Source organism: Paraflavitalea sp. CAU 1676, assembly GCF_029223285.1.
Classification (GTDB): Bacteria; Bacteroidota; Bacteroidia; order Chitinophagales; family Chitinophagaceae; genus Paraflavitalea.
Map to the genome: position 1 here is coordinate 346029 of NZ_JARHUJ010000007.1, position 57671 is coordinate 403699.

Genomic DNA, 57671 nt, shown 5'->3' on the forward strand with positions numbered 1-57671 from the left:
TAAAGCCAGGTCATCAGTTTTCAGAAGGTCGGCATAAGATGTTTTGTCAACTCGTTGAAAACTTTTTAATGTATCAGCCAAAATACCCCTCTTCACCATGGTGGCTAGATCAGCATTGGCTGAATACGAATAACATCCATATTTATAGGGTACAAAGTCATAATCAGCCTTCGCTTGTTTTTGACAAAAAAGAAAAAGCAGCGTCTGAAGCCGCACTTTATCCAATTCACCATCGAAAAGCTCCAGCAATGCCAATAAAATCTTACGTCTGTAAAACATACGATAAAGGTAAAACATAGTTTTAGGGCTGACCACGTTTTATTGATCACCTCGCTTTGTATTTCCTGGCTGGTATTGTCAATTAGATTGCGCCTTTAGCTTGTACCTACAATTGGGTATGGACAGTAAGCACGCTCACAGACAAAAACAACAAACCCATCGTATTGGGACTGCTATCTGATGTAGCCATTGATAATAATGGCAATATCTACGTTGTCGATTATAGCGATTGGAAGGTCATTAAAATAGCACCCGACAAAACAACTTCTGTCATTACCGATGCTTACGATCCCTATGTGCTAACCACGGATGCCAATAACAACCTGTATATAGGGGATGGGACCCAGAAAAATGTATTCAAGATGACTGAAGCTGGCGCTATCACTCCGTTCCTTGATCCCAGCCTGATCTATTCACCTGCCGGGCTGGCATTTGACCAAAATGGTATTAAACTTCTAGGGTTCACTTAGTCGAACCCACTGAATAAAGACGTTGTTCTGCAACTCCATTCTTTGAACAGCACCAAAGGGAATGCCCTATTTAACTTCTTCGCCTCTACTTTTAAGGACGCCAAAAACGACTTATCCAATTTAACTTTTCGGTTAAAAGAGGCCAAACAAGCTTTATCATTAGCCAGAAGCACTTTATAGTCTTTCAAAATCACACCTTCGTCGTAATAAAACAACACCAGCAAAGTCGTCGAATCGCTATGATTTCGATCCTTCATTAGATGTAGTGTTGCCTGAAAACTACTACACGACTTATTCCCCGTTGAAAATACAACACCGACTTCTTTAAGACATCCGTCAATCTTAAAATAGCAGTCACTCTTATTTAATGAACTCAAAAACGTTTTATATTGAAGAACATGAGCACCATTTACGTCAGCAAAATTTGTCACGATTGCAGTATCAATTTCGACCTGTCCACTTGCTACAATAGACATGAACTGAAAAGCAACTACAAAAAATAAACTACTTACGTTTTTCATGCTTGCTAAAATTTTGATCAGCCTCTTCTTCAGCCCGTTGAATTCTGTTTTCCAAATCTGGATTGGAACCATCTCTCCGATGTCCTGGATCCTTTCCTTGAATTTGCGCTAACGCATGCCCAAATAACTCATGAGCCATATCCCAAGCCATCTGCCGTTCAGGTGGATTTATTCCACCTACCACCACGGTAATGTTCTTATTTTCAGAATAGGCACCTACCGAAAACATTGCATCTTCTTTAGGAATTAGGGTTGCTCCAGTCGGCTTTAGATCACTTTCCTTGTTGAAATCCTTAAATGCTATGAAAATTGAATTCCCTTCAGAATTCTTCGCAAAAGTTCCTTCCTGAACCCTCCTTACATCGATAATCTTATCAGATTTTACAAGAGTATGTAAATCCTTTAAATTCTCACTACTGGACTTCTTAAGTGCCTTACTAACTGACTTCTCCGTGATGTACCCATATTTATCAGTACGAATTTTTCTTGCATCCTTAGGTGACAAGGTATTTCGTACCAACTTTAATGCTTCCGCATCAGCAGGCCGAACTTTTTTACCGTCTGGATCAATAAATCTAATAGGATTATCAAAAGTATAATTATATGGAGAGTGCCTCCTCATTTGCCCCGCCAACGGATCCAGCACATGCCACCTCCCAATCTGATTGTCATACATCCTCGCTCCGTAGTCGTACCATTCCAGGCCGGCGCCATCACTAAACTCCTTATTCTGCTTCTCCTTTCCATTATACAGATGCCGATTCCTCAATTTTCCATACGCCTGCGAAGAAATTCCTGCCATCGTAAGCCCAAATGGATAATAATGAGTCTCTTCCAGTAGCGGCCCTGTATAATGTCGCACCTTCAGGTTATCAAAGAACACATCCCAGTTCTGCGTTTCATTACTTACATAAATATACAAAAATCCATTGCGCGTCATCGTAATACCCTGCCTTGCCAACGGCAACAAAGCATCCGGCCCGCCTACCGCATCAGCCCCGCTCCCCCCCGACACATACTTCAACTGCTCATCCAACAGGATCCAATTCAGGTATGCCTTTGGCTTTGAGGACTGTGCAGGGTTATTGCCAGACCGAAAACTTGTCAATGCACCCAGTATTGGGCTGTTAACTGGATTACCGAGCGCAGCTAATGCCCCCTTACTCTCCCCGGCCACGCCGACGACACCACCCGCCAGGACCGATAATATCTCCGATACAGGATCATTATAAGACCCCGCCACTCCCCCGCTCCGGTACAGGTACTTTACCGCCACATCTACCTTATCCCCACTCATCACCTTCAACACCAACGCCGGCCCCACTTTATTGCCACTACCATTCAACTTCGCCACATAGTCGTTGGGTATAGTAGTCGTATCTACGGGATACCCGCCCGGCACGCCCGTTTTGGCAAACGCCGTTTGCGGGATATTGTAAAACAAACTATTCTCCTTTGCCCGGTACGCCATTTCCATTGAGGCAAGGTATTCCGAGGTATCCCGCTGCTGCGTCAACACCATGCGCACATTACCCAAATGATCCCTTAGAAAATAATCATTCATAAACCGGTAAGCACTATCTCCATTCAATCCATATTTCCGAGCATAGCGCGTACGCCCCTCTTCATGAGCCACAAACTGCAACGTATCATTTTCATAAACCGTCCCACCCAGGTAGAGTGTTGTCTTGTCGGGCTTTCCCGTTTCCTGTACCAATTTCCGCCTTTTATTCCCTGCCGCATCGTACGTATAACTGATCGTACCCTTTACCGCCCCCGTGGCCGTGCGCATAATGATGCTCTTCGGTAAATTGAGGTGAGTGTACACGATGTCTTCTGCGCTCCCTGTGCCAATATCTTTATTCCGGTCTTTCTTCAGATTCCCATTCCCATCATAGGTATAATCCACCGCCCCAACCGATTTAGTACCCAAGGCCGTTATATAGGTTGATGAACTCCGGAAGTCGCCCAGCCTGGTCTGCGGATCGTCCACCCGGTCCCACACGCCCTGCAGGCGGTTGCTATTGCCATTATTGCAATACGTATACAGCAGGCTATCGATCAACAAGCTCGCACCTGCCTTCCACCCCCACTGGTTCATCGTGATGATATTGCCATTGGCATCGTAAGTAATTCCGGTCGTACTGAAATTCAGTCCGGCGTTGAGGTTGAAGGTATTGCCCGTAAACTGTTTGAAACCGGCATTGGTAAGCCTGTTCACTGCATCGTAGGCAAAATCATAACGCCGCACCCTCCCGTCGCCCGTACTCTTCCAAAGCATGCCTGTAATATTACCGTTGTATTGCGCCGCCGCATAGGGATTCGCGGCATTGTTGATGGAGAGGGTGGTGTCACTATAAGCAAGGTCAAAGCCAAACCAGTTGGCTATACTATTTGTGTCTTTGGCATAAGTTCTGTTGGCCCCCAGCATCCAGCCCCGCACATTGTAATCGTATTGCAGGGTCTCTAGCGCACCACCAGTGGCCGACTTTCCCGGCGCCACCACCTTCCTTTTGAGTTGACCAAGTGCATTGTAATGACTAATAGCTATCGTATCCTCTGGCAAACTAACGACCAATCCATTGACCGAACTGTTGATCGACTTCCGGGTAGCCACCAGCCTGCCCAATTCGTCGTAGGTCATTTTGGTCACCACCGTATGGGTTTGTGGATTGATTCCTTTTTTCTGATAGCGAACTACAACCGTGAGGGGCTGACCACTAAAGCTATATTGCGTTGTAGTAATATCACATCCATCGGTTACATTTTCCGCCTTTACCTGTACCGGCCTTCTCTGCTCGTCGTAAAATGTGGTGGTAACCAATGCTTCGACTCCATCTGTATTCTTGACGATGGTCCCCGTCATCAAACCCCGGGTATTGACCGTTGCCGCTACCGCCTGCGGATAGGGCCAGGCCGTATTACTGGCCGCCGCAAAACTGCTGTTAAAACTATTGTCGAAACTGCGAAAATCTGCCGGCACTCCATTCGCCCACACATAATCATCATAATAGGTTATCGTGATCACATTGCTATAGGCCACGACTGGAAAACTCTGAATGAGCGTGTACATCGGCAATGCCCCGGCAGGGGTATATGTCTCAAACCGTCCAAGGTTCTGGCTATTCAAAAAGGCTTGCATCGACGCCTGTGTGATATAAGTACCATTAACATACTTGCCGGTGTAGACCGGCCTGTTGAGCGCATCGTACTTGGTGAACAACCAGGCATTAGATACCCGCATATTGGAATCCTGCGTCAACACCGGACGATCCCAGTGGTCGTACACCGTCCACACCTCTCCTGCGCCCGGTATCTTACTGCGAATATTTTGCTTACGGTTGTTGTACTCGTAGCGGAAACATTGCTCACTCAGCACTACGTTACCGTTCCAGCTCAGGTTCCAGGCATTGGCGGCCAATAACTCCACTCCGCGGGGCTGAATCACCAGCCGTAAATTCTCAAAATCGTCATACGCATAATACGTGCAAAGCCAACCACTGTGTCCACTCCCATTGCCATTGTCGGCCGCCGCCGTAAGCTGCACTTTCCTGAGCACCACCTTGCCTTTCTTGTTCTTGTACTCAATCACTTGTTTGCTGTGTTCGTCTATCGAGATATTCTTCTCCAACTCTCCAGCCGGGAAAATGGAACTCGTACTGTAAGCACCCCAACCATTGACCACATCCGTTACTGTCCAGTCGCGTACACTGTCGGCCATACTATTTAGGCAATATTTTGTTTTGACCGACCGCCGGTTCGCCTCATTACTTTGTCCCGCCGTTCCCACCCAGGAGTTACCTGCAGGAAAGACTTCCAGCACCCGGTTCAAAGGAGATGCTTCCATCACCGATACCCCATAAGCCCAGTTGCGGGTAGTGCCTCCTGCATTTGTTTCATTAGACTGACCGGCCAATTGTCCATTGTAAAACTGCGCCTGCTGCACAAATGGGTTCAACTTAAAAGCGCCATTGTCCAGGCTAGCATTGCCGCCTGCGTTATTCGCAGCAAATGGCAGGTATTGCACCACTTCCCTTCCCAGACTATCATATACCACCGCCGTCACCAGGTCGACAGCGCTGGCTGCAGAAATGAGGTTAGCGGCATCTGTATTCAGCGCTCTCCGCTTCACCACCGTTTGCAAAGGCCGGCCAAGGCCATCAAAGTAAACTGTAGTTTGTTTAACATCCTTCACCGGCCGCGTGCGCAATGCTGCCGCGCTTGTATCGGGCGCCACCGCATCCCAGGTGCGGATATAGTTTATCCGACCATTGTTGATGTAATCAGCGGGTAAAGGACGGGGCGATTGTGCTGCGGCCCTCGTCACCAACACACAACCCACAATAAGCAGTATAGAGTTTTTCATAAGCAGCAAGCGGTTAGTTTTCCAGGATGGCATTGATGAGTGAACTATCTAGCGGGCTTACCGAAGGCGCAAACAAGCCAACGATACGTCCCTCGCCATTCAGTAAGACTTTCTGAAAATCACTCTGTATCGTAACTGAAGTAACCCCGTTTTTAGCCGCATCCATCAACCATTGGTATACCGGCTGGCAATCAGCACCTGCCACATCACTTACCGCCGTCAGCCTAAAGTCAGCCTCGTATTGCGCCCCACAATAAGCCCTTACACCCAGGCCGCTGCGGGTCTCATGGCCAAAACTGTTGGATGGAAAGCCAATAACCACAACACTGCTGCCATACCGCTCATGCAATACCTGCAACTCACCTATCTGCGCGGCTATCGGACTACTGGTAGCCAGATTCACGAAAAGCATCTTTTTACCACGAAACTGATCTAGTTGTATAGAATCTCCATCGACATCAACAATTGCATAACTATATATGTCTTCAGCTCCAGCTGGCACAATACGTCCTTCACTTATGCCAGACATACAACTAATGATCATCGCCAATATGATTTTCATTTCATTCCTATTAAGTCATTGTTAAATATGCTCACTCCGCATTGCAGCTACCCACCGAACAGGGGCTATCGTGCCAGGTAAGCCAACTATAAGTACTAGAGGTGCCATCAGAAAAACAATATCTCCGGGTACACTCCCATTTCCATACGAACGGCCCACCTTGGTACGGCACCTTCTTATAGACCGATGACACTACCACTTCCACACCGGTTTCACAAACACCGCCAACACATTTCTGACTATTGGCACCGCAGGTGCTGCTGTTACACGGCGGAGGCGGTAATGGACAAGCTATAGTATTTGTATCCACCACTAGCCAACGGATGGCGTTATAAGAAGGACTGCAAGGATTCATATCCCGTTGTTCCCGTTCCCGCTCACCCGTATTGGCCCCGCCATTCTGTTTGCACCTGGTCGGGGACGCCGTGAACTGCCAATACACGACCGCATCACATGTACTGTGGATGCCAGCGTCGACCCACCGGGCTGAATCGTACGAGTTACTATTGGGGTTAACATCCTTTTCCAGGTTTTGCAACATCCCTGTTTCAAAAGCCGGATTGGCTGCACAAGGCTTGCAGCGTACCACTCCGTTGGATTGCCATAAGGCATTGGCATGTGTAGGTGCCTGGAATTGATAGTCGATCTGCTTCACGATCTGCTGGTCTTCGTTCCTAATCATTCGCAACCTTCCCAGTGCATCGTATTCATACCTCGTCACCTCGTTATCAGGCTCAACCTGAGCAACAATGCCAACCAAGGGCATATGAGAAAAGGTGGTCATGAGTGCACCTTGCGGATGCAAACGAACTTCATCGATGAGGCTACCGCTTACATTGACCGATGTAACATTATTAAGGTTTGCTTCGAAACATTTCCAGGTGCCCAGGGTTTTCACCGGCGCCTGCGTTTGCAACTGACCATTGACATATACATCTCCAATACACCATACAGCCACGAGATAATTACCAGCCTGGACAGTCTTGTTGATGCCGCCGCTAACCGACTTTGTTCCAGTAAATCCACCAGGCACACTAACAGACCCACTATTCAGCGTCCAGCCGCCATAGCTGTTCGTCTCAAATGAAGTGTAGGCAATTTGATCCGGTGCTGCATTGGACACTTTTGCCACCGGAAGAGTATTTTGATAGTCCCAGACATAGGAATTACTGACGCCATCTTTCAACGTGACTTGTACGAGGTTTCCTGCCGCATGCTTCAAAGATGCATCATCCTCATACCGGCTATCCATAACAATTGATGTTCTGTTGGGAGCGGTAACAGCCTGGTTAAATGTTGAAGAGGGAGTTGCCAGATTTATTTTTCGGCCTTTAGCAAGATATGGTTGCCCCACGGGCGAAGTCATATAATCATATGAGAAATAGGTCGCGTCAAGCAGACTGTTGTTCTTCCAGGTTACATTCTCTATGGGAAGTATGGCAGCTTGTTGTTGTAACTGCAAAATAGGTTGTAGGTTTACATCGGCAGCATTTTTTGCGTTCTGTATACAAGTTTCGTAGGCACTTGCCGGGTTCGTAAATGCATTTCGACGTTTAGAAATGTATGCCTGCCTGGCTCTGGCACGACAAAGAATATTATTGATCCAAGCCAAATACCGACAACCGATTGTACTACAGGCAGTCGTTGTATTGGCCATAGTAATGTTACAGATATTGCAGGCATTGTTGTATGGAATAACACCCGACGTGATGGTATCACAGGTGCTGATCCGGAAATCTGCCGCATAACGAATGACTGTTGTTTGTGTATCCCCGGCAGACCGGATCACCACTTTCCGGCTGGTTTGATTGTGGTAAGGACTCTCGTGATAAACCATTTGCGTTGTTTGCTGCATCAAACCCGATTGCGGCATGTAAACGTTGGATGTAACAATCGTTCTCTTTTTACGATACCCACGGAGTTCGTAGGTGTTACCCAGCATAAATCCATTTACCAATCCTACCATGTAAGCCGGCGTTGCCAGGGTACTATCAAATTCAATGGTATACCAGGAGTCCTGCAAAAGACTACCCGTTTCAGACATTACGGATTCCTGCTTCAATTCGCCGCGCTGATATTCATATGGAGCAGGTGCCGCGGGACTGTTGGGGGTGGCTGGATTGCATATACCCGGATTGACATTCCGATAGGCAATATCGTCGGTGTTGAGGTCCCAGCGGTCTGACCCGTAATAGCGATACAACCGATAACCATTGCCTTTTTGCAGTACCTTAACTTCATTGTACCCGATATGATTACCCTGCGAAGTCGACATAGGGAATACCGGCGCGGCCGAGCGATAATACTTCTGTACGTTGTTTCCGCTCACTTCGGGCCCCATACAACCATTCGGGAAGTCGTGTGTTGCATGAGGCGAATTGTGCGGCGCCATACCAAACATTTTCACCACATCATTACGAACCAGCTGCACATACACCGGACGGCCATAGAGAATACCGGTGGAGCGACCATTGTAGCTGTATTCAAAATGCGTATTGATGCTATCAACCGTAGCGAGGTTTTCCTTTTGTACAATCGTTTTAATACGCAGGCCGCCAACCATTGCATTCTCCTGAACCTGCTGCGGCGATATCTCAGTAATGCTGATACCGGCGCCGGTGCCCGTTTGCGTAGCAGCCCGGCTCAAATTGAGCGTCCATACGCCCGCCGGTATCTGCATGAATACAGTATCGATCTTGTTACCGGGAGCTCCAATGAGGTGCAACGAAGTGGCTCCACTCACCAGCGTGGCACCGGCCGCACAACCCGACGTGTTGGGCGGGCAGGCTGCATTATTGAGCACTATGCGATAATAGCTACCGCTAAAACTAAGACCAGGGAATGTAGCCAGGTTACTCCCGTCGTATCCGACACTGTAACTGTAACGAAGTTGTTCAACATACCTGGTACAATTGATCCAGGTACTATGGGGTTCAAAGACGTAGGCTGTATATCCACCTGTGGGGTAAACAATGCGTTGCAGGGTACCCTGCTGCATCGCCGGCCACGCAGGATCCCTGTCGGCTCCTGGTTTTATTTCAAAATTATTTATCGAGTAAGTCGGAACCAGTCCTGTATTATTGGTAACATTGTTGGCATACCCCCAATGATCCTGCCCAAAGGAAAGTCGCCGGGGCAAGCTATTGCCATGATACACGAATTTATAAGGTGGTAGCGCCAGGCTGTTGTTACAGGCCTGCTCGGATAGACTATCCAGTCTTAGGCGTGAACGATCGGTATTGATCGTATAGTAACTAAGAAACCCCGGAAGGCTTTCGGCTGGCGAGTTAAAATAACTGTAATAGAACTGAAACTTCTTACAAAAACCCTGGTTATTGGTAATTGAGATGGACTCCAGCGTCCTCGCTTCGGTATTGGCATAGTCGGTATAACTAATGTTGCTGTACAAACTGTTACCGAGATCAGTACGCAAGCTACCGGGCGACAAATTTATGACGCCATTCGTAAAGCTGATCCCACTCAAACGCACCCCCTCCATATAATTTTTGACCAGCTTATACTCATTTCCGTTCATGACCGGTATAGTTCCTACAGCCGAATCCAGGGGAAAACTGTTTTTTGCCGATGGATCGACCGGAAACATCGATAGCGTGTAGTAGCTATACCTTTCTGCTTCATAAGAAAGTTTTATCGCAAAGAGACGGTCGGCCGATTCAATTTTGTGCAGGAACCAGGACGAATACAGCCGGTCGCTGGTACCGGGATTGCCTGAGAAAGAGTAGGTCATTTCAACAGGTGCCGCACCAACTGTACTTCCGCCGGGTGTAATACCAAAGTAGTATCGCGTACCAGTCGCGTCAGTCAAAATAAACCCCTGTATATTGGCACTCTGCGCAGTATATACGGCGGCAGTATCCCTTGGATAATAATATTCGACACGAAGATCTTCCCCATTCACCAGCACCGGCTTCCGGTCATCATCAAAATAGAACTTACCGGAATACCCATTAAAGCTGAACGTAAAAAGATCAGGTTCACCATCATAGACTCCGTTGGCAAATCCCTGATCGTAGGGTATATTAGCCTGTGTTTGCGTTAAATAACTACTAAACCCATAGTGACTAAAATGTCCGTACTGTCCTACGCCCGTCGTGCCCGCCTCATCGGGCGCCCCGCGTACCACCCGGCTGATCATGCCGCCTGCCTGCAACGACCAACCCGTACCCACCCAACTGGCAGGCTCCATCACTTTAATACCACCGGCATGGTAACTCAGGCTGATGGGCAGGCTCAGGGGACCTTCTTTCACTGTATAGATAGGTATACTGATCTGCGGCACGCCCGTATGATAACTCACCGGAAAATCGGTGTACTTACCCAATGAAGCCGCCGTAGGCGATGCGATCGTCACTTTGGGATAGGGCGACGTTGTATCCTGTTGTGCCAAACACCAGCCACCACTGCACATACAAACAAGCATCGTTGCTATTGCATTTCCGCTTCGTCTAATTGATCCTTGCATAGGTATAGGAGCTTTGATTTTATTATTTCCTGGATTATTAGAAATTATATCCCACCCGGAACTTTATTGCCTGTGCACGCGGCGTTTGCCGATAGCTGAGAAAATCCCACAACAGCTGCACCTTCGTTTTCCGGAAGAATTTATGGTTGACTGCCACGATCTTACTCACTCCAATCAATCCACTATGTTGCCAGCTATCTGCCTGCAGCTGTTGCTGCGTGGTAAGTCCGCGCGCATCCGCCAGTGGTTGATAGTTGTATTCAAAACCACCCGATAAATAAAAGCTGGCCTTTACCCGTACATCGAGATAACTACGCACACTGGCTCCCGCATTGGTCAGCTTAATTTGTCTTATGTCTTTACCCCAGCCCAATTTATAACTGGCGCCGATACCTACTATGCTTTTGTCATTAATGCGGTAACCGGCCGACAAGCCCATATCGGTGGTGGTGGGAAAGAATGCATTTGAGCGGGCAGACTGCAGATTAGCACCATATTCCAGGCGCTTCCAGAATGTCTTTCTGCGTAGGGTATTGGGTTTGAAATTGGGCATTTCAAGATCGGCTCCACCAATCCCCCACTTTTCCAGCTTCTCCTTCACTTGCTGCAACTGTCCGCGGGCAACCTGTATGTTTTGCTGTAATAACTGTTGGGCATTGGGGCCTGCACCGGCCAATTGCGTTTCTATTAGCTGCTGTATTTCATTACGGGTTTGCAGGCCCGATACAGTGGCGCTTCCGTAACCGGCCGGCAGCCTGAACAATCCGGCCAGTTCGGAATTTTGCGCCATGAACCGCAGAAAGGCGGGGAGTTGCATCAGTTTTTCCAAAGCCGCTGAAAGCAGCTTATCCGGAACATCGAGCAATTCCCTGTAGCCTTCTACCTCCCGTGTATAATAAAACGCCTCCAACTGTAGCTTTTGATAGCGCCGCGAAATCCCTTCCGGTAAATGCATGTAACGATTCATTACGCCCTGTACCATCTCTTTGCGCTGCCGCATAAATGCGATTAAGCCCTCCGCGTGTTCTAATTCATCGCGCAAGCCTTGTACCTGCTGCAGCGCTACCGCAACCTGCCCGGCTTCAGACACAGAGAATTTATCTTTTTGCCCATTCAGGAATTGCAGCGCCGTTTGTAATGAATCAAGGTTGGGGAGGTACCGTGTACCGGCAGCCGGCAATTCGACGCCAGGCTGCCGCAAATAAGCAGCATAGGTGCTATCTGTATAGAAACCCGCCAGTAAAGTGTAAGTAGAGTCTAAACGACAAAGCCTCCTGGTTATCCCGGTCTCCAGCCGCCGAAGCTTTTTGAGCTCCTTTTCGGTTTGCCGCCTGAGTTGGTCGCCAATTTTTGTGGCTTTCTTATGTACATATCGTTCAAGAGAACGGAGAGAGCGTCGTCCGATAAGATCATCAGTCATCGCCATGCCGCCGATGGCGCTAACTGCGACAGCACCAATTCCGCCTGCCTGAACCGGTAGTTGGGCCCATAGCGACCCCTGTTGCACCAGGGCAATAGCAAGCAACATGCATAGAGTACGTCTCATGGCAAAGTTTTGGCTCGGCAGCAAAGGTCAAATATGACACTTGCCGTCTATCTATATAAAAACAACAAAATGGTTCGGGTGTACTAAAGCGTAGTGAAATATTTTTTTGAATACCCAGTTACCGGGATAGGAAAGTGACAAATAGCCCCTCTCCATTTGACAAGTTTTTTTTATTAGAGGGCAGCCCCTTTTTTCTGGCACTGCGCGAAGAACCCCCCTACCTTAAATGATTGATTCTAAAATAATAAAGCAAGTCCTTTTGCCATAGATCGATTTATTGGACATTTTAAAGATGGCTATTATTGTGACAAGGATGCTATCCAAATGGATTGGCCGTATGTTAAGAAATGGATCAGCAAATTGAATTTGAAACCCTTTGATTTATTAACATTATGAATGATACTCCACAACACATAAAGGAGTTGCAGCTAAAAATATGGTTGTCGAAATCTCCCGCAGAGAGGCTAAAACGGTTTCTGGAAGATAATAGCGCATTATTCCTGGCCTGGAAGGCTGCAAAAATAGCAGACGAGAAAGCACCTGATCTGCCCTCGGCCACAAACAAGACCGATCAATAGCTTACACCTTAAATCAAAAGCCCACATTGAATCGCAGGACGAACACTAATCAAATTCGTTGGCAGAACACTTCCATAGATTAGGATCAACCAATGCTATTTCCTACCTCCACCTTTCAGGTACCGACACTATTGGTTGATCCTTTTTCTCTCCTGACTATCGGCTTCATTAATAAGCTCGTCAATCAGGTAAGTGGTATCATCAAGCTCCTTTGCCTTCTTGAACAAGTTCAGCGCATGTTCAGCGTCTCCTTTGTCAAGATGGTAAATACCCAGGCTGCGGTAAGCATATGAATTATGCCCGTCAAGTTTAAATGAATGGGTTATGTCTTCCAGCCCCTCTTCAACCCGGCCAATCTTGATTTTTGCAAGGCCCCTGCTGCTGTACGAATGGGCAGAGGTGTTGTCTATCTCAATCGCTTTATCGAAAAGCGGAATTGCTTCTTCGAACTGGTTGAATAAGATCAAACTAAACCCTTTGTTGCACAAAGAACAATAATTGTTTGGATCTAAAGCGAGAGACTTGTCATACCACTCAACAGCTTTATCCTTTTGACCAAGATGCGAACAGGCAACTCCCGCGGCAGCATAATCGCCTGAATCCAAATCTCCATGCAACATGAACTCGTCTGAAAGTTCTTTTGCCCGCGCAAAGCTTTTCGTTTGCAGCAAAGAATTAATAGCCAACCGGTAAATATGATCAACTTTCAATCCACCTTCCAACATCTCGCAAAACGAGTCTGCCGCTTTATCATACTGCTGTCGGGTATATAACTCCGCGGCCAGCTCATATTTCCCCGCGAACCTTTTCCATGCCAATAGCCGCCTTAATTGATATCCATCATTATAAGTAAGCCTCCCATCATACAACACCATCGGAGTCTCTATGGGTATTAGATCTACAAACAGATCAAAGATGGATGAACCGACAAAAAATACCAATAGCAGTTTGAGCGATCCGTGAAGGTCAAGCGCAAAAGCGAGGTAACAGCCCACTACCGCAATCACTACCGATGCCAGGGGTCCTGTCAATGTGTAGACAATTTTCCTATTGATAGAAATTTCCTCAGCAGAAGGAACACAAAGCCCTTGTCGCCAGGTAAACGGGTTGTACTTAAACCAAACGTCTAAAAGCCCTATGCTGAAATGTAAACTCTTATTCGGGTCACCAAAGGAACCAATATAAATAGAAACGGACTTTCTGGTCATCAGTATAGCCGGTATCGCATGCCCAAGCTCATGAAACAATACGGTAAATGGCCTTGTAATAGCAAACAACAAAGCCAAAGTCAGCATTATGATCACAAAATATCCCATAAGCAAAAGATCAATATTTAAGTTAGCCTGTCAAACCACACAGTCCAGCGATCCGAACCTAATCAATAATTTCAGGCCCGAATACTATATCGTTTAGCGTATGCTTGCAGCAACGGCATTCCGGTGTCAGGTCCGCAGGCTTAAGATTTGTCATAATTAATAGTGAATAACACCTTCCTTTTAACAAGACACCATATTCAGGTTAACACCTACCACTCAACCCTTATCCGCTTCAACTTAAGCCATACTTCAAGTTTTACCCGCACAATGGCTCGTTCGTCTGCAGTCAGGGGAGCTCCATCCGGAAAGGTCCAGCTCTTTACTACATCAAAATACAGCAACTTGGTATAAGTTGACTCCATCGAAAGCTCATAGCCTATTTCAAGAAGCCTGCCCTTTTCAACGTAATAAATAATACCACCACGACCATGGGCTTTCAGATAGAAACCATCCCGCTTCATAAGTTTATGAACCTTGTCTTTTAGGTGATGTTCCTTTATCCATCCATCATCTGCTATTTGGGCTATTTTATGTTCAACCTGTGCTTCGTCTATCTTTATAGTCGTCCAGCCTTTAGGAGTTTCCCAGCCAAGGTCCCGCTCATTCCTGAGTACCTGCTCTCTGCAATAAACTCCCTGCTGTGTCAGCTTCATGGTGTCTGCACATGCCGAAAGGTCAAGCCAAAAGGTTTCAGAAAAATAATGCCCGCTTTCATCGGCCAGCTCAATTAAGCTATCCAATGCCAATTCCCATTCCCGATGCTGTAGAAACTCTACACTATCCTTGTAATGTTGGCTTTCGCGATAGTACTCCGGTACATATTGAAGGGTCAATCGAAGTATAGCAGCAGGATCCCTCTGAGGCCGCCCGGTTTTAAGCTTTTTAAATAGTGAGAGTATACCCATTGGTGTTGCCGTTAACGATTTTCTGCCGCTATAATACACATTTTTAATGTACAGGAGAACCTTTTACAGGCTTTTCTTGCAGGCCGCCCTCCCCCACCCCTTTGGCCGAATCTGTATATTATTTGTCCTTTCAGCCAACTGGCGGCGGGCTACCTTTATAGCGTACTAAAACAAATAACTATGACGAAGGTAGCTATCAACGGATTTGGCAGAATAGGCAGAATGACCCTCAGAGCCCTCCAAAACAAGCACGAGGTAGAAGTAGTAGCCGTCAACGACCTCACAGATGTGGAAACCCTGGCCCACCTCCTCAAGTACGACAGCGCCCACGGCAAATTTCCCGGCACCGTTACCGCCACCCCCGATCAGCTGATCGTAAACGGTAAACCCATCCGCTTCCTCTCCGAAAAAGACCCCGCCCAATTGCCCTGGGCCTCCCTCGGCATCGATGTGGTCATAGAATCCACTGGCCGCTTCACCGACCGCACCAAAGCACAGCTCCACATCAACGCAGGAGCGAAGAAAGTACTCATCACCGCCCCCGCTACCGGTGGTATCAAAACCATCGTACACGGCATTAACAACGACCTCATCGGCAACGACAACATATACTCCACCGCCTCCTGTACCACCGGCGGCATTGCGCCCGTGCTGTATATACTCGATAAGGAGTTCGGCATCGAATCGGGCTTCATGAGCACCGTGCACGCCTTCACCGCCGATCAGCAATTGCAGGATGCCCCACACCGCGACCTGCGCCGCGCCAGGGCAGCCACCTACTCCATCATCCCCACCACCACCGGCGCCGCCAAAGCCATCGGCGAGGTATTGCCCAACCTCAAAGGCAAAATGGATGGCTACAGCTACCGCGTGCCCGTGATCGATGGCTCCATCGCCGACATCACCGTCAACCTGCTCAAAGCACCCACCGCCGATGCCATCAACCAGTTATTGAAACAATATGCCGAAGGGCCTTTACAAGGCATTCTCGAATACACCGAAGAACCCCTCGTCTCTGCCGACATTCTCGGCAACACCCACTCTTCTATCGTAGATGGTAAACTCACCAAAGCAATCGGCCGCACCGTCAAGGTAGTCGCCTGGTACGATAATGAAATGGGCATCTCCAACCGCATCTCCGAGCTGGTTGGTAAAATATAATACGCATGAACGGTTTACATTTGGGGCAAATCGCAGCAATGAGAGCAGGCAAATCGCTTCGTAAAAAGATCGTATTGGTGGCCATGCCGGCGGCCCACCTCATCGATGTGGCAGGTCCGGGTGATGTTTTCGCTCTCGCAACCAAAGTGGCCGCAGCCCAGCTCGGCCCCGGGGCAGGCGGGTACGAGATCATCCTCGCGTCTGCCACCCGTTCAAAACAGGTGGTTACCGGCTCGGGCATCCCCCTGCTTTGCCACACCCGGCTCTCCGATATCGACTACACCGTCGATACCCTGCTCATCGGCGGCATGGCCTTCGCCACCATGCACGAGTTGCCACCCGCCTTCTTCGACTGGCTCTACGATCACCGCCGCGCCGTGCGCCGCATGGGCTCCGTATGCGTAGGCGCCTTTGCCCTCGCTAAGGCCGGACTGCTCAACAACAAACACGCCACCACCCATTGGGAGTACTGCGATCTGCTGCAACAGGATTTTCCGCAAATAACGGTCGACAATACCCCGTTTTATGTAAAGGATGGCAATATCTATACCTCCGGCGGTATGACCTCCGGCATGGACCTCGCCCTCGCCATGGTAGAAGAAGACCTTGGCCGCGATATCGCCGTAACGGTGGCGCGCAAACTGGTACTGCACCTCAAGCGCCCCGGCAGCCAGCTGCAGTTTGGCAACCTGCTCCCCCCGCTCGAGCTCACCAGCGATCTCGTAAAGAACCTGCAGCCCTGGTTACTGCAACGGCTGCACAAGCCATTCAGTGTGGAAGACATGGCCGCCCAGGTCAACATGAGTGTACGCAACTTCAGCCGTGTATTCATCAAAGAAACTTCCCTCACCCCCGCCAAATACCTCGAAAAAATGCGCATCGATACCGCCCGCCGCTTCCTCTCCGAGTCCAACCTCAACCTGGAGCAGATTGCCCTCAAATGCGGCCTGGGTGGTCTCGTATCCATGCGCCGCATCTTCCTCCGCCACCTCAAAGTAACGCCCCGCTTTTACCGCAGCAGCTTTCGCTCTTCGCTCCAGCAGGAGCAGGAAGCCGATGAATAAACATTGAACGGTTTATGCAACAGTTGCATGACCCGCACAACCGGTTGCGCAATTTTAAGGGCGGCAATTGGCTTACATTTATTTGTACACTCGTGCTGTTAGCTACAGTACAGATCTCTTGCCTATGATAATATATCCGTGCGCACTACGGCGAAATAATACAGACTTAACGGTCCTGATTTAAATAAGCAACCGCACCACGATACCTTGCGGCTTAAACTTTCAACGATTGAATACCGATCGCCACGATACTACCTGGCGCCGTTTCAGGGATGGAGACATCAGCGCACTCGAAAGCATCTACCGGTGCCACGTAGAGTCATTGGTGTCGTATGGGTTGAAGATATGTGATGATGCTGCCATCGTGAACGATTGCATACACGACCTCTTCCTCGATCTATGGAAGTACCGCAGCAACCTCGCCGATACCGACGATCCACGCTTCTACCTGTTTCGCGCCCTGCGCAATAAACTACTGAAAGCACTGTCCCAACGCTCCTTCGTCAGCATCAGCGAAATGCAACTGGCCTCCGGCGACCTGCCCGTTACCCATATTGAACTGGACATACTCGCCCGCGAAGAAGAAGCCCACAACCGCGATACGCTCAAAAAACTGATGGATAAACTGCCCCGTCGCCAGCAGGAGGTCATCTCCCTGCGCTTTTACTCCAACTTCTCGTACGAGACCATTGCCGGCATTATGGATATGAACTACCAATCGGTCCTCAACCTGCTGCACCGCGCCCTCAAAACCTTGCGCAGCAAATATACTTCGCACCACACCCGTCCGTAATTCACCGCCACACGCCCCTGCTAAAAAATAGTTTCAAGGCAGTGAGTATATAAACCCATTTCTCAACATTATAGAATGTAGCACGACCATATGGAGGATAAAGAAAAAAAGATCAACGGCCTGCTCGTCGACCACCGTTTTATCGATTGGGTGCTCGATCCCGACAGTATCTACAAAGAATACTGGCTCGGGTGGATGGCCACCAGCGAGGAACACCAGGCACTGGCCAATGAAGCCAGGGCTTTTGTAGTGGAGTTGAAAAGCGCCACCACCGAAGGGCCCTCATTTACCACTGCCAAAGCCGATGGCTTGTGGAGTCAGATTACTGCTTCCATTGCGGAAGAGGAACGCAATGAGTATGCCCAGGCTACCGGGTCGCAACCCGCCATCATCGCCCCTCTTAAACGAGGCCGCTTCCGCCCCTGGGTTTGGGCCGCGGCAGCAGTGGTGATCGTATGCATCGGCTTTGCAGGTTGGCAGCTTGTCAGCAAGCGCTCGCCCAACACGACTGTGGCAGGCAACACGGAGGCTGCTACACCGTCTCCCCAGCTGGTGCGCTACAATGGTACCGACAGAAACCAGCTGATCTTTCTGCCCGACGGTTCTAAAGTAACCCTGGGAAAGGGGGCGCAGATCACCTACAACCGCCTGATGAATGGCGATAAACGCGATGTGGTGTTGAATGGTGAGGCTTTCTTCGATGTGGCTAAGAACCCCGCTAAGCCTTTCTATATCTATACAAATAAGATGGTGGTGAAAGTACTGGGCACCAGTTTCCGCGTCATCAGCTCGGGCAATAAGGAAGCAGTGTTCGTGAAAACAGGTAAGGTATCCGTGTACCTCAAGGGACAGAATACCGAACAGGCCGCCTCGAATATCCTATTGCCCAAACAGTCTTGCACCTTCTCCACGCAGTCAAAGTCTTTACATACCTCATCCTATACGTCCACCGCCAGCATCGACCTGGCAACCGACAGCCGGCAGGAATACCATTTCGAAGATGCACCGATCGATTCGGTGTTCAGCACCCTCGAAGCCATGTACGACCTGCCCGTGCACTACGATCGCAAAACCTTTGAGCATTGCTTTATCAACATATCATTGGGCAACGAAAAGCTCGAAGAGAAACTGGCTGTCATTACGCAAACCATCAATGCGTCCTATACCCTGAGCGACAAGGGTATCACCATAACCGGAGAAGGATGTAAATAACGCCAAAACAAATAGTAATGAAACCCAACTAACCATCATTAAAAAAGGGTTGACAACTCTGGTACAGTCGTCAACCCTGTTGAGCCTTTTCATTTCATGTAGAACGAACGTGAAAAGGAGTTTTACATTAATTACTTAATATCAAAACTGCTTAAAGTTATGAAAAAAACCGGATTGCCCATCCGCGTAACACTCTTTCATGTGAAAGCCATACTACTTCAATGCCTGTTGACTACGACCCTCGCCGTCGCTTCTTTCGCCAACAACGCGAAGGGGCAGGATGTATTGAACAAAAAGCTTACGCTCAGCATTAAGAACGAGCAATTAAAGAACGTGCTGCGGAAGATCAGCAAGGAAGGAGCCATCAAATTCTCCTACACGCGCAATACCATTCCCGAAAACGAATCCATATCATTGGCCGCCAAAGAAGAAACACTGGCGGATATTCTCCACAACCTGCTGAAACCCTACAACATCAGCTTTACGGTGATCGGCAGCCAGGTAGTGCTGAAGAAAACAGTAGAGCCCCCGGTGCCCGGCCATAAACAGCTGCCTGCCGGCGAGGTAGTCCCCCGCCCCATCAAAGGCGCCATTAAAGATGCAAAGAGCAAAGGCATAGAAGGCGTGAACATACTCGTAAAAGGTACGCGCAAAGGCGCCATGACGGCCGCCGACGGCAGCTTCACCATCGACGCCAACAATGGCGATGTGCTCGAATGCTCCATCGTTGGGTATAAGACCTTCACGTTTATCGTAGGCGATCAGACTGACATCAGCATTCGGATGGAAGAAGATGTTACCGGCCTCGAAGAAGTGGTGATGGTCGGTTATTCCGCGCAGAAGAAGGTCAACCTCACCGGCGCTACGGACGGCATAACGGCCAGGCAATTGGAAAGCCGCCCCATCCAGAACCTGGGCTCGGGCTTGCAGGGTCTTATCGGCAACCTCAACATCACCACCTCCAACGGTCGCCCCAATACCGCTTCTTCGCTCAATATCCGCGGTCAGGTGTCACTCAACGGCGGTGCGCCCCTCATCCTGGTCGACAATATCGCCGTTACAGAAAACGAACTGGCCCGCATCAACCCCACCGATGTAGAAAGCGTAACCGTATTGAAAGATGCCTCCGCGGCAGCCATCTATGGTGCACGCGCTTCTTTTGGCGTGATCCTCATCAACACCAAATCGGCGAAGAACAGCAAGCTCGATGTCAATGTCAATGCCTACACATCTGTCCGTACCGTAGGCAAATTGCCCGAGCTGGTCACCGATCCCTATACGTCCATTACACTGAAGAACCAGGCCGCCTTCCCCTTGTACAATCCGGCCTGGCCTGCAAACCTCGTAGAGTATGCCAAGAAGCGTTCAGAAGATCCTTCCCAGCCCGATGTGATCGTGAACCCCAACGACGCCAGCAAATACCTCTACATGGGCAGCACCGATTGGATGAAGGAAGGATACAACAGCACCGCGCCTTCGGAAGAGATCAACCTGAACCTCTCCCAAAAAACAGAGAAACTGGGTTATTACTTTTCGGCAGGTTACTATCACCAGGATGGCATGGTGCGCTTCAACGCCGATAGTTACAAACGATACAATATGCGGGGCAAGGTGAATTTTACGCCTACCAGGTGGCTCACGTTTGCGAACAATACCAGCTTTGCCAATGTGCTGTACACCTCACCCACTTACCTCGATGGCAATTACTTCTGGAACCTCAACAGGCTGCCTTCTTTTAGTGTACCTAAAAATCCCGATGGATCGTGGACGCAGGATGGCGCCAACCAGCTGGGCTCCATTCGCGAAGGCGGCCGGTCCGATTCGAAGCTGAACGACTTCCAAAGCACCTTCTCTTTTAGCGCCAACCTGCTCAAGGATGTGTGGACCGTGAAAGGCGATGCCACCTTTCGCAGAACCTCCAGCATCGAGCGTCGCTTCGAAAAACCAATACCCTACCGCGACGGTCCCAATGGCCCCATCAAGTACGCAGGCACCGCCTCAGGTACTGCCACCGACAACATGGCCAACGTCAACTACAATGTATATAACCTCTATACCGAAGCGCACAAGAAATTCGGGCAGCACAATGTAGGCTTGCTCGCCGGCTTCAACCAGGAAGAAAGGCTCACCACCAACAACAGCGCCAGCCGCAATGGCATCATCTCGTACAACCTGCCAACCGTAAACCTGAGCACCGGCACCATGAACGTTACCGAGCGCATCCGCGAATGGGCCGTACAGGGTTTCTTCGGCCGGTTCAACTACAACTACGATGGCCGCTACCTGCTGGAGCTCGATGGCCGTTACGATGGCAGCTCGCGCTTTCGCAGCAACGACCGCTGGGGTTTCTTTCCCTCCGCCAGCGCAGGCTGGGTAATTTCGGAAGAAGCCTTCCTGAAGCCGCTCACCGAAAAGATCGGGATGGACTTCTTTAAAGTGCGCGCCTCCTATGGCTCACTGGGCAACCAGGGCAGTGCCGTAGACCAGAATGGTAACGGCAATGAATATGGTTATATACCCACCATGACCTTCACCCCACAAATTGGTCAGATACTGGGTACATCACAACCGCCTACGGTGAACCCGCCCGGCGCCATTTCGCCCAGCTATACCTGGGAAAAGGTGAAGACCATCAATGTCGGGGCCGACTTCCAGTTCCTCGCCAACCGCCTCGAGATCAGTTTCGACCAATATACCCGCCGCGTACAGGGCATGCTGGCGCCCGGTAAAACACTGCCTTCGGTATTCGGTACAGCCGTGCCGCTCGTGAATGCCGGCGACCTCAAAACGCAGGGCTTCGAGTTGAAACTCTCCTGGCGCGACAGGGGCACCCTGGCCGGATCGGATTTCAATTACAACGTAACCGTATCATTGGCCGATAGCCGTGCCTGGATCACCAAATACGATAACCCCACCAAATCATTGGGTGGTAATTTCGAGGCATATTATGAAGGCCGCGAACTGGGCGAACTCTGGGGCATGGATGTAGAGGGCTTCTTCAAAACAGCCGACGAGGCCAAAGAAAAGGATTATACAGCGGTGGGTGAAGACGACAATGGCTACCAGTTCTATGCCGGCGATATCAAGTTCGCCGACCGCAACAAAGACAACAAAGTAAACTTCGGCAAAAGCACCGTCGATGATCCGGGCGATATGCGCAAGATCGGCAACACACGCGCCCGTCTGCCTTACAGCATCGACCTCAGCGGCAGCTGGAAGGGTTTCGACGCCCGTATTTTCTTCCAGGGCATCGGCAAAAGAGATTGGTATCCCGGCGCCAGCAATATCTACTTCTGGGGCATCTATGCACAACCCTGGACCAACGTTACCAAACAAAACCTCGACCGCTGGACACCCGATAACCCCAATGGCTATTTCCCCCGCATCAAAGCCTACTCGGCCGAAGACAATATGCACGAACTGGGCTTGCCCAACACCAAGTACCTGCAGGATGCCAGCTACCTGCGCTGTAAGAACCTCACCATCGGTTACACGCTGCCGGCTTCGTTGCTGAGGCGTGCAAAGATCAACCGCATCCGGTTCTATGCCAGCGCCGAAAACCTCTTCGAGGTATCACATATCAAGGTCAAGCTCGATCCCGAAGGGTTGAATGGCGACATCTACCCCTTCCAGCGCACCTATGCATTTGGCATGAACTTAAATTTCTAACTGTTACAATCCAGAGTGATGAAAAATATAACCCGGCTTTATTTACTGGCCTTTGTGATGCTGGCAGCCGCTTGCAGCAAAGACTTCCTGCAACGCAATCCGCAAACGGAGATCACCACCGAAGAGTTCTTTAAAACACCCAGCGACCTGGAGACCTATACCAACGGCTTTTACAGCATGCTGGGAGCAAGCTCCGACGATCTCTACTCCGACAATATCGCCGTGTACAGCGGCGGCCATGAGCTCGACAACCTCATCCGCGGCAAGGTATCGCCCGATAATGTAGGCGGCTGGAGCAACTGGGGCAACCTGCGCCGCATCAACCTGCTGCTCGACAATGTGTACAAGACCACCGGCGATCAAACAGCCATCAACCATTTCGTGGGCATCGCCCGTTTCTTCCGCGGCTGGTTCTACTTCAACATGGTGAAGCGTTATGGCGATGTGCCCTGGTATTCGACCGTACTGCAGACCAACAATGAAAAAGATATCTACAAGGCAAGAGATCCACGTACCAAGGTCATCGACTCCATCATGGCCGACCTGGAATATGCCGTCACCAACATCGGCACTACCATGAATGGCGGCACCAATACCCGCATCACCAAATGGACAGCCTATACCCTACTGGCCCGGGTAGCCCTCTTTGAAGGCACCTATCGTAAATACCATACTGAACTGAACCTGCAGGCCTCGGCCAATGCCTTCCTGCAAAGAGCCGTTACAGCAACCGACACGCTGATCGCCAAAGGCGGTTTTGCGATTGTCAACACCGGCGCCGGCGCCGAAGACTTCAGAAAGCTCTTTAGCAGCAACAACCTCGATGGCAATAAGGAAGCCATTATGATACAGAAGAACGATGCCAAGGTAGGCATCGCCAACAATACGCATACGGTACTCGATTGGCAATGGGCGCTCAGCCGCAGTCTCACCAATGATTTCCTCATGAAGGATGGTACACCCTTTACGGCGCAGCCCAACTACGACAAGAAGGATTTTGTGCAGCAGTTCATCAACCGCGATCCGCGCCTCGCCGAAACCGTAATGCCGCCTGGCTTTGCCAATACACCCGGCGGTGCGCCCTACCTCATCAAGCCCGATTTTGGCGGTCTGCTCCAGGTAAAGTTCTATCCCCGCGACCCCGCCCTGCGCGGCGGTTGGGTACTCAACTATACCGACCTCCCCATCTTCCGTTATGCGGAAGTATTGCTCAACAATGCCGAGGCTAAAGCAGAATTGGGCACGCTTACCCAGGCCGATCTCGACAAAACCATCAACCTGCTCCGCAAGCGGGTAGCCATGCCCGATCTCAACATGATCAATGCAAATGGCAGTCCCGATGCTGCGCAGGCAGCCTTGTATCCTGCTGTGAGCGGCGCCAACAAGGGCGTGCTGCTGGAGATACGCCGCGAGCGCCGGGTAGAAATGGCCTGTGAGGGATTGCGCTGGCACGATCTGCAACGCTGGAAGGCAGGCGCGCTCCTGGCGCAGGCAACGCAGGGCATCTATGTAACCGCCCTGGGTGGTCAGGATGTTACCGGCGATGGCAACCCCGATATCGCCATCTGGCAAAACAAACAATCGGAAGCACCAGTGCCAGGCTTGCCCGCCAATGCGCCGAAGTATTACCTCGATGGCAGCAGCTATTACCTGAGTGGCGGCACTACTGGAACTATCCAGTTTACCAAAGACCAGAGCCAGGTGCGCAGCTTTACCGATCCTAAATACTATTATTTCCCGATACCCTTGCAACAAACGGTATTAAACCCCGAGCTCAAGCAACTTTTTGGCTGGTAAATAAGCCTTGTTTATTATCGGCTTCCCGTTCCCGGGAGGCCTCTTTTTTTAACAACCACACTTTATGAATAGAAGAGAATTACTGAAAGGATTGGGCCTCACAGCCGGCACTGTGGCAGCAACAGGGCTCGGCGCATTGGCCGCGCCCGTCGACACCACAGCGCCAAACGGCCGCAACGAAGCCCCCGGCACGGGCAATGCCCTCGCGGCCAAAAAGAAACGGGCCCTGCGCATTGCACACATCACCGATGTACACATGCGGCCCGAGCACGATGCGCCGAAACGCTTTCGCCAATGTATGGAAGAGATCAAACGGCAGAAGATCGACTTCTTCCTCAATGGTGGCGACACCATCTACGCAGCCGACTACGGCCACATCACCCGCGACCGGGTCAATGAGCAATGGGCCATCTGGAAGCAGTTGCGCGAGGAGTTGAGTGGTTATGAAATGCACAGTTGCCTCGGCAACCACGACATGTGGTGGGCCGCGCCCGACAAGGCCGATGCCATGTATGGCAAAGACCATGTAGTAAAGCAGCTGGGTACGCCGGGGCGCTACTATAGCTTCGATAAAAAAGGCTGGCATTTCGTGATCCTCGACAGCAACAACAGCAAGGCGGGCTCGCTCGACGAAGCGCAGCGGACCTGGCTGGAGGCCGACCTGCAGCAACTGGCGCCGAACACGCCTGTCCTGATGTTAAGCCATTACCCGCTGCTGGCAGCCTGCACCTCGCTCGACGGCGGCGGCATGCATACCGATTACAAGTACCTCATAGACCTGTTCTACCAACACAAGGATAAAGTAAAGGCCTGCGTAAGCGGTCATATCCATTTGCAGGACCGGGTAGAGTACAATGGCGTGCAATACTTCTGCAATGGCGCGCTCAGCGGCTTCTGGTGGGAGGATGGCGACAAGCACTCTGCCGGCAAATGCTGGTACCAGCAAACGCCGCCCGGGTATGCGATCATCGATCTCTATGAAGACGGAACGGTGGAGAACAGATACATTCCCCATAGTTTCTAAGGTTCATCTGTGTAAATACAAAAAAAGGCCGTCTCAATAGAATGAGAGGGCCTTTTCATATACGCTTGATGATGCGATTTAGTACTGTACGTTAACAAGCTCGAAAAGTCCGGTTGTTTGTTTACCCTGGTCATGCATTCCCTTTACGAAACCCAATTCAGGACTGTAATAGTAGGTAGAAATAGTCTCAAAAGACAAGCCCATCGCGATTCCTTTCCCTTTAACCTTTATAACCTCACAGTCGAAAGTGCCGGCAGGTGTCGTCACTTTTCCTATACCCATCTTGCGCGGCTCCTCCATGTCGGCATCAGCGGGCACAGTCATCTCTTTCCTTCCTTTTGTAACAGAAGAACTGCGCTGGCCATCTGTGCCGAACAAGGACACGGTTTCAAACAGACGTAAGTGAATTTCCGACGATATCCGCCTGCTGCTGAATTCCACTTTGCCACCCCCATTACCCAACGGCAGATACAGGAATGGCGCATCTTTCATAACACTTTTGGCATAATAACCAGTATCTTTTTGGGCGGCATTACGTTCTGCTCCGTCGGCAAAGTAGTTGGAAAAATAAATGATCTCCGCAGTAAAGAAGTCTGCAGGAACGGTCACTTTACTGCCATCGCAGGTTACAACATAGTGAACAGTATAATGCAGGCTTTCATTGACCGGATTGGTGCCGGTTTTCGAAATATAGCTGTACGTTACGTTATTGCTGTCCTTCACGCCGGTTACTGCATAGCTGAGGCGTGTACTTTCCATCAGCTTCTTTTTCGTAAACGGATTGCTTTCGGACATATACGTTTTGTACTCCCACCGTGCGCCTGGCTTAAACAAAAGGTTTTTTGAACATTCCTGGGCAGACGCCATCGATCCAAACGCAGCCAGCGCCGCAGTAACAATAAATTTCATGTAAGTGGTTTAGAGGGTTAATCCGGGTAAAATAGAATAGATTTTCCATTTGTGCAATACAGGGACTAACAGAGTCGTGCATAAAGGGCTCCCGTGAATATCATGAAATTTGCCAATGCCGCTATTCGTCCAAAACAGCGAAGCAGCAGGCCGATACTGCCCAATGACTGACCGAGAATCACCAGCCAGGCCACTGCCTTCGGAATCTTCTTACCTGCCATGTGCGCCAGTGTTTGCCGGATACCTACCCCGCCGCCCATATCTTTAAACCATCCGAAAAGTTTCTGCAAAAATCCTTACTAAACAATCCTGCTGTTGACATTCCATTCACTACATTTGGTAAAGTTGCCATCCCCGCTACCCTGGCCATTATACCAACAACAAACTAAATCAACGATCATGCTTCGCAGGCGCTTCATCAAAAACACATCACTGGCCGCAACTTCCCTGGCGATCAACCCGGCCTCCTTTTTTAGTGGTGAAACAATATTGGGGCACAACAATAAACGCTACCGCATCAATACCCACTGGAGCCAGGCAGATGTGGCGCACAATCCTGTTAACGACTGCCATGAAATGGTGCAGGACCGTAAGGGGCGCATCCTCCTGCTCACCAATGAAACGAAAAACAACGTACTTATTTACGATAAGGGTGGCAAACTTTTGCAGACCTGGGGCACTGAATATCCCGGAGCACACGGGCTTACGTTGTTTAATGAAAACGGGCAGGATGTACTCTTCATCTGTGACAATAACCGGCACCAGGTAATCAAAACCACCATTGACGGAAGGGTATTGATGACACTGAACTATCCGAAGGAAACCGGGCAATACAGCAAAGCGGAGGAATATATACCAACAGAAACGGCTATCGCAGCCAATGGCGATATCTATGTTGCCGACGGTTATGGAAAAGATCTTGTGATCCGGTATGATGCGTCAGGCCGCTACCTTGGACATTTTGGAGGAAGAGGGAAAGAGCCAAACAACCTGCTGAATGCCCACGGCATATGCGTAGACAACAGAGGAAAAGATCCCCTATTGATGGTTACCTCCAGGCAGCAAAATGCCTTCAAACGTTATACCATGGATGGAGCCTACCTGGATACCATTGAAATGCCGGGCGCTTGGGTTTGCCGGCCGGTCATCAGGGGAGAATACCTGTATGCAGCAGTATTGCAGTCAAGTGCAAGAACAGGGCAACAATCGGGCTTTGTTACTATTCTCGATAAAAACAACCAGGTAGTTTCCAACCTTGGAGGGTCAACCCCTTCATACATCAATGGTAAACTGGAGGAGATGTACCAGACCATTCAGGCATTTCAATATCCGCACGACGTATGTATTGATGATGAAGAAAACCTTTATATCGCACAATGGAATTCAGGAAAAGTATATCCGTACAAATTATCTCCCATAAGCTGATGATGCGTGTTGTTTGTCACCTACTGACCCTGGCATGTTCGTTTTCAGCAGGTGCCCAGGACACCTTCAAACTGGCGCCGCCCATGCTGAAATATGCATCCATTTTTTTCGATCGGTCGGTCAACATTCAACTGGCATTCGCACAACCTGGCACAGCCATCCACTACACCTTAAATAACCGTGAACCGGCGTTATCCGATAAAGTGTACCGGCATCCCTTTCTGATAAAAGAAGGGTTCACCACTTTAAAAGCAAGGGTATTTGGGAAGGGCTTTCTTCCGTCAGAAACAATTGCCACCACCTTTATACAATCCGGGTTGCCGATCGCGCAGCTGACTGCTTCCACCCCCAATGCCCGTTTTCCAGGAAAAGGCCATTTATCCTTATATGATAATGAAGGAGGCATTGCGGATCTGCATAATATTAACTGGACAGGGTATCAAGGGGATAGCGTGGTGATCGATATTGAATTGGAAAAGCAATCGAAGATTACCGGCGTATTGGGAAACTTTTTACAGGACCATGGAAGCTGGATCTATCTGCCGGAGCAGATCCGGTTATACTATTACAGTGAGGCAGCAAAGGCTTTTAAGGAATTGGCAGCTGTCACCATCCCTTCCGACAAGGTTAATTCCGGAAGCTCCTGCGTTTACCAACTACTGCGACCGCCAACTACCTTAAAAACAAAAAAGCTACGTCTGATCATTCAACCGCTCAAAAAACTTCCAGCAATTCACCCCGGAGCCGGACAGCCAGCCTGGTTATTTATTGATGAAATAAAAGTTTATTAAGTCGTTCCTTTCCCCTTGGCATTTTAAAAAGGACGCCGCTATACAAAACGGCGCCCTCTGGTACACAATACCTCTACCCTATTTCTCCTCATTCAGCACGGCCGATTGGCTAACGGCCCCCATCACACCCCCTGCTACTGCCAGGTAACCGGCTATATCGGTTACGAGCGAAGGCAGCACCACAGGCGGAGCGAAAACTGCTGCACTGGCCGCCGCCAATGCGACGCCGATATTGCGGAGTATGCGGAAGAACTTAGGCGTTTTATCCTGCATACGGTTGACGATATTGCTCATAATGGACGTTTAATTGGTGAATAATACAAACAAACACTACGCCTCAGTCACCTTCACCAGGATGGTATTACCCACAGCGGATGGCCCCTGCGCACAGGGCTCCGCTCCGGGTTTCGCAAACGACAGCAGGGGAAGCTTCTGAATATGCCCCGCCGGCGTTTGCGAATTTCATAGGAATTGGATACCGGGTACGGATGGCAGATACGGACCACGCTGCGATCCCTGCAGGCTTCGAAAGGTTGGCCGGGGTAAAGACCACCAGCCATTTCCACAAGATGGAATCAAGCGCGGGATGGTGCGTACAGGATCCATTAACCGCCGGTTGCCTGTCCGGGTGCTTCATCCACCAGCATAACGCTGGTAGCATTGAATTCACCCGTCTTTAACGCATAGCTGCGACTATTGACCCGTTGATAGAACTCGACCCCCAATACCACTACCACATGATCCGGGCTATTGGCCGGCAATGCCAGGGTAAGGGAAGAAGCGATTTGCGGATCGTGGTTCCAGGAAAGCTCAGTAGTGCCCTGCGTTACAAACTCGTATTTTTCCGTATCGAATTGGATCGTGGCAGCGCCTGCCACGATGCGGTAGTGCGTACATCCCTGGGCACCTTGCACCATGATACGCGGTACATATTCGGGAATACTAATGAGCACCTGCCCGCTCGTGCGGTTGAAAGTAATCGCGCATTTCTTGAAAAAAACATCGCGGAAGCCAGCCCGTACATTGAAATTGAAACCATCGAGCTGCTGCAGATCACCTTTGTGTACAGTACGTAACCCCCGGCCATTGACAGTATCGGCCGCGAGTACACGACTGAAGACCTTGACAAGCCGCGCCTGGGTAATCTTGTCTTTCGCGTTGACCATTACCTCCCGGAAAATAACGCGCATCAATTTGGACGCCTTACCGGCCCGCGTAAACTCGGCCATATTCTCCCGCGTACGCTCAAATAAGGGATCGTTCTTGATCCTGTCGGCGCTCACGCCGTTTGAAGAAGCTGTTGTAGCCATGTGCTTTAATTTTTTAAGTTTTGAAAAATGCTGGCCGGCCCAGCTGAACGTAGGTTTCTCAAACCGGAATGGCACAGACGCTACTTGCACACAGGTAGTGCACGGGCTGCCTTCCCCGGCCATGCTGATCTGCCAGGGGGTGCTCTGAGGGTGGTCAGGGAGTGGTCTGGGAGTGCTCATAGCACCGTAGTACTCCTGTAGCACCCCCGTAGGGTTCGGGTAGGCCAGGTAGGCAACCAGCATACCAGCTTCGTCGAGTACAGGTACCAGTACGCTGCCGTCTTGTGTGGCTAAGTGGTGCATCTGTGTCATGTTGTTCGGTTTGATGACACAAAGCTGCAGCGAATACCCCAACCGGTTTATATAGTACCTATTCACCAATGACAGGTTTATTTTTGCAACAGGAGATCATTAACACTACCGTAAATGGACATACTCAACGCAGCCCACCGATATCCATAAGAAAAAAACAGGAGATTATTTATATAGTAATGACCGAATTTTCGCAAGGTTCTTCCATAAAAAAAGCCAACTCACTCGCAGCCACCGGTTTACAGCAGCAGGAATGAATTGGCCTTACCAGACAACCGACGGGTTAGTCGTCCAGTTCGTCCATATAGCGTTTAAACGCGTCGTTCAGCTCCTTAAAAAGCCGTTCCGGATGCTTACCACGCATCGCCTGGGCAACGAGCTGGCTATGGTTTGACAGGTCGATGCCGAAGCAGACGCCTAGATGCTTCATCACCGCATTCTTGGATACCTTCAGGGCGCCGTCGGAAAAAAAGGCCGACTTGTGCAAGGCTACACCCAACAAAGCTACCGCTGTAGGGGAAGCTATGCAGGACAGCAATGCCGGTTGCGACGAGGCTGGTTGACCTGATTGTTGATCGGACACCTGGTGTAGCTTTTTATCAATATACCTCATCAATAACTCATTGGCGAATAGCCTCGCCAACCTTTCGTCTGAAGCGGTCGAAAACAAGTCATCAAATTGCGATAGATCGGGACAGTTGGGCCATCCCCTGGCGCCGCGTAGAAAATAAAGCCTGTCGTAATGATAACTACCCGAGCGTATGTAAGCCAGCAGATCTTGATTGGTCTGAATGAAAACGGACGCGTCCTGTAGTGCTTTTTCAAGACGTTCCTTTTCCATCTTCCAACTGCCGGTGAGTTCGCCGGCTTCCAGCTTAAGCAGTTCGTGGTAATACAAAAAGCGGCTCATGGCTACCGGTTTGATCTCCTTAAAGAAGGAGATTTCGGCCTCATCGTTTGAGAATCCATTCGAACGCACTTTCTCCCGAAGCTGACAGATCGTGTCTGCACAAAGTGAAATGCATTTGTTCCAACGAAGGACCAGATCAGCCTCTCCCGATTCCGTTTCTATGATCCGGGTAAGTAAGGTTTGATTCAGTGCGGCAAGTTCATAGTTGGGGTTTAACATAGCAAAGCGTTTTGATTTGATTAATAGGAAAAAGCAAGCACCCGCAAGGGCGATTAAGTTTTGGTAAGACATTCATAGGCCTCTGTTTTATGTTAGGTAATGATTCGGCTGATTATGGAGCAGACAGGGTCATCTTGCTACACCGGCACGCAGGCTTTCATGACGAAAAAGCCCTAAACAGGTGTGCAAGCCAGCTGCTGCCGGCGTGGGTACTTATTGGTAAAAAAGGATGATGGCTGGCCATGCCAGCCGGGTCATGGAACAATGGTTGGGTCACGTGGCCATGGGGGACCTTGTATAATATTCACCGTAGAGAAAGAGAGTTGCTGTAGATAAGATGATATGAGTTTAAAAATCCATAACACAAATGGAACTTTTTTCTGAATTTATTTTTCTTTAACACAAGCGTTGAGTTTTCTCGTTTGCATTGGTATCAGTAAACTAAACATTCCGACCGGCATGGCTCAATTCAGCTCGCCGCCAAAGGTAGACATGCCCGAATCCGGTCAGTCATTGTCTTTTTTACACCAGCCAGCTACTTCACACAGCAATCAATACTACCTACACCATCCATCTGCTGCTTCAACCACCTTGCCAATGGCCGATGCTGAATTTGTCGTTTCTTGTGGCCCATTTGTACCGTTTTAGAATATCCCTTTACCCTTCATTCCATCACGAGGGCTGTTGCTGTAAAAAGCGGCAGCCTTTCTTTTTTGCGCCCAGGGGATCATTTATAACCATTCGCATCCATTTCCGGGAACGTTTGCGTAAAAAGGTAGCCCGCCCGCTTTCGCTGGCAATAGGAAAATAGTCCATCTTTTAGGCGAAATATGCCATTTTCTCCCCCCCATACTCCAGCGTATTTTGGCTTACAGAACGAGCATCTAACATCCATATACCATAACTAACTGACGGTTGCCACACCTGCATGCGGATATACTATCCCCCATCCCTCCCAAGGGAAACAGGCGCTTTGAAAAAAGCGTACAACCTCATTTACGTTCTGCCTGTCCTACTTCTACCACTTCCAGTATTTCAAACAACACTCTAACATAGCTAACCAATTAATGCTTCGCGTATGAGAAAACGGATGATTGCTTTATCGGCTGCCATTATACTGGCAGTGCTAACGACTCCCGGCTTTGCAGCTGATACCGGCTACTCGCCCTGGTTTCAGCAAACCGACAAGACCGTGTCGGGCAAAGTATCGGACGAAAAGGGCGCTCCCCTGGCCGGCGCTACGGTGGCCGTAAAAGGCAGCAAAGTAAGCACCCTCACCAAAGAAGATGGCACCTTCACCCTCAAAGTACCTACAGGCAGCACGATGCTCACCGTTTCCTTCGTCGGCATGCTCGACCAGGAAGTGAACGTAGCGGAGAAAACCATGATCTCGGTTACCCTAAATGGTATGGGAGGAAACATGAACGATGTGGTGGTGGTAGGTTATGGTACACAGAAAAGATCGCAGACCACCGGCGCCGTAGCCACCATCAAAGCACAGGACATACAGGATATTCCTGCTCCCAATATCGCCGGCACCCTGCGTGGCCGCGTAGCGGGCCTGGGCGTTAGCAGCGTATCGGGCAGGCCGGGCGCGGGCATTACCCTCAATGTGCGCAATGCCTTCGTATCCGACCAGGCCGATGACGTAGGCGCCACCAACCAACCCCTGTATGTGATCGACAATATCATCGTCACCAAATCGGACTTCGATGCACTCGATCCGTCGATGGTCGAGGACATCACCATCCTTAAAGACGCCACCGCAGCCATCTATGGCGCTGCCGGCGCCAAAGGGGTGATACTCATCACCACCAAACGCGGCAAACCAGGCGCTCCCAAACTCAATTACAATGGCTACGTAGGGCATACCGATGCCACCCGCAAACCCGAAATGCTCTCAGGTTATGACCTGGCTACCCTGCTCAACGATACCTACCGCATCAACAACGTAGCGCCTTCCAATTTCTTTACCCAGAAGGACCTCGATTATATCCAGCGCAACGAACAAAAGAGCTGGTTCGATGAGATCTGGCGGCCAGCGCTTACCCAGCGGCACAACCTGAGCTTATCGGGCGGCAGCGATAAAATGACCTTCTTCGTAGGCGGCAGCTACCAGAACGAGAACGCCAACTACGCCTCGATGAAAGCCGACAAATTCAGCTTCCGGAGCGGCTTAACAGCTAAGATCGCCAACAACGTGAAGGCCGATATCAACTTCAATGTAGACCATAACATCAAGACCAGTAAGAATGGGTTGAGCGAGAACGACCAGCAGTTCCTCGAAAAGATCATCCAGATACCCCGTTGGGTGCCCTATAGCATCAATGGCAAATGGGTCAACTTCAACAGCAACCTGGGCATGCACCCGCAGGGGCAGATGGAATCGGGCTATTATGAAAACACCAAAACAAAGGGCTACCGCATCAATACCAGTCTGAGTTATGCTCCTGAAAGCGGCCCGCTGAAAGGACTAACCGCCCGCCTGCAGTTTTCACAGGCCGGCAACGGCACCGACCGCGACGACTATCGTCCAAACTATAAGATCTACAACTTCATACGTGGCGGCAACAACGGCGCCCTGTATACCGATACACTCACCCCTACCGGCGCCGAAATAAACGTGGTGCAGGGCACCAACCAGTTCCTGCGCCGCAAACTGGGCAATGCCAATAGCTACCAAGCAACTTTCACCCTGCAATACCAGCGCACGTTTGGCCAGCACAGCATCAATGTGATCGCCGGCGGAGAACAGTCGGAATCGAATGCAGAAAACCTGGCCGTAGAGTGGCTTGGCCAGGAGATCCCCAATGTAGATGAATTCTGGGCATTTGGTCAGTCGCCGGTGGTGCGCGATAAAGACATATCAGAATCGAGCAAGCGCTCCTTCTTCAGCCGCCTGAGCTACAACTTTGCCGGCAAGTATTCGCTGGAAGGCATTACGCGGTACGATGCCTCTGCCAATTTTGCTACTGGCAATATCTGGGGCGTATTCCCGAGTGTAGGTCTGGGCTGGCTCGTTAGTGAAGAAAGATTCTTCCGTGATGTGTTGCCATCCGTCAACTACTTTAAGCTAAGGGCCAACTTTGGCCTCACGGGCGATGACCGCATCGATCAACGCCTGTGGCAGGAATGGTATGCAATAAACATCACCGGGTATATGTACAACGAAACCCTGGTACCCGGCTTAAAGCAGAACCGCATCCCCAACCCCGATATCACCTGGGAGAAAAAACGCACCCTCAACATTGGCGCAGACGTCTCCCTGTTCAACAACAAACTGAGCCTCGGCGTAGATGTGTTCCAGAACTTCTCGTACGATGCTTTCGATAAAGGCGCTACCGACAACTTTCCCATGTATGCAGGGTTTACACCACCGCTGGTCAACTACATGGAACGCTACTCCTGGGGATCGGAGTTCTCGATCGGTTATCAAACCCGGTTTACACCCGACCTCTCCTTCAAGTCAAGCATCAATTTCAGCTTCGGCAACGCCGTCACCAGCCGCACTTACTACAACCCCTACCTGTTGTGGGACAGGCAGGCAGAAGACTGGCAGATCCACTTCGGCACCGATCCGCGGAAATACAATTCCAACAATATCGGTATGATCACCGAAGGCATGTTCCGGAGCCAGGAAGACGTAGATGCATTCCTGGCCAAGAAACCCAACTATACCATCAACGGACTGGTACCGCAGGCCGGCTGGCTCTATTTCAAAGACATCAATGGCGACGGCGTCATCACCGACAAGGACAAGACCACGATGTTCGACCACATTGATCCAACCCTGGCCACTGGTATCCAGTTGTCGCTCACCTACAAATCGCTGGCCATGAACGTAAACATTGCTGCGCGGTTTGGTGGTAAAGAATTCTACGACAGCAAGGCCAGGAGAAGCCGTCCCACGCCCAACAACAATGTGCCCAGCTTCTGGACCGATCGCTGGACGCCCGAAAACCACAACGGAAAATTCCCCCGTCACGACGACGCTTCTATTGTAGCCGGATGGGAATCGGATTTCTGGGCGGTAGATGGTACCATGATCCGGGTGAACGACATGACGATCGTGTACAGCGTTCCGGAGAAGATCATCAAAAAAGCAGGGTTCAGCAACGCCCGGATACTCGCTACGGGCAACAACCTGTGGGTACTGAAGAATCCGCTCAAATACAAGGATCCCTACTCCAGCTACATATTCGATTATCCAACCCTCCGAACCATTTCTGTAGGTCTCAGCCTGGGACTCTAAGCTAAAACGACGACAATGAAAAAGATACTTCAACTCTCTATATACCTGCTGGCTGGACTTACCGCCGGCCTCTTCACGAGCTGCAAAAAAACGGAAGACTTCCTGCGATTACCCAATCGGGATGGCCTGGATGCGCGCATCTGGGAAACAGAGGGCGCCGTGCAGTACTTCCTGAATGAAACGTATCACGTGATCATGCCCGAGTTCTATTACCAGTATACCCTGAACAGCTATGCGTTTCATATGGGCAGCGATGAGAACCTCTATTCCGCTGCCGACGGGTCGATCAAAAAACTGTTCAACTTCAACGGCGTGATGATCGCCAACGATGTAAAATATGTGGGCGCCAAATACCAGGGCACCAACCCCGGCGACAACCGCTATTTCGACATCGCCCGCTGTAACATCGCCATTGCCAACCTGCCGGTTAGTCAAACCATACCGGCGGCCACCAAACGCTCCATGCTGGGACAGTTCTATGTACTGCGGGCCATGGCCTACCTGGGCCTCACCAAGGTATATGGCGGCATGCCGCTTGTGCTGGAGCCGCAGAGCCCCGGCGACCTGAAACTGAGCGGACGGGTAAAAGCTAAAGTGATGTTTGAGCAGATCGTGAAAGACCTCGACTCGGGCATGGTGATGCTGGATGGCGTTACCTGGCTGGATGCTACGGAGAGGGGCAAACTCACCAAAGCGGCAGCGGCAGCCATCAAGGCAAAAGCCCTGTTGTACTGGGCTAGCCCACAGTTCAACCCGGTGAATGATGGAAAGCATCGTTATGACGCAACACGCTGGGAAGCGGCGCATAAGGCTACGAAAGAAGCCTATGAGATCTGTAAGAACGCAGGCCATGCGTTGGTAGCAGATTATTCGAAGATCTTCCTCACCGAAGGCACTGCCAATAAAGAAGCGATCATCGTACGGTCTTATTCCGATAAAGTGGTGAAACGCACCCATGGCGTAGAAGCAAGGTGCCGTCCGGCATCCGAGCAAGGACAGCCCAATGATATGTATTACGCCAGCACCCGCATGATCGATGCCTACACCATGAAGGATGGTACACCTATCAACCAGAGTGCCGCCTATGACCCCGAGATGTTCTGGCTCAACCGCGACCCACGCTTCGACGCAACGATCGCTTACAATGGCGCTCCCTGGAAACTAAGTGGTGTTGCTGGCCGCCGCCAATGGACCTATGTAAAGGCCCTCAACGAAACCGGCGACCGTGGTTTTTATTGCAAACGCTTCTCCAGTCCCGACCTGCCTGCCGGCAGTGTTCGCCAGGCCAATGACCTGGGTGGCAGTGGCATGGATTGGATAGAGCTGCGCTTTGCGGAAGTGATGCTCGACTACGCAGAAACCGCCAATGAAACCGGCGACATGGCCACGGCAAAAACACTCGTGCGCGAGATCCGCCAACGTGCCGGTATTCAGGCAGGCGCCAATGATTACGGCCTCGGCTTTGCCACCAGCAAAGACCAGCTGCGCGACCTGATCCTGAACGAGCGCATGGTGGAATTTGCCTTCGAAGGTAAACGCCACGACGACCTGCGCAGAACGAGAAGAATGCATTTGCTGACCGGCAACCTGTTGTCTATGCAGTTCGAATGTATCGACGACAACAAACGTAAATTCCTGGAAACCCTCAACGCTGCCGGCAAACTCAACCGCGATACGCTCGATATGACCAATAAAGCATCGGTAAAAGCATTTTTCAAAGCGCCCCGCCTGATCACGGTATCGGGCAATGGCGGATTTGCAATGCCTGAATTCTATTACTTCTTTGGCCTATCGAATCAGTTCATCAATTCGAGTCCGCTGCTGGAACAAACCATTGGCTGGGATGGCGGCACATTCGATCCATTGTAAACGAGCCGTCATTATTGAACCCATTTGTAAAACAAGGAAATTCAACATGAAACGATATACGATCAGAACGGCCGCCCTCCTATTCGCCTGTTGCGCGTTGCTGGGCGCCTGTAAAAAAGAAGCGCAGAACATCTTCAACATGTTCGACGTAACACTCGAGCTGCACAACAACAAGGAAAGCGCTGCCAAAGAATACAATGAGGTAAACCCGAACGATACGCTGGTGATCGATTTCACCATCCATTCACCCAACAAAGACATGTACATGATCTGTATATGGCGGGCCGGCCAGGGTGTGCCGGGCATCAAGATCCCGATCAATGATCCAGCGAAGCGGCGCTCCTACTCGGATGCCGTAACCATTAAAGCCGACCAGGGCGTGGGCACCACTACCTTTCGCGTTTGGGCGCTCGACGAAGACGGCGTTTACTTAGGCGATGGCGATAAGATGATCACGCTTTCGGTGAAGACAGATTACAAGTACCTGCCCAATCGCAGCCTCTTTCTGCCCGATACGGCCACGAAGAAAGCGCCTTCCTTTTTCTCCCTGAGCAAGGGAACCAGCTTCAATTACGCAGATGCTGCACCGATATCGGCCGATATCGACTTTGCGATCTACCAGAAGTTTGTCAAGAACCCCAGCCCACCTGCCGGAGGGCCCGATACGACGTTGATACGTTGCCTGTATACGCCAGGCGCCGATCCAAATCCTTTTCCACTGTACGACCTAAGCAGCTGGACCAAACGCGGCACATTATTTTCGGCGCCCGTGAGTGGCTCGGCGGCCAACTTCACCAGCATGTTCAAAACGGGAGTGGCCATTGAGACGGAAGCGAAAAAACGAACGATTAACCTCACCCACTATGCCACTTTCCCGGGCATTCAGTCGGGCCAGTTCATTTACTTTAAAACACCCGAAGGAAAGTATGGCGTCATGCTCGTTCATATCTTTACCCTGACATACGACGACAAGCCGTACCTGAATGTAAGTATCAAGGTGCAGCAGTAACGGCCGCCACGTTCACGTAATACATGGCCTCAATGGCAGTTTTAGTGAACAACGAGGCCTGTTCACTGTTGACGGTACTGCTTTGCCATTGTTCCTTTGGCATGATCCTGACATTGGCCGTACTACTCTTCAACACCAATGGCAGGTTAAAGCCGGGTACACAGTTGCTGTAGCGATAGAATACTTTAGTCTTGTCATCACTGAAGTAATATTCAAAGCTGGGTATTTGCGTGGTGCGCAGGTACTGATCGAACACCTTGCTATAGTTGAAACCGGCCTTTGCACTTACATATCTTTCCACCTCCGTCGAATTGACTGTTTTGTGGTAGAAGTCCTTGTTGAGGCCACGCAGGATATTGCGGAACCGGTTATCATCATCCATACTGTGACGAATCGAATGCAACAGGTTGCCGCCTTTGGGATACATATCACCACTACCCTGCGCATTGACATAGTAAGCTGGAATGATCGTTTTGTCGTTGCGGATACCGCGGCGTATGCCCTGGTTGTATTGATTGGCAGCCTCTACACCAAAGAGGTAATCGATAAAGAGTGTTTCACTATAATTGGTGAATCCTTCATGCACCCACATATCGGCCAGATCGTTGGTGGTAATGTTGTTGCCAAACCATTCATGGCCGCTTTCGTGAATGATGATAAAATCCCATTTCATACCCCAGCCTGTGCCAGATCCATCGCGGCCACGGTATCCGGGTTTGTACCAGTTACCGTAGGATACCGCGCTTTGGTGTTCCATGCCCGTATTGGAGGTTTCTACCAGCTTGTAGCCATCCTCATAAAAAGGATAAGGACCAAACCAGTGCTCGAAAGCATGCAGCATAATGTTCACTTCTTTGGGCATGTAGGCTTTTGCTTTTTCGAGATTGTAGTCGAGTACCCAATAATTGATATCGAGGGGGCCTTTTTCTCCTTTGTATGTTTCGCCCCAGTTAACATATTTACCGATATAAGGGATGAGGCAATAATTGCTGATGGGATTAACAACCGACCACTTCCACGAGGTAGTACCATCACCATTTGCCTCTTTGGACTCAAGGCGCCCCATCGCGATCGCAGAGAGGGAGTCGGCCACCGTCATGGTAAGGCTGGCGCCTTTATCGGGCTCATCACTCTGATGATCTTTGCAGGGATACCAGATGGAAGCGCCCAGCCCCTGGCAGGTTACCGTCATCCACGGACGGCCGAGTGAGTCGGTGGTCCAGGTCCAGCCGCCGTCCCAGGGCGGACGTACGGCTTCATGCGCCTTGCCGTGGTAGTAGATGGCAACGGTATTAGTGCTGTTCTTCTTTTGCTTTGGGGTATTGATATACCAAACCGTACCCTCTTTAGCAAAGGATAAGGTTTCCTTTTGATTGAAGATTACACTATCGATGAGGAGCGGTTCGCGCATGTCGATTTGCATGCGCTGGCTATTGCCCACCACTTTATAGGTGATCGTATTAGATCCGCTGATAGTTTTATTGGCGTAGTCGGGTTTTACCGCCAGGTCGTACCGCTGGATATCCCACCAGGTACGTTCGGGCGTGAGCGAACCGCGGAGCGTGTCGGCATGAGTAAAGGACTTCGATTGCGCGCCTGCATACAAGGTGAGCAGGCAGGCACAGGAAACAGTGAGCATTTTTTTTGTCAGCATGACCAAATTTACCGGTAGCCAGGCAATAGGGATGGCATGAATTTAACCGGTTTCATACGGAAATTGATAAAGAAACCCTATTTTCGGGCCCACTCCTCTAATACCATGCTGAAAAACCTAACCGTCGCAGCCCTGCTGCTTTGCACCATAACAACCCTTGCGCAAAACGCTCCTGTTTCCGCCACAGACAATTCTCCGGCCAAAGCCCTTTTCAGGCAAAAAGACACTCCGTACTGGATCGACAATTTCCGCCAGCTGAGAGACGCGATCTATCAGAAAAACATAGGCAAATCAAAAGCCTTTTTCCAGTTCCCGGTAGCCTATGCAGGCAATGAGATCTGGTACGTAGCCACGCCGGGTCAAACCGTATCTGCCGACAATATCAAGCCTTTTACTGATAAAGACCTCACTAAATACTTCCGGAGCTTGTTCCCCAAAGGCTTTACGAAAGCGCTGTTGAAGGTCAAGACCGAAGAGCTCTTCAAGAACGGTGAGCATACCACACCTGCCATCATTGAAGGAAATACTGAATACGTCCTGTACTCGACCTACGACAAAGCTGAACACATGCTTCAACTTAACCTGGCTTCCAAATTCAACCTGAATAATGAAGACGATGAAGTGGGCGAATACAACATCATCTACTACTTCACCGTAACAGAAAAGGGGCACCTGATCTTCAGCCATATCTCCACCGCCGGCTAAAACGATCCCTGGCAACAGACAAAAGCTCCGTGGTACCCACATCATCTCCAGGTATTATCTTTGCGCGTATATGCTTCCCGAAATTGAGTACCGCATCGCCCAGGCAGCCATTGAATTTGAAGATGGCAGAAAACTGTTTGAGGAATATGTCGCCTCACTGGGAGTGGACCTCTCCTTCCAGGACTTCAGCCAGGAATTACAGGTAATTGACCGGCAGTACAACCAGCCGGAAGGCGCCTTATTACTCGCCTACCAGGATGGCGTAGCAATCGCCTGTGCAGGTGTACGTAAACTGGACGATAGCACTGCCGAACTGAAGCGCATGTACGTAAGGGACGGCTTTAAGGGGCAGGGCATTGGTGTGCAACTGATGCAACGTTCGCTGCAGGTTGCCCGCGAACGGGGCTATCGGAAAATAAGGCTCGACACACTCAAAACCATGATCAAGGCCCAGGCTTTGTACAGGTCTTTCGGTTTTTATGAGATCCCCTCCTACCGCTATAATCCGCTGGAAGGCGCTGTTTACATGGAAAAGGAACTATAAGCCGGGGCAGTTGAACCTGTAATTTGGAAACTACACTGCACAAATCAGGCAGTTCAACCATTTCAGCTTTCTTCCTTCATTTAATTCGATTTTCTTCGCAGCTGTATGTGTATCTAGCTCAGTCGCATACCTAAAATTCCAAACTATGAAGTCCAATATCCCAAACAGGCCATGCCTGTACATGCTCCTGCATCAACTTTCGCCACAACCGGCGCTACACACGGAAATATTCCATAAAATTTTATTGGCAGCTATCAACTAAAGCATCTTAGCCTTTATAATAATTTATTGTCTGGCGGTTTACCAACCTGGCCGGACGGGACCTTTATTTTCTAATACAAACCTCTATTCACAAAAAACAACAATTCATGAAAAAACCCGTAATTCTGTTTGGTATGTTGGTGGCAGGTAGCTTAGCATTTACCTCCTGTACCAAGAACCTGAAAGACGATGTCAGCGACCTGAAAAAAGAAATTGACTCGCTGAACAAAAGCAATGCAGAACTGGAAGGTCAGGTAGGCGGCATTGAAATTATCCTTGGCGCTAATGAACCCATTACAGCTACCACCACCTTTACCGACAACAACAATGCGACTGTAACCGTTAAAGACACGTATAAATTCAAAGCGGGCAACTCCTCCACGCAATATGCGAAAGGCAACAGCGATGGCACCTACCGAATTTACATCGAGCGTTTCAGCGATGTAGAATGGTATGAAGGCGCCCGCGTGGAATTCGTGTATAACCCAACAACCAAGGAGATCACGCAAAAAAGAGTACGTCATTATTGGGATAGCCCGGACAACTACAACGATAACGCCGACTATGGCACCATATCCCCTACCCACTCTGGCTTACAGATCAACATTACTGTCAACAACTTTAATGCCACCACGGGTGAAATTTCTCTTACTGTTGCAGCAAGTGGAGATGCCACCTACTCAGGTCTCGAGACCTATTACTCACCCAATCCTGGTAAGCCTTACAGCACTTCCTTTGCCTATACAGGTAAGGTGAAAGTGTTCCCTTACGTGCCTTAACAGAACCGGATAAACGACCATTAAGTCAGTTAACTAAATCCAAATCTTTACAAAATCAACATCTATGAAAAGATCGTTCCTGATACTGGGAATATCCATAGCAGGCCTGGCCTCGCTGCCATCCTGTACGAAGAACCTGAAGGATGATATCAAATACCTGGAGACCCAGGTAGACTCGCTCAAAAAGCGCAATGCTACTTTACGGGAACAGGCGAAAGCCACGCAAAATGTGCTGGGTTCCGACGAGCCGATCATGGCTACTACCACCTACAAGGATGCAAGCGGCGCCGAAAAGAAATACCAGGACACCTATAGTTTTAAAGGGGGCAACTACTCGACGCATTACATGGTGGACCTCGAAGACGGCACGTATGAAATTTACATTGAACGCTTCAGCGATGTTGAGTGGTACGAAGGGGCGTGGACCGAGTTCAGGTACAATCCAACTACCAAAGAACTCACGCAGAAACGCGGTGGACAATACTGGGAAAACCCCTCTCAATGGTTCAACCCATCCTATAATGGCGGCAGCACCGGTTGTGTAGTGGATATCAACCTGAAGTCGATCAACATGACTACCGGAGACATATCAATCGACTTCACCGGCACAGCAGATGGCACTTATACGGCCGGCAGCAGCCGGTGGCCCAACCCCGGCGCAGCGCATACTACGAAATTTTCTTTCACAGGAAAGCTGAGTGTCCTGAAGAGAGGATTCTAAGCAACCCGTTTCGCTCATTTCATTAACAGTACCAGTTACTCAAAATACAATTATGAAAAAACCAGCAATTATTTTAGGTATAATCATGTCAGGCTCCCTGGCATTCACCTCGTGCACGAAAGACCTTAAGAACGATATCAGCGATCTTAAAAAGGAAGTAGATTCGCTGCATTCCAGCAACGATAGCATAGCCGGCCGCCTCAACGGCATCGACATCATCCTCGGCGCCAACGAACCTATTGTAGCTACCACCACCTTTACCGATAACAGCAATGCTACCAGGACGATCAAGTCAACCTATAAGTTCAAGGCAGGCAATAGCTCAACACAGGTTGCCCGCGGCTACGCGGATGGCACTTACGAAATTTATATAGAGCGATTTGGCGACGTGGAATGGGATGAAGGTGCGGCGGTTCGGTTTAGGTACAACCCTACTACCAAAGCAATCACGGAAAAGAGAGTATACCACTATTGGGACAATGCCGACGCCTATCAGGACCGTGCTTATTACGGAGAGGGGTATGACACCCATGAAGGTCTCACCATCAACATTACAGTAAACAACTTCAACATTACCACCGGCGAAATCTCGCTCAACGTGTCGGCCAGCGGCAATGCCGACTATGCAACGGCTGTTTACAATTGGGGATATGCCCCGGCCAACGGCAAAGCATACAACACCGCCTTTACTTTCGCTGGCAAAGTGAAAGTATGGCCCTATAGTGGAAGCTAATTTACTCCCATCCTACATCCTTAAAAGTTAACAGCGATGAAACGATCATTTATAGTGTTGGGAATATCCCTGATGGGGTTGGCCACCTTACCCTCCTGCACCAAGAACCTGAAGGACGATGTCAACGACCTTCAGTCGCAGGTGGATTCCCTGAAAAAACGAAATGCGGCCTTAAGGGATCAGGCAAAAGCTACCCAAAACATTCTGGGGGCCGATGAGCCGATCACCGCTACCACTACGTACAAAGATGCCTCTGGAGCCAACAAGGTGATCAAAGAAACCTATAGCTTTAAATCGGGCAATTATTCAACGCACTACATGGTGAAGAAAGACAATGGCCTGTATGAAGTATATATCGAACGATTCAGCGACGTGGAATGGTACGACGGAGCCTGGTGCTATTTTGACTATGATCCGGCAACTAAGACCATCTCGAACCAGGGAGGCGGTCATTATTGGAGACAACCCGATTATGACTATGCGTACTACAATGCTCCTTCGGGCACTGCCGGCTGTGAAGTTACTATCAACCTGAAAAGTATCGATGTAACAACAGGCCAAATATCCGTCGACTTCAGCGCGGCTGCTACGGCCGCCTATACAACGAACAATTATAACTTCCCCAACCCGGGCCAGGCATGCGCCACCAACTTTTCTTTTGCCGGTAAGTTGAGCGTGCTGCAAAGAGGTTATTGATCAGCGTCTTTTATTTTAGAACGGTAAACAGCGGCTGCATTGAGGGATCAATGTGGCCGCTTGGCTTTTAGGACCCGTAATCGTGTAAAAATCCGACAGAAGTCATCCGGTGACGCCGGGGACCCCGTCCATCCCAAATCAACTCGCGCCAATTTTTGTTCACTTCGCGCAAACTTACATACACCTGACACCCCCATCGATCTGCCGTGCGCCTGCAATTGCTTCTTTTTGCATCCATAACAATAAAACCAACTAAGACATGAAGTCCCTTTACCTGGGTATAGTGCTACTGTTGTGCGGTCTGGTGCTGCACTCCTGTAGAAAAAACGACAAGTTCAAGCCCACCCTCCAAATTGATAAATCAACCATCAACGTTACTGCGGAAGCTGGCAAAGCTTACCTGCAAGTGACCTCCAATACGGATTGGACCATCACAGGCATGCCAGCATGGCTGGAAGTCAATCCTAAAACCGGTAAGGGAGATACACGCATAGAATTATCCTATCCAGTCAACGGCAATCCTGAAGCACGCGCCACCGCGCTTACCGTGAAAGCCGAGGGCGTTCTCAACAGCACGGTCGAATTTGCGCAAACGGGCACCAACCCTTCATTGCTGGCTGACAAAAACACCTTATCTGTTACGGAAACTGGCAGCGAAGAAACGCTGGTCATCACCTCCAACGTAGCCTGGACCTTAAGCAGCATTCCATCCTGGATCGTTGCCGATAAGACCAATGGACTGGCTGGTATTACAACGGTTAAGCTAACCATCGCCGCCAATGCGACCACTGCTCCCCGGAAATCAACCTTGAGCCTGATCAGTTCCTTTAATGGCGTAACACCCGTCAATATAGAGATCAACCAGGCACAGCCGCCGGTAACCATTAGCGCATTTACCACCTTTGGCAGGGGCGGTGACGAAGTCACCATCGACGGCACAGGCTTTTCTGATGTTAAGGACAAGAATACTGTTACTATCAATGACAAAGCCGCTACCGTTACAGCAGCAACCACTACCAGGTTAAAAGTTACTGTTCCGCTAAAAGCAGGAACCGGTGTGATCAAAGTAAAAGTAGGAGAAAGAGAGATTGCTACACTCGCCAACTTCAATTACGAGTGGATATGGATGGTCAGCGACTATGCAGGTACTGGTATTGCCGGTGTCTTCTTTAACAATCCCACCGGTGTAGCAGTAGATACGGAGGGCACGGTATATGTGGCCGACCAGAATGCTCACGCCATCTACAAGCTGACGCCCAATGCAGGAGGAACTGCAACCGGCGCATTATTTGCTGGCGATGCAGGCCTTGCGCCCGGGCTAGTGGATGGCCAGGGTACCAGTGCCCGTTTCAGCCTGCCCACGAAATTAGCTGTCGACGAGGCAGGGAATGTATATGTAGCAGACGCGGATAATAACCGCATCCGCAAGATCACCAAGGGCGGATTGGTATCTACCATCCCGATTACGATCGATAGACCACAGGGCGTTGTTGTACTATCCAATGGTTATATATATGCAACAGAAGGCACCAACAATCGCGTTATGCAAATCACCAATACCAATGTAGTATCGGTTTATGCGCATAACAATGCAAGTGTACCGAATTTCCAGGGACCGATGGGTATCGCCACCGACGGCACCAAAGCTTTGTATATCGCCAGTAACTATAACAACAAGATCGGAGTAGCCTATCTGCCAAAAGATGGCGGCTGGTCATGGGGCACCCTCGCAGGCACCGGCGCCAACGGCAACGATAACGGTGCTGGCGCAACAGCAACGTTCGATGGTCCCAGAGACATAGCAGCAGACCAACATGGCAACATTTACGTAGCCGACAATGCCAACCATATGATCAGGAAGATCAACATCAACAATGCCGACGTTACTGTATCGTCCTTTGGCGGAAGCAGCAACGGACAGACCAATGGGCCATTGATGGCAGCCACTTTTAGCTACCCGCAAGGCATCACCGTTTCGAAAGATGGAACAACCATGTATGTATGTGATATGGGGTCAAAGAAGATCAGAAAGATAGCTTATCAATAAGCGCGCATTGCATTTATGTGAAAACCCACGCCCTGTTGATATGCCCTCAAGAGCCCGGCTTTTGGGGGCTTTCTTTTACGCTACCACGTACGACATCATTACTTCATCCACAAACCGACCTTCGCTTTTGAGGTGGGTATATTTGCGTAGTACCCCCTCTTGCTGAAAGCCGGCTTTTTCATACAGGCGAATGGCCTTTTCATTGCCTGTATAGGTACTCAATTCAATGCGCAAAAATCCTTTTTCTTTACAGAGCGCAATGATCTCCTCCATCATTTTGCCGCCTAGTCCCCTCCCCATCAGGGTTGGCTCTACCGCCAATCCACCAACATATACGATGTGGGCACTACGGTGAGTGGCGGGGATCAGCTTGAACATGCCTGCAGGGACAGCGTCCTGCTCATAGATATAAATAATATTCTTAAGCAGTAAGTCACCAAAGATCGGCTTGAATGTTTCTTCATCCATGAGTTCGTACAACAAGAATGGATTGGTGGCGGGGTGCATGTAGAGGCGATAAATGAAATCGAAGTCCTGCTCGCGGATAAGTCGGGTCATTTGTTTTTCTTTTGGCTTTGAGAAAGCAAAACTACTGTATTTGAGCAATTCGCCGGCTCTGCCGTCTATACCCTTATGCGGGGATCGCTTTTATACTACAGAAGGATAGAATTATACATTGACCGCAGGCGCCATACCCACCAACTTTGGGGTTTCAAACTACTACTAATATGGATGCTATCGAACTGGTGCCGGGCAACAGCCTCATCACCAAAACTCCGGAGGAGGGCCGGCACCTGGCCATCAAAATGTCCAGACTCATTATCAAAATAACTCAGCCGGATGCTGCCATGCGGGAAAAACTGCGGCCACGGTACGCAGAGGATGCTGCCATGCTTATTTCGATCGGACAAACCGTGGCCATGGAATTTGCCACAATAGCGGCTGCCAATAATTACTGGCGGAATACTCAGTAAGCAGGTCTACAATACTTTGCAGGTAAGGGTACAGTAGTAGAGACCTTTGATGGATGGTCCGCCTGCAAAACTGTAATAATAAGTGTTGAAGAGATTGGAAGCTCCCACCTTTACGCCCCAGTTGTCTTTGATCGGGTGGTATTGCACCTGCGCATCGACCGTATTGTGTGGAGGAAGCCATTCCGTAGCCAGTGAAGAAACCCAAAGATACCTGCTCTGCCAGCGAAAGTTTGCCTGAAATCCGAAGCGCGACCACAGGTGGGGGTTTCCGATATACAAGTTGTACATCCATTTCGGCGTATTGTACCCGTCTTCCAGTCCGTCATTCCGTGTAGTGCGATCCAATCGGGAAAGGGTTACATTACCGCCCACTGTGTAGGCACGGTAAAAATTCCATGAAACACCCATGGTGGTGGCAAAATTATAACAAACGGTCTTCGAGTTGGTCCAGAGGCGATACCTGTCCTGCTTTTGCCGGTCGTTCATATAGAACAACAAACTATCGGGCACAGTGGCTTTGGGTATGTTGGCCTCTATCTGCGCCATCAGGTGGTGATAAACATTGTAATAGAAGTCTACATCCATGATCAACCTGTTCTTTAGCAGGCTGGCGCGGTAGCCTGCTTCGATGCCATGGATCTCTTCGGGCCTGATATATGTGTAGCTATTCCTGACCAGCAGTGCCTGGTTTTTCACCACCGCCTGCGCTACCGTGAGGCCATTGGTATTGACGTCTTTTGTATTGGCCGCCTGGAAAGCATCGACCGATGCGCGGAGGTAACTATTCTCAAAGATACCATTCGACATCACCGGCAAACCTCCCACCCTTTTTACGCCACCGCTGTTGATATTGGAAAATGCCTCGAACAAACTGGGGAAACGATACCCCTGCTGCAAGGCCAGGCGGAAATTGTGCTGCTGTACAGGTGAATATACCATCGACAGCCGCGGATTAAGCCTCGCTTCGAAGTATTGGTTCTTATCGACCCTCAACACAGCATTGATCTTCAGGCTTTGACCAAAGAAGTATTTGGTGGCCTGTATAAAACCGCCTGCTTTCCGGTAGTGAAGGTTGGAGCCTTGCTTGACGGGGTTGATAAAATAATTTCCATCAGGCACCACGATATACTCCCTGTAATCGGCCCCATACAGGAGAGATAGTTTGTGCCTGGTATTGAGCTTCTTGAAAAGGTCGTCGGTAAGCGTATGTTGCACTTCTGCATGCACCATCGATGCCTTCACGCGAAGCGCCGCTCCCTGGTCCCAGTTGTTGATATCCCGCAGGCGATCAATAATAGCAGCTGTTTCCGCCGTATTGGGCTGCGGCCTGCCTTTGTCGGCAAAACTTCTTGCCGCCTCCATAGCAGCCGGCACCGTGCTCCCACCGGATACCGAGGTTTTGTATTGCCTGGAGAAGTCGGCGAACCAATCATTATCACTTTTGAACTGCCGGTCTATATTTTCCGCCATGGAACGGATATTGTACGAATCGCCGGTATTCTCGCTATTAATATATGCCCTGAATTGAACGCTGCGCGTACTCAGGGTGAGACTGTGCTGGCTGGTGATATAATTATCCAGGCGAAAGCGGTTGGTGCGTTGGTAAATGGTATTGCTGCGCGCAATACGGAATGTGTAAGATAGTTGAACGTGAGCTGAAGGCCGGTAAGCCATGGTGAGGTCTCCCTTGATATTATCCAGGTCATAACTGGCCATATCCCTTTCTGCATAACCGGTGCGGCTTACCACATATTGCTTACCACCCAGGGTAAGCGTACGCCGGTTGGATGCTTCATCTCCATAAACATTCACCAGGTCCTTTCCCGGATTTTGATGTACGGTAAGCCCCGTAGACAGGTTGGCCAGCTCATTGAGATCGGTGAGGTCATTGGCTACCCAATCGTACCCCCGCGAATACGTACTATTCACTTTAATAGCAAATTTGTTGTTCCAGGCTTTGGCCCAGCGCAGGGAAGATTCGATAAAGAGAGCGGGATCGTGCAGATCACTACTTACATGGTTGACACCTGTTTTTTGCATCACCGTCAAACCCTGGTAAAGGAATGGATCCTTCACTATAAAATTAGCGGTTCCGTTGATCGCATTCATGCCGTAAAGGGCAGATGCCATGCCAGGCAATACCTCAACTCGCAGAATATCCAGATCCCCGGGCCCCAGCGCATTGGCCATCGGGGCGCCGATATGGGGCGCCTGTATATCCATACCATCCACCATCTGCACAAAACGTACATTGGTGGTATTCGTAAAGCCACGGGCATTGATGACCTTGAAGCCAAGGCTGGGAGTGATCAGCTGGATCCCTTTGATATTCTCTATGGCATCGAAGAAGGAAGGCTGGGATGAGTGCCGGATGGCACGCAGATCAAGGTGTTCAATGGTTACCGGCGCCTGCATGATCTTTTCACCAACGCGGGAAGCAGACACGACTACTGCCGATAAGTTCTCCGCACTATCCTTTTTCGGCTGGGCCGGCTGGGCATGTGCAGATTGCCCCCGAACTATAAGCATGACGAGGGTGTATGCAATTAGTTTGCAGTTAGTGATGTTCATGAATCGCCTTTTCCTACGACAAATCTAATCATTCTGCAGACTTTCGCAACCTGCCTCTCCTGCGCCCGGCGCTAACCCCTTATGGGTTAGCGGCAGCGATGTCCTTTCTTCCTACAGGCCATATGCCCGGCGTTGGGAATGAAACGCCTTTCGTGGCGCCCGGCACACTATTGTCCTGACCGAATCCATACAATGGCCAGCCCTTATAAGTGAGTTGCTTTTTACCAAACACCACAATAGATCCAAACAGCGTTTTGTCCAGCACCGACGGCACTACTACCTTATCTGTTTCATAAATAGGCCATACGCCGTTGTTGGAGAAATCGGCCTTGGTGAAGGAATTGACGTTTTGTTTATCCTTGCTGAAGGTGTACAAGGTTACACCTTTACTATCGGTGAAATAAACCGTTTTACCCGTTCCTTCAGTAAAATTGGCAAGGTAGTTTTTACCATCGGCTCCTACCAGCTGCGCATTGCTCAGCATCACCGAATAATCGGGCTTAGCAACATACCAGTTACCACCAAAGCCTTCGCCTTTCACTTCACCGGCAGCTTCGGGTGTATTGGCGCCGTTCGCCAACGGCGCGTAATAATACAACGGACGTCCCTTATAGATCAACTGGGCTTTGCCGCTACCGGTAGTGCCGGTTGTAAAATCACTCAGCGTAAGCCCTGCACCCAATTTATCGGCACTCAGCGTAGCGTTGAATACCGGCCACAATGCTTCGCACCCACCCGTGCAGGTATTTGCACCAGTTGCATCACTCGCAAAAAAGTAAAGCGACCTGCCATCCTTGTCCACCAGCATATTGCCCAGTGTGGCATGAGCCTTCAATTGCACTTCCAATACAGGTTGCGGATCCTTGTCATCTTTCTTGCAACCGATAACACCCATTGTCAATGAAAATCCCATAAGGGCAGCCTTCAAAAGCCTTTGCCCATTCAGTACTTTTGTCATGTTTAATAGTTTTGATGTACACCAATAAAACTCCAGGCACTAAAACAGCTGTTTTAATTCTATCAGTTGACCTTACCTGGAAGTAAGGCCTATAGCATCCGGTAAATGAGTACGTGGAATTGAATAAAACCAGGAAACCAGGGTACCTGGGAGAGTTTTATGCTAACATAATACCCGGGCAGCAAGGAAAAGGTTGCCTCACGGTAGATTTTTTTTACATTCGCACCTATCAATTCGGGCTGCCAGCCTTTCCAATGCCTGACTACATCAGAACACCATGAACCAATTCATCAAACGCCTGCCATTCATCGTCATGCTTTGCTGCTGCCTTCATTCATCCTTTGCCCAGCATGAACCCCGGTATGTAGATGCGTCGTCGCTGCTCATCGTTGGTAAAGCAAAAACAACCGACTCTGTCTACCGGCGTATCGACAGCATTGACCGAAGCCCCATGCCAGACGCCGTTAAAAGGCTGGCACAGCAAAGCGCGGGGATTGCCATACTCTTCGAAACCAATTCTACCAGTATCCGCACACAGTGGAAGTTGGATGGCGAAGTGCACATGTCCAATATGACTCCAATAGGTCACAGCGGCCTTGACCTATATTGCCTGAAGGATGGGCAATGGCAATTTGTAAGTGTGGGAAGGCCGGGTACAGGAACCCAGCAATCACAGCTGATCGTGGGTAATATGGATAGTTCGCTGAAACAATTCATGCTCTACCTGCCCCTCTACAATGGCATGAGCGCTCTGCAAATTGGTATTGACGGGCAAGCAACTATTCAAAAACCAGCGAAGCCTGGCATCAATCAGTCAAGGAGAGTGGTGGTGTATGGCTCCAGTGTAGTACAGGGTGCTTCAGCGGGCAGACCCGGCATGGCCTATCCAGCTATTTTGCAGCGCAGAACAGGAATGGATGTGATCAACCTTGGTTTCAGCGGCAGTGCCAAAATGGAGCCGGAACTGGCCACCTACCTCGCCACCGTGCCGGCAGATTGTTATGTACTTGATTGCATTCCCAATCCCTCACCGGAACAGATCAGGGAACGCTCCTACCCTTTCATAAAATCACTGCGGGAAAAGCAGCCATCTACACCGATTGTTATCGTTGAAACAATCTTTCGGCAGAACGGCCTGTGGGACCGCAAAATAGGAGAAACAGTGCGCCAACAAAATGAAGCCATCAAAACTACCTACGAGCGATTGAAAGCGGAAGGCATGAAGGATCTCTACTACATTCAATCGTCGCAACTGATCGGAGAAGATCACGAAGCAACAATCGATGGCATTCACCTCACCGACCTGGGCTTTATGCGGATTGCCGATGCCATTTTACCCGTTATTAAGAAAGCATTGGCCGCAAAACCGAAAAAAACTCATTAGGCTTATCACTAAACAACGGCCTTTTCGTCACAATGGCAACCGTACTCCTGCATTGATGAAAAAAGACCGCGACTTGCCGACGTCGACATTCTGAACATCACTTATGTCGGTTAGGGACCACTCATACTGAAGATCGACGAATATGATCGAGATATCGAGCCCTGCACCGGCATACACACCCCAGGAAGCATTCTTAAAATCGTCTTTATCAAGATCTTTCACAGAGGTTAGAATAAAAGCCGAAAAACCGCCATGTGCGTGCAGACCGATCATCGACTTCTTATCTCCCAATAAATTGATACCGACTCCAACAGGTATACGCAACCCACTGATATCGAAAGAAACATTCTGGGCATTTACGGTGTCTATTTGGTACTCGGTGCTCTTCTGGAGGTAAAACAGGCCCGGCTCAAAGTAGAACTTTTTACCAATAGTTACCGTACCACCGATCTGCCAACCCACTTGTGATTTGTATTCTCCCGTAGAGGGGTCTTTTGAAAAATCGGTGAAATTGATCCCTATTGCGGGTTTGAGCGTAAGTTGCGCGGTTACCGTACTGTGCACGACCAGGCTGAATAAGACAAGCGAATAAAAATGATACTTCATAATCATGATTTTAAAGCCTTCAACCGGATATTGAAGGACGGTTACAAAATGAAGCAGGGCTGAACAGCGGGCCGATGGGACATGATGCGAAGCACGGAAGGCAGTAAAAGACCGGATACCAAAATTATCGATTAAAAATCAGACAACCCTGCCCAACTTGGAAATGGACAGCCTGGATGCTGTTGAATGATGGGTTGAATTCAGCATCACAATCATCTACAATCAACAGCATTCATGGTTTTAATAGTAAATTGCCCCTTCAAAGGCTACCTCTTTTCTTAATGCTCCCCCATTTACGTCGACTGTCCTCACTATCACCTGCTTCAGCCCGGCGCCAGCCATAGACTGGCCATTAATTTTCTTTTATTGTCTACCAATTATTTTATATGAAACATTTAATCATGCTACTGTTTGTTTGCCTGTGCTGCGTGGCCGTCGCACATGCACAAACCTGGAAGGAAATGAACAACGAACAAAAAATGCTGAAGTTGAAAGAATTCAGGGCCGACAATCAAAAATTTCTGAAAGAAAAACTGAGTATGAGTACGGATCAGTTGACGGACATTGACAACGTAAATCTCTGTTTCCTGTCTACCATCGACAGGATCGATCGTTATGGCAAAACCGACGAAGGCAAACAGCAATATGCCAGTGTTGCACTCGCCGCACGCGACGCCCAGCTCGACGCCATTATGGGAACAGAAAAAAGAGACCAGTTTATTGCCTATGTGAAGGCGAAATTGCAAAAGGCGGGATTAGTCGATAAGTAGCGGCCATACCTCAAAAGGAAATATCCCATTGCAGGCGATACCTCCACTGATGGGCCGGCACATCGCCGGTTTTATCATATTCGTAATAACTGCACATAGCTGTAAGTTTGTTCTTATGGCCATTGAAGAACCAATTGAGCGCTCCAGAAGTTTCTCTTTTCCTGGTAAAATCGGCCTCTTTATTAGGCATATAACTGGCATTGCGGAAGGCGAGCTCGAGCGGTTTAGGCCACCAGTCAACTGTTTGGTGAAACATATATCCTGCCTGTATATAGTACCCGTACAGGATATCAGCACGGTTATTGTCCAATTTATCGATGATCTCTTTCCAGTGCAGCTCCGACTGCCAGCTGATTCCCTTATACATGAATGCCGTTTCGATATTGGCCTGGCTCACCCTGTACTGACCGGGCTGTCCGTTCTCGTACCCCTCAAGACTACCACCGCCCGCCTGTGAGAACCGGGTATATGGACTGCGGTTCGTAACTGCCGATATAGCCAGCTCCGCCGCAGGCTTTTCATGTATTTCCAGATCACTGCCTTCAAAGTCGAGATATACACCGAATACATTCCATTGCAGACGCCCGAAATACATGAGGTGATTGTCGTCATTAGAACTATTCCCTCTACCCGTTCCTGTCAGCGCTGCAAACCAGTAATTAAAATCCGCCAGCTTCTTTCCTTTCAGGCGGCCATACAGTTCTACGCCCTGCTGCCTGTCTACCGTAAATGGCCGGTTGATGACGGAGCGGTCCATCATTTGCTGTTCACCACTGCTGATCCTTCTTTCGCGGGTATATTCGACCTTAAATTGTCCTACCATTAATTTCAGCCAGTCCCATTTTTCAACCATGACGGTATAGTTCAACAAATTGGATTGGCTCAATTCATATTCCCAATAATACTTAAGCCAGGGGCGAAACGCATGCCCCCCTATTTTCAGGCGCGCCCGGTTGATCTTGAACACCGGTTTCTTTTCTCCGGTAAAATCATCGAAGGTCACTGGGTCTTCATCTTCCGGTGATGCAAAGCGGAACTGGAGACGTCCCTGGAATTGAAGGAGGAATTTGTTATCGGCTGTTTGAAATTCGAATCCTTTTTCACCATGCCGGATCCTTTTCAGCACCAGTGAATCACTTTCGTCCTGCGCCTGCAGCACGTGGGCTGTTCCCAGGAAAGCCAGGAGCCACCAGCACCATACCGGCATCGAGGGTTGCCGTGCGCGCTTCATCGTTTTTCTTTTTTGCCCAATGACTTACCGATCCCCAGACCGATGGTCCAGGTATCGTAGGCATGCCAACGAAAATCATATTGAAACACGCCAAATACTTCCCAGCCATTCCTGATCTCAACACCATATTCCACCGCAGCTCTATTGAGGAAGAAGCTCTCTTCTTTTGAAAACTCTGCGCCAGCACCAAGTCCAAAGCTCCAATGTTCGGTGGGTTTGAAAAATCCCATCACGGCGGGTGCCAGGGGCCGGGTTCGGTTGATCTCTTCTCCATCCCCCTCCAGGTTCTTCTCTACTTCAAACGACTCATTGATGTAGTCCACATGCATGCCCACTGCAAACTTCCTGACAAACTGAAAATTGTAATCGAAGCCCCAGTAAGGCAGGACAAGGGTTTTGCTGCCGCCGTTCTCTTCGATGCCATGGAATGAATGTTCATGACCGATATTGAGGGCGATACTATGCACGGGGCGGAAGGGTTCCGCTTTCTTGTCCTGCGCCAGGGCATGCTGGCAAAAAATAATACAGCTGCCTGCCACCAGGGTAATAAGCCTTACCAGCCTGTTAAATTCTATATACATGTGCCTTTACATTGGGTACCTGTAAGTACATAGCATTGCAGCGGGATGAACCGGGCTGGTTTCACCCCAATTGTGCAACAACTAAGCAATTCTCCGGTATAGACACTGCAGCGATGGCACGTCCGCCAAAGAAGTTGCTTTTTAACAGGCAGTTCGGAGAATTTCGACGTATCTGTTCACAGGAACACAACATAAATCGAAGTAAGTCATTCCTCATCCAGGATTTAAAAACCCGCACAAGTATGTAAAAGCAGGCAACTTTAAGGAACCTGCACCAATGGTTTACCGATGAGCGCCTGCAGGCCGGGCAGGTCCATCTCGCACCGGGCAACGGCTATTGAACTATTTGATCCGCTGGTCGATCTCGCGCTGCACCCGTTGCGTAAATGCTTCACTCCAAACAGACCAGTGATTGGCCCCGGGCAACAACTCGACTGTAAAATCAGCCTTCATCTTTACGGATGACTCTTTAAACAATTGAACTGCTTTGTCAAGGGAAAAATTATCCTCGGCTCCAGCGTACACGTGTACTTTTCCTTCCAGATCCTTTGCCAGCCGTTTATAGTTTGCCTCTACAAACCAGGCAAGATCATACGGCTTCCAGGATTGTACTACTGCGTGGTCGATGGCACCCGTGGTACGATTGAAAAGCAGACGTGGCCTGCCTGTTGCATCGGGCAATCCGAATTCCGCTTCGAATGATTGCATCTGCCCGCCATCGCCCATAAAATCCTCCATCAATACAAACTGCTTCAACGTGCTGGTGCCCTTACCATTCTCGAGGAAGAAAGGATGCTCCTGCCTTTGTTTATCGTAATAAAGATTGGCCCGCTTTGCGTAGATATCCACGCCGATGAAATTGCTGAAAGCAACCGGGTCGGGCGATACAGCCCAACATCCTCCAAAGGAGGTGGGGTAATTCAATTGCAGCCACAATGCGGCGTAACCACCGGAACTTTGACCCACGACAAAATGTTTGCTCCTGTCCACTTCGATCCTGAACCTGGTGCTGAGGTAAGGCACCAGCTCTTCTACCAGGGCCTTGCCCCAGGGCCCATTTACCCGCGAATCGACAAAGGCATGCAGCCCATAACGGGTTTGTGTTTCGGGATTGAGGTATACGTATATCTTGTCTTTTCCCAGGCGCATCCCGTATCGCTTTACGGGGCCTTTGCTCAATACATCGTAGTGAGTGCCGCCCCAGCCTGGTATCACAAATACAACGGGATAATGCAGGCTGGTATCTTTGCCGTAATCAGGTGGCAACACGATTCCAGCTTTAATAAACACATCGCGCTGTTGAAAACGTGACAGCAGGGCGCTTTGCATCGACACGAGTTTTACCGTATCGTTCTCGTTGAAAGCCCGCTGGGGGAATTTCCGGGAGAGATACAAATGAACGTCGTTGCCAGGTTTTACTTCCACCTTCACATCGCGCGAATACCAGTTACCCGCCAACGCCGTATTACTGCGTTCTGTGGTATCTACATCAAAGACGGCTCCAAATTTATAAGGGCCGGGCTTTAACTTGCTAAATGCTACCGGGTAGCCAATGCAGGTAGAATCGAACAATTGTGCCGTTCCTCCTTTCCATCCGCGAACATCTATGTAAAATGAAGGGGTTGGATGAATGGCATCGGGGTCCTGTACTCCCTTGCTGGTATCGGATGCAGAGAATACATACAAGCGTCCGCTCAGCGACTG

General features: G+C 49.8%; 44 protein-coding genes (2 of these 44 cut by a window edge). 23 read left to right on the forward strand and 21 right to left on the reverse strand.

Annotated elements, in window-relative coordinates:
• Window positions 1-279, reverse strand: partial view of a DUF488 domain-containing protein gene (locus P2H89_RS23815; protein WP_275831670.1) — the 5' end (the start) only. 606 nt of this gene lie to the left of the window's left edge; only the first 279 of its 885 coding nucleotides appear in the window; the start codon lies at window positions 277-279; the stop codon falls past the left edge of the window.
• 164 nt (window positions 280-443) lie between these two features.
• On the opposite strand from P2H89_RS23815, the gene P2H89_RS23820 reads away from it, so the two are divergent.
• Entirely contained in the window at window positions 444-749 is a 306-nt protein-coding gene (locus P2H89_RS23820) for a hypothetical protein (RefSeq protein WP_275831672.1), read from the forward strand.
• Here P2H89_RS23820 and P2H89_RS23825 read toward each other — a convergent pair.
• The 7 genes from P2H89_RS23825 to P2H89_RS23855 all read right to left on the reverse strand — a co-directional run bounded on the left by P2H89_RS23825 (window position 746) and on the right by P2H89_RS23855 (window position 15026).
• Window positions 746-1270, reverse strand: coding sequence for a hypothetical protein (locus P2H89_RS23825; protein WP_275831674.1), 525 nt, complete (start codon window positions 1268-1270; stop codon window positions 746-748). The genes P2H89_RS23820 and P2H89_RS23825 overlap by 4 nt on opposite strands.
• Entirely contained in the window at window positions 1254-5636 is a 4383-nt protein-coding gene (locus tag P2H89_RS23830; protein WP_275831676.1) for a DUF6443 domain-containing protein, read from the reverse strand. Before P2H89_RS23830 ends, P2H89_RS23825 begins: the two co-directional genes overlap by 17 nt.
• A 13-nt stretch (window positions 5637-5649) precedes the next feature.
• Window positions 5650-6198 (reverse strand): hypothetical protein, encoded by a 549-nt coding sequence (locus tag P2H89_RS23835; RefSeq protein WP_275831678.1) that lies wholly within the window; start codon window positions 6196-6198, stop codon window positions 5650-5652.
• A 31-nt stretch (window positions 6199-6229) separates the two neighbouring features.
• Complete coding sequence (locus tag P2H89_RS23840) at window positions 6230-10681, reverse strand: hypothetical protein (protein WP_275831680.1); 4452 nt, start codon at window positions 10679-10681, stop codon at window positions 6230-6232.
• 37 nt (window positions 10682-10718) lie between these two features.
• A complete protein-coding gene (locus tag P2H89_RS23845; protein WP_275831682.1) occupies window positions 10719-12227 on the reverse strand; it encodes a hypothetical protein in 1509 nt (502 codons plus the stop codon).
• A gap of 706 nt (window positions 12228-12933) precedes the next feature.
• Entirely contained in the window at window positions 12934-14121 is a 1188-nt protein-coding gene (locus P2H89_RS23850) for a M50 family metallopeptidase (protein WP_275831684.1), read from the reverse strand.
• Window positions 14122-14330: 209 nt separating this feature from the next.
• A complete protein-coding gene (locus P2H89_RS23855) occupies window positions 14331-15026 on the reverse strand; it encodes a hypothetical protein (RefSeq protein WP_275831686.1) in 696 nt (231 codons plus the stop codon).
• A 180-nt stretch (window positions 15027-15206) separates the two neighbouring features.
• Here P2H89_RS23855 and gap point away from each other — a divergent pair, with 180 nt between their 5' ends.
• The 7 genes from gap (at window position 15207) to P2H89_RS23890 (ending at window position 25746) form a co-directional block, all read left to right on the forward strand.
• The gene (gap, locus tag P2H89_RS23860; RefSeq protein ID WP_275831688.1) at window positions 15207-16187 is read left to right on the forward strand and encodes a type I glyceraldehyde-3-phosphate dehydrogenase; all 981 of its coding nucleotides are present in this window, start codon (window positions 15207-15209) and stop codon (window positions 16185-16187) included.
• 38 nt (window positions 16188-16225) lie between these two features.
• On the forward strand, window positions 16226-17251 hold the full coding sequence (locus tag P2H89_RS23865) for a helix-turn-helix domain-containing protein (protein WP_275831690.1): 1026 nt from the start codon (window positions 16226-16228) through the stop codon (window positions 17249-17251).
• Window positions 17252-17480: 229 nt separating this feature from the next.
• Window positions 17481-18044 (forward strand): sigma-70 family RNA polymerase sigma factor, encoded by a 564-nt coding sequence (locus P2H89_RS23870; protein ID WP_275831692.1) that lies wholly within the window; start codon window positions 17481-17483, stop codon window positions 18042-18044.
• Window positions 18045-18134: 90 nt separating this feature from the next.
• Window positions 18135-19256, forward strand: coding sequence for a FecR family protein (locus tag P2H89_RS23875; protein ID WP_275831694.1), 1122 nt, complete (start codon window positions 18135-18137; stop codon window positions 19254-19256).
• Between the two features lie 159 nt (window positions 19257-19415).
• Complete coding sequence (locus tag P2H89_RS23880; RefSeq protein WP_275831695.1) at window positions 19416-22925, forward strand: TonB-dependent receptor; 3510 nt, start codon at window positions 19416-19418, stop codon at window positions 22923-22925.
• Between the two features lie 18 nt (window positions 22926-22943).
• Window positions 22944-24722 carry a RagB/SusD family nutrient uptake outer membrane protein gene (locus P2H89_RS23885; protein ID WP_275831697.1) on the forward strand — a complete coding sequence of 593 codons (1779 nt, stop codon included), beginning with the start codon at window positions 22944-22946 and terminating at the stop codon, window positions 24720-24722.
• Window positions 24723-24786: 64 nt separating this feature from the next.
• Window positions 24787-25746, forward strand: a complete 960-nt coding sequence (locus P2H89_RS23890) for a metallophosphoesterase (protein WP_275831699.1) — start codon at window positions 24787-24789, stop codon at window positions 25744-25746.
• A gap of 78 nt (window positions 25747-25824) precedes the next feature.
• On the opposite strand, the gene P2H89_RS23895 is transcribed toward P2H89_RS23890, so the two are convergent.
• A complete protein-coding gene (locus P2H89_RS23895; RefSeq protein WP_275831701.1) occupies window positions 25825-26655 on the reverse strand; it encodes a hypothetical protein in 831 nt (276 codons plus the stop codon).
• A 65-nt stretch (window positions 26656-26720) separates the two neighbouring features.
• Window positions 26721-26945 (reverse strand): DoxX family membrane protein, encoded by a 225-nt coding sequence (locus tag P2H89_RS23900; protein ID WP_275831703.1) that lies wholly within the window; start codon window positions 26943-26945, stop codon window positions 26721-26723.
• A 109-nt stretch (window positions 26946-27054) separates the two neighbouring features.
• Between P2H89_RS23900 and P2H89_RS23905 the strand changes: the two genes are divergently transcribed.
• Together P2H89_RS23905 and P2H89_RS23910 are read left to right on the forward strand one after the other, a co-directional pair.
• The gene (locus P2H89_RS23905) at window positions 27055-28080 is read left to right on the forward strand and encodes a 6-bladed beta-propeller (protein ID WP_275831705.1); all 1026 of its coding nucleotides are present in this window, start codon (window positions 27055-27057) and stop codon (window positions 28078-28080) included.
• Window positions 28032-28871: an FN3 associated domain-containing protein gene (locus tag P2H89_RS23910; RefSeq protein WP_275831707.1), complete on the forward strand. Its 840-nt coding sequence runs from the start codon at window positions 28032-28034 to the stop codon at window positions 28869-28871. The genes P2H89_RS23905 and P2H89_RS23910 overlap by 49 nt, the downstream gene beginning before the upstream one ends.
• Before the next feature lie 78 nt (window positions 28872-28949).
• Here the strand turns inward: P2H89_RS23910 and P2H89_RS23915 are convergent, their stop codons facing one another.
• From P2H89_RS23915 to P2H89_RS23925, 3 genes are all read right to left on the reverse strand, one after another.
• Window positions 28950-29165 carry a hypothetical protein gene (locus tag P2H89_RS23915; RefSeq protein WP_275831709.1) on the reverse strand — a complete coding sequence of 72 codons (216 nt, stop codon included), beginning with the start codon at window positions 29163-29165 and terminating at the stop codon, window positions 28950-28952.
• Window positions 29166-29476: 311 nt separating this feature from the next.
• Entirely contained in the window at window positions 29477-30493 is a 1017-nt protein-coding gene (locus P2H89_RS23920; RefSeq protein WP_275831711.1) for a hypothetical protein, read from the reverse strand.
• A gap of 283 nt (window positions 30494-30776) precedes the next feature.
• Window positions 30777-31622 carry an RteC domain-containing protein gene (locus P2H89_RS23925; protein WP_275831713.1) on the reverse strand — a complete coding sequence of 282 codons (846 nt, stop codon included), beginning with the start codon at window positions 31620-31622 and terminating at the stop codon, window positions 30777-30779.
• 1078 nt (window positions 31623-32700) lie between these two features.
• On the opposite strand from P2H89_RS23925, the gene P2H89_RS23930 reads away from it, so the two are divergent.
• The 3 genes from P2H89_RS23930 to P2H89_RS23940 are packed head-to-tail and all read left to right on the forward strand — an operon-like array spanning window position 32701 to window position 38752.
• Window positions 32701-35874, forward strand: coding sequence for a TonB-dependent receptor (locus P2H89_RS23930; protein ID WP_275831715.1), 3174 nt, complete (start codon window positions 32701-32703; stop codon window positions 35872-35874).
• A gap of 15 nt (window positions 35875-35889) precedes the next feature.
• Window positions 35890-37743 (forward strand): RagB/SusD family nutrient uptake outer membrane protein, encoded by a 1854-nt coding sequence (locus P2H89_RS23935; protein ID WP_275831717.1) that lies wholly within the window; start codon window positions 35890-35892, stop codon window positions 37741-37743.
• A gap of 46 nt (window positions 37744-37789) precedes the next feature.
• On the forward strand, window positions 37790-38752 hold the full coding sequence (locus tag P2H89_RS23940) for a hypothetical protein (protein WP_275831719.1): 963 nt from the start codon (window positions 37790-37792) through the stop codon (window positions 38750-38752).
• On the opposite strand, the gene P2H89_RS23945 is transcribed toward P2H89_RS23940, so the two are convergent.
• The gene (locus P2H89_RS23945; RefSeq protein ID WP_275831721.1) at window positions 38736-40406 is read right to left on the reverse strand and encodes a M1 family metallopeptidase; all 1671 of its coding nucleotides are present in this window, start codon (window positions 40404-40406) and stop codon (window positions 38736-38738) included. The genes P2H89_RS23940 and P2H89_RS23945 overlap by 17 nt on opposite strands.
• Before the next feature lie 105 nt (window positions 40407-40511).
• Here P2H89_RS23945 and P2H89_RS23950 point away from each other — a divergent pair, with 105 nt between their 5' ends.
• The 7 genes from P2H89_RS23950 (at window position 40512) to P2H89_RS23980 (ending at window position 46892) form a co-directional block, all read left to right on the forward strand.
• Window positions 40512-41111 (forward strand): hypothetical protein, encoded by a 600-nt coding sequence (locus P2H89_RS23950; RefSeq protein ID WP_275831723.1) that lies wholly within the window; start codon window positions 40512-40514, stop codon window positions 41109-41111.
• Between the two features lie 70 nt (window positions 41112-41181).
• Window positions 41182-41655, forward strand: coding sequence for a GNAT family N-acetyltransferase (locus tag P2H89_RS23955; RefSeq protein ID WP_275831725.1), 474 nt, complete (start codon window positions 41182-41184; stop codon window positions 41653-41655).
• A 368-nt stretch (window positions 41656-42023) separates the two neighbouring features.
• Window positions 42024-42695, forward strand: a complete 672-nt coding sequence (locus P2H89_RS23960; protein WP_275831727.1) for a hypothetical protein — start codon at window positions 42024-42026, stop codon at window positions 42693-42695.
• A gap of 64 nt (window positions 42696-42759) precedes the next feature.
• A complete protein-coding gene (locus P2H89_RS23965) occupies window positions 42760-43416 on the forward strand; it encodes a hypothetical protein (protein ID WP_275831729.1) in 657 nt (218 codons plus the stop codon).
• A gap of 52 nt (window positions 43417-43468) precedes the next feature.
• Window positions 43469-44149: a hypothetical protein gene (locus P2H89_RS23970; RefSeq protein WP_275831731.1), complete on the forward strand. Its 681-nt coding sequence runs from the start codon at window positions 43469-43471 to the stop codon at window positions 44147-44149.
• Between the two features lie 36 nt (window positions 44150-44185).
• Complete coding sequence (locus tag P2H89_RS23975) at window positions 44186-44845, forward strand: hypothetical protein (protein WP_275831733.1); 660 nt, start codon at window positions 44186-44188, stop codon at window positions 44843-44845.
• Between the two features lie 259 nt (window positions 44846-45104).
• Window positions 45105-46892, forward strand: a complete 1788-nt coding sequence (locus tag P2H89_RS23980; protein ID WP_275831735.1) for an IPT/TIG domain-containing protein — start codon at window positions 45105-45107, stop codon at window positions 46890-46892.
• 75 nt (window positions 46893-46967) lie between these two features.
• Here the strand turns inward: P2H89_RS23980 and P2H89_RS23985 are convergent, their stop codons facing one another.
• Complete coding sequence (locus tag P2H89_RS23985) at window positions 46968-47450, reverse strand: GNAT family protein (RefSeq protein WP_275831737.1); 483 nt, start codon at window positions 47448-47450, stop codon at window positions 46968-46970.
• A 170-nt stretch (window positions 47451-47620) separates the two neighbouring features.
• On the opposite strand from P2H89_RS23985, the gene P2H89_RS23990 reads away from it, so the two are divergent.
• Window positions 47621-47866 (forward strand): hexameric tyrosine-coordinated heme protein, encoded by a 246-nt coding sequence (locus P2H89_RS23990; protein ID WP_275831739.1) that lies wholly within the window; start codon window positions 47621-47623, stop codon window positions 47864-47866.
• Window positions 47867-47872: 6 nt separating this feature from the next.
• On the opposite strand, the gene P2H89_RS23995 is transcribed toward P2H89_RS23990, so the two are convergent.
• Together P2H89_RS23995 and P2H89_RS24000 are read right to left on the reverse strand one after the other, a co-directional pair.
• Window positions 47873-50437 carry a TonB-dependent receptor gene (locus tag P2H89_RS23995; protein ID WP_275831741.1) on the reverse strand — a complete coding sequence of 855 codons (2565 nt, stop codon included), beginning with the start codon at window positions 50435-50437 and terminating at the stop codon, window positions 47873-47875.
• 79 nt (window positions 50438-50516) lie between these two features.
• Window positions 50517-51395: a hypothetical protein gene (locus P2H89_RS24000; protein WP_275831743.1), complete on the reverse strand. Its 879-nt coding sequence runs from the start codon at window positions 51393-51395 to the stop codon at window positions 50517-50519.
• Between the two features lie 277 nt (window positions 51396-51672).
• Here P2H89_RS24000 and P2H89_RS24005 point away from each other — a divergent pair, with 277 nt between their 5' ends.
• Window positions 51673-52779 (forward strand): SGNH/GDSL hydrolase family protein, encoded by a 1107-nt coding sequence (locus P2H89_RS24005; protein WP_275831745.1) that lies wholly within the window; start codon window positions 51673-51675, stop codon window positions 52777-52779.
• 27 nt (window positions 52780-52806) lie between these two features.
• On the opposite strand, the gene P2H89_RS24010 is transcribed toward P2H89_RS24005, so the two are convergent.
• Window positions 52807-53385, reverse strand: a complete 579-nt coding sequence (locus tag P2H89_RS24010) for an outer membrane beta-barrel protein (protein WP_275831747.1) — start codon at window positions 53383-53385, stop codon at window positions 52807-52809.
• 386 nt (window positions 53386-53771) lie between these two features.
• On the opposite strand from P2H89_RS24010, the gene P2H89_RS24015 reads away from it, so the two are divergent.
• Complete coding sequence (locus P2H89_RS24015; RefSeq protein ID WP_275831749.1) at window positions 53772-54155, forward strand: hypothetical protein; 384 nt, start codon at window positions 53772-53774, stop codon at window positions 54153-54155.
• Window positions 54156-54165: 10 nt separating this feature from the next.
• On the opposite strand, the gene P2H89_RS24020 is transcribed toward P2H89_RS24015, so the two are convergent.
• The 3 genes from P2H89_RS24020 to P2H89_RS24030 all read right to left on the reverse strand — a co-directional run.
• Window positions 54166-55386: a porin gene (locus P2H89_RS24020; RefSeq protein WP_275831751.1), complete on the reverse strand. Its 1221-nt coding sequence runs from the start codon at window positions 55384-55386 to the stop codon at window positions 54166-54168.
• On the reverse strand, window positions 55383-55967 hold the full coding sequence (locus P2H89_RS24025; protein WP_275831753.1) for a hypothetical protein: 585 nt from the start codon (window positions 55965-55967) through the stop codon (window positions 55383-55385). Before P2H89_RS24025 ends, P2H89_RS24020 begins: the two co-directional genes overlap by 4 nt.
• A gap of 342 nt (window positions 55968-56309) precedes the next feature.
• On the reverse strand, window positions 56310-57671 hold the 3' portion of the coding sequence (locus P2H89_RS24030; protein ID WP_275831755.1) for an alpha/beta hydrolase. 99 nt of this gene lie beyond the right edge of the window; 1362 of the gene's 1461 nt are visible here — the last part of the coding sequence; the start codon falls outside the window, past its right edge; it ends in the stop codon at window positions 56310-56312.

Coding starts and splice junctions, on each gene's coding strand:
- P2H89_RS23825 (WP_275831674.1), bottom strand. CDS start 1,270: ATGAAAAACGTAAGTAGTTTATTTTTTGTAGTTGCTTTTCAGTTCATG.
- P2H89_RS23830 (WP_275831676.1), bottom strand. CDS start 5,636: ATGAAAAACTCTATACTGCTTATTGTGGGTTGTGTGTTGGTGACGAGG.
- P2H89_RS23835 (WP_275831678.1), bottom strand. CDS start 6,198: ATGAAAATCATATTGGCGATGATCATTAGTTGTATGTCTGGCATAAGT.
- P2H89_RS23840 (WP_275831680.1), bottom strand. CDS start 10,681: ATGCAAGGATCAATTAGACGAAGCGGAAATGCAATAGCAACGATGCTT.
- P2H89_RS23845 (WP_275831682.1), bottom strand. CDS start 12,227: ATGAGACGTACTCTATGCATGTTGCTTGCTATTGCCCTGGTGCAACAG.
- P2H89_RS23850 (WP_275831684.1), bottom strand. CDS start 14,121: ATGGGATATTTTGTGATCATAATGCTGACTTTGGCTTTGTTGTTTGCT.
- P2H89_RS23855 (WP_275831686.1), bottom strand. CDS start 15,026: ATGGGTATACTCTCACTATTTAAAAAGCTTAAAACCGGGCGGCCTCAG.
- gap (WP_275831688.1), top strand. CDS start 15,207: ATGACGAAGGTAGCTATCAACGGATTTGGCAGAATAGGCAGAATGACC.
- P2H89_RS23865 (WP_275831690.1), top strand. CDS start 16,226: ATGAGAGCAGGCAAATCGCTTCGTAAAAAGATCGTATTGGTGGCCATG.
- P2H89_RS23875 (WP_275831694.1), top strand. CDS start 18,135: ATGGAGGATAAAGAAAAAAAGATCAACGGCCTGCTCGTCGACCACCGT.
- P2H89_RS23880 (WP_275831695.1), top strand. CDS start 19,416: ATGAAAAAAACCGGATTGCCCATCCGCGTAACACTCTTTCATGTGAAA.
- P2H89_RS23885 (WP_275831697.1), top strand. CDS start 22,944: ATGAAAAATATAACCCGGCTTTATTTACTGGCCTTTGTGATGCTGGCA.
- P2H89_RS23890 (WP_275831699.1), top strand. CDS start 24,787: ATGAATAGAAGAGAATTACTGAAAGGATTGGGCCTCACAGCCGGCACT.
- P2H89_RS23895 (WP_275831701.1), bottom strand. CDS start 26,655: ATGAAATTTATTGTTACTGCGGCGCTGGCTGCGTTTGGATCGATGGCG.
- P2H89_RS23905 (WP_275831705.1), top strand. CDS start 27,055: ATGCTTCGCAGGCGCTTCATCAAAAACACATCACTGGCCGCAACTTCC.
- P2H89_RS23910 (WP_275831707.1), top strand. CDS start 28,032: ATGGAATTCAGGAAAAGTATATCCGTACAAATTATCTCCCATAAGCTG.
- P2H89_RS23915 (WP_275831709.1), bottom strand. CDS start 29,165: ATGAGCAATATCGTCAACCGTATGCAGGATAAAACGCCTAAGTTCTTC.
- P2H89_RS23920 (WP_275831711.1), bottom strand. CDS start 30,493: ATGACACAGATGCACCACTTAGCCACACAAGACGGCAGCGTACTGGTA.
- P2H89_RS23925 (WP_275831713.1), bottom strand. CDS start 31,622: ATGTTAAACCCCAACTATGAACTTGCCGCACTGAATCAAACCTTACTT.
- P2H89_RS23930 (WP_275831715.1), top strand. CDS start 32,701: ATGAGAAAACGGATGATTGCTTTATCGGCTGCCATTATACTGGCAGTG.
- P2H89_RS23935 (WP_275831717.1), top strand. CDS start 35,890: ATGAAAAAGATACTTCAACTCTCTATATACCTGCTGGCTGGACTTACC.
- P2H89_RS23940 (WP_275831719.1), top strand. CDS start 37,790: ATGAAACGATATACGATCAGAACGGCCGCCCTCCTATTCGCCTGTTGC.
- P2H89_RS23945 (WP_275831721.1), bottom strand. CDS start 40,406: ATGCTGACAAAAAAAATGCTCACTGTTTCCTGTGCCTGCCTGCTCACC.
- P2H89_RS23950 (WP_275831723.1), top strand. CDS start 40,512: ATGCTGAAAAACCTAACCGTCGCAGCCCTGCTGCTTTGCACCATAACA.
- P2H89_RS23955 (WP_275831725.1), top strand. CDS start 41,182: ATGCTTCCCGAAATTGAGTACCGCATCGCCCAGGCAGCCATTGAATTT.
- P2H89_RS23960 (WP_275831727.1), top strand. CDS start 42,024: ATGAAAAAACCCGTAATTCTGTTTGGTATGTTGGTGGCAGGTAGCTTA.
- P2H89_RS23965 (WP_275831729.1), top strand. CDS start 42,760: ATGAAAAGATCGTTCCTGATACTGGGAATATCCATAGCAGGCCTGGCC.
- P2H89_RS23970 (WP_275831731.1), top strand. CDS start 43,469: ATGAAAAAACCAGCAATTATTTTAGGTATAATCATGTCAGGCTCCCTG.
- P2H89_RS23975 (WP_275831733.1), top strand. CDS start 44,186: ATGAAACGATCATTTATAGTGTTGGGAATATCCCTGATGGGGTTGGCC.
- P2H89_RS23980 (WP_275831735.1), top strand. CDS start 45,105: ATGAAGTCCCTTTACCTGGGTATAGTGCTACTGTTGTGCGGTCTGGTG.
- P2H89_RS23985 (WP_275831737.1), bottom strand. CDS start 47,450: ATGACCCGACTTATCCGCGAGCAGGACTTCGATTTCATTTATCGCCTC.
- P2H89_RS23990 (WP_275831739.1), top strand. CDS start 47,621: ATGGATGCTATCGAACTGGTGCCGGGCAACAGCCTCATCACCAAAACT.
- P2H89_RS23995 (WP_275831741.1), bottom strand. CDS start 50,437: ATGAACATCACTAACTGCAAACTAATTGCATACACCCTCGTCATGCTT.
- P2H89_RS24000 (WP_275831743.1), bottom strand. CDS start 51,395: ATGACAAAAGTACTGAATGGGCAAAGGCTTTTGAAGGCTGCCCTTATG.
- P2H89_RS24005 (WP_275831745.1), top strand. CDS start 51,673: ATGAACCAATTCATCAAACGCCTGCCATTCATCGTCATGCTTTGCTGC.
- P2H89_RS24010 (WP_275831747.1), bottom strand. CDS start 53,385: ATGAAGTATCATTTTTATTCGCTTGTCTTATTCAGCCTGGTCGTGCAC.
- P2H89_RS24015 (WP_275831749.1), top strand. CDS start 53,772: ATGAAACATTTAATCATGCTACTGTTTGTTTGCCTGTGCTGCGTGGCC.
- P2H89_RS24020 (WP_275831751.1), bottom strand. CDS start 55,386: ATGAAGCGCGCACGGCAACCCTCGATGCCGGTATGGTGCTGGTGGCTC.
- P2H89_RS24025 (WP_275831753.1), bottom strand. CDS start 55,967: ATGTATATAGAATTTAACAGGCTGGTAAGGCTTATTACCCTGGTGGCA.